We start from the raw sequence: 44,924 nt of genomic DNA, 5'->3' as shown, positions 1-44,924 counted from the left end.
GTTCCAGCGTCGGCTCTGGAACCGGAATCTCTGCTGGTAAAGGGGCGTTATCTTCTAACTGCCGACCTTGGGCCAGATACCAGTCTTCCTGCTGTGCGATCGCATTCTTGTCCTCTTTTCTCTGCTCCCCTGCGGTTTTTTGGCTATTACGAACCTTAACAGCATTTTCTACAGAACCCAACTGGTAAGCAGTAAACGAGGAATCTTGCTGACCTTCGGCAGTTTCGGGTTTTCCCGCAGGAACCGGACGCTGAAATCCGACTGATGCATCGCCACTTTCCACTGCGGTTAGGGGGTCTGCGATTTGTGAAGGCTGCTGGCTGCCGGCCGGCGCGGTACCGAGGAGTGAGACTGAAGGTTCTGCTGCCGATTGCTGCGCTGGCTGGAGGATTTCTGGGCTTGGTTCCGGTATTTCTGCGGAGTTGCTGCGGGTGTCTCCTTCGCTGGCTGCAACAGTCAGGGCTGCTTTTTTTGGTTTGGCGATGTAGATGATGGCAGAGGGTTCAGGTGGCGGTACCGGATAGGGCATAGTTACAACAGGTGAGTCATCCGATTTTAGATTTTAGATTTTAGAGGGTTTTTTATAGCTGACGATCGATCGTCCAAATTTTTGCATTTAACAGCCAGCGTTTCAAGGTTAACCGAAAAGTTTCGGCGGCGCGGAGTTTCTGACTCGCTCATCCTCAGAAACTTGGTTGCTTTCTAGATGTTTCGCGGCCAAAGCGCATATTTCCTAGCCAGGGGGTTTCTTTTGCCACAACATAACCTCGCTAGTGGTGCGAGGTCAGGTTTGGTTTGACTAATTTTTGGGGCTTTGCGGGCTGGTTCGAGGGCGGAGGTGCCGCGCCCCCGAGTTAGCGGTCGAGATATAGCGGTTCTCAAGCTTTGTGAGGTATGCCCGGTTTGGCCGCGAGAGTACCTCATCTTACGATCGAAAGGCTATAGCTGGTTTATTCCATGTCTCTGCGGTTGGGGTTCCGGGCCGGGTCATTGGACAAAAATCCAAATACGAACAGGGAAACAAAACATAGAACAACTACATTAACTACGATTTTGAGGGTTAGCACTGTGGGAATCTCCAAAGATGAAATTATACTGAACTGATTTGCTGCTGGTGCAACTTTTTTATTTTGACACTTCCTAGCTAATCTTAGTCTAGGAATTCTCAATTCATCGACTGACCTTTAAGCGCTATGTCATGAAAGGCAATTTTTAAACTTTTCAACCGTGCGATTACACCAGTTGACGAGCCTAATTCACCGCAACCCCAGAGGGTCTGTCTCTAAAAGCTTAGTAGGATACAAACAAGCGAGTTCGGGTATGCCCTATCCTACTTGACAAATGTACTAAATTTTTGGTTTTTTTTGGAAAAGAGAACGTGTTGCTCTTCTACCTGTATCGCGAGTTTTCGCTGCTCTGGGTCTAACAATTTATACCTCAAAGCGTGTCTTTGTTTCGCTGGGGCAAGGGAGTTTAACCTGGACTTTCATAGCATATCACGGTTGCGAACCTGGCGAGAGTTCTTTGGAAATGGGTTGCGGGGTTGCAAACCGAGTTTGTGCGGAGGCTAAAGATTAATCAATTTTATCTTTGGTTTTGAGGATTGTTGGCAAGTAGATTTTTGCCCAGTTCCAGAGTTGTTCTAGGATGTTTTCTAGGCGCACCATGAGTAGGTCGAGCCATTCGAGCACTTGTTCTAGCGGGTGTTTAATGTAACCCATTGATTCTGCTTTTGTTTCTAAGTATTCGTCTTCTGGACTGACGGTTGCGCTCTGGTTTGGTTGTCCGGCGGTTGCTGCTGGGGTGTATTTGTTGGTTTGTTGGGTGATTGCTGCTGGGGATTGGCTGTTTTGTGCGGTGTTAGGGTTTGTGTATTTTGGCACTTGGGTTCCCTCTGTCCGCCCTGGGGTTGCTGCTGCGGGTGGATAGCTGTTTTCTTGAGTGACTGCTAAATTTGAGGCTTTTTGGGGTTGACTTTTTGGCTGTTTTGTGATCAAGCTTTGTTTGAGCTGGGCGAGCAGGCCGTGAATTGCTTTGGGGTAAGGTGAGATTGAGACGGCGGTCGATCGACCTTCTGCCACTTCTGTTATTTCTTCCTTGAGTTTTGGGCTGTTTTGTGATAATAAGCTTTGATCTGTTGCGTCGGGTTCGGAACTTGCCTCGATCGACTGCTGCGGTGCCGATTCCCCGAATAAGTCTTGCCAATTCAACCACGGTCGATCGACCTCTTGGCTGTTTTCGGCTTTTTCAGACTGTTGTCGCTGTTTCAAATAATACTTAATTGCTACTGATTTTTCCGTGTTGTCGCTGGCTGCCGTTTCTTTACCCAGCAGGTTGTCTACTGACGACCAAATCATCTTTTCGATGTTTTGGGCGTATTTTTCGAGGATTTCGCGGGCGCTAGGGCCTAAATTGGTTACAGGAACAGATGTATCAATTTTTACCTCTGATACCGTAGGCGGTGCGGTGGTGGTTGTGGTGGCTGGGGGTAGGGTAAATTCTTCGAGGTTGAGGGCGGCTCGATCGAGTAATGTTACAAACGAGAGAGGATTGGCGGGTAGATCGAAGTTGCTGTTAAAATTAGTTTCTAATTTTGGGGTATTGCGGTCGATCGAATTTGATGCAGCAATCGACTGCTGTAAGGTTTTTGATTCAAGCTGCGCGCGCGTTGTTTGGACTAAGATAGTATTGCGGTCGATCGCTTTTTTGACTGCGAGGATTGATTCTCCAAACTGATTTCTGTTGACGGCAACCGGACTCGTCTGAAGCCATGCCATCAATTCCCAAAAACGTCGCAGCGGCGCCGACTGGGCTTTTTTTGCAGCCGACTCCAAACCGAGATTAAATTTTAATTCTTTTTGGGTAATTTCCCGCAGTTCGGGCCCTTCGTTGGCGACTTCCCAAGTGATGCGACTTTCGAGAAGTTCCTGTTGTTCGGGTGTCAAAATATCTAATATCCGATTTTCTCTTCCCACCAAAACTAAAGTCCGGGCTGCGATAAAAGTAGCGATTCCGCAAACTTTTGGTTGGCCATCTAATTGAGTTTTGCTAAGCGGATGTTCTAGGACGGAATTTGTTTGATATTTGGCAGTTTGTCCCTGGGAGTTGATTGGCGGATGCAAATCGCTAGTAAGTTGCTCGCTGGCATAATTTTTCTGATTTATTAACAGCGGGAAATCGGTTAAAGTTGCGGTTTGCGACGAGTTTAGCAAATTTTCGGCGAGCTCCAAGATTTGGGCGATCGAACTTGCCTCAGAAACTTCCTCCCGATACCAATTTTGCGACAAACCGGGATTTTCGTCCCCACCAAATTCTGGCAATTCGGGTAAATCTAATTTTTGACTCGATTCCCGCAACTGTCTGCTCAACATTCGGGAACCTTGGACTAACAAGTAAGCTGGATACAGTAGAATTTGGGTAGCGCTGAGGGTTGTTTGTTTAACTTGACGCCAAGTGCGATCGTAATTATCGGCGACCTGGCGAGACTGTTTCGATATAAAATTTAATATTCGGCTTTGGTATGGGCCGTAGTAACCGTTAGACATAAGTTTAGTGATTGAATTGTTGATTTGAGATTCGCGCCGATCTGGCCAAAAATTGCTGTAAAATCAAACCGGGATATTAACCGCAGATTCAAACCCTCTGAAACCCTTATTTCTTCGCGTCCTTTGCACCTTCGCGGTTCGATTCCGATCCTGATTCCTGGGCAACTCCTATTTTAGCCAAAAATGAACCCTTCTGTGTCACCTGCCAGCAATAATATTTCTGAAGTTGTAGAGAAGTTGCGTCGCCTCAGTCAAGTCGAGGTTCAGTCTGGCTGGAGGTACTGCGATGGTGACTTGGCTGCTGCGGGTGCGGTAGGTATTTCTAACAGGCCGATTGCCGAACTTAACGGGAAAGGACATATTGCTTGGCCCTGCAGAAAGCAAGTTGTTTGTTTGGAACAGCGTTTTGTAGTTCCTGACAATTTGTACGGCTATCCTGTGGTTGGTTTACGGTTGCTGCTGGGCTTGACTTGGTGGGCCGAAGATGCTGAGATTTTTGTGGGCGGTGAGTCCGTCGGAAAAGGCGATTTATTTGATTGTGCCGATCGAGTTTTGTTGAGTGCGTCGGCAAATCCGGGAGATGAATTTTTAGTTGTTTTGCGGTTGGTAAGTCCGGCACACGATAGCGGTGCTTTAGTGCGATCGATTTGTTTGTACGAAGCTGCGGACTCTGCTTGTTTCGATCCGGGTTTTGTGGCGGACGAATTAGAGATTTTGCAAAATTCCCTAACTCTAAATTTAGAAAATATAAATTGCCAATACCTCCCCATCCAAAATATAGCAAATCATCCCCGGTTTGTCAAGGGGGAAAAGCTGAAATCTGAGATTGATTTGGCGGTTAATTTGATTGATTGGTCGGCGGTGGGCGATCGCGAAAAGTTCGATCGCTCTCTGTCTGTTTTGCGCCACAATTTACTGGGATATCTGCAAGCTTTTTCTGCGGGTTTAGATGAGGGAACCGCAGAGGACACCCCGGCGGGAGACTCTGAGAAAATTACATCTATATATATAGGAGAAAGCGAGGCTATTACATCTTTTTCTGGAGATTTAGATGAGCGAACCGCAGAGGGCGCAGAGGGCGCAGAGGGAAAAACAAGAAGTCGGCTTTCTCGGGTGGGAGACTCTGACAAAATTACATCTATATATATAGGAGAAAGCGCTGCTATTACATCTATATATACAAGTAAAATCTATTTGGTCGGTCACGCTCATTTAGACTTAGCTTGGCTGTGGCCAGTACCCGAAACTTGGGAAGTGGCAGAGCGAACTTTTGAGTCGGTGTTGAAATTGCAATCGGAATTTCCAGATTTGATTTTCTGTCATTCTACTCCAGCGCTTTATGCTTGGACTCAAGAACATCGCCCGGACTTGTTTGCAGAAATCAAAAAACAGGTGGCTGCTGGTTGTTGGGAAGTTGTCGGCGGGATGTGGGTTGAACCGGATTTAAACTTGATTTCTGCTGAGTCAATGGTGCGACAAGTTTTTTACGGACAGCGCTACGCACTAGAAAATTTTGGGGAGTTGATGCGGGTGGCTTGGCTACCGGATACTTTCGGTTTTGGGTGGCAATTACCTCAGATTTTGCGCGGCGGTGGAGTTGATTATTTTGTGACGCAGAAGTTGCGCTGGAATGATTCTACCCAGTTTCCTTACGGTGTGTTTTGGTGGGAAGGGTTGGACGGTACTAAAATATTTAGCATGATGTCTGCTCCAATTGGTGAAGGCATAGAATCTGTAAAAATGGCAAGTTATGCTTTTGATTGGCAAGTTAAGACTGGTTTGCTAGATGCTCTTTGGTTGCCGGGAGTTGGCGACCACGGCGGTGGCCCGACTCGTGATATGCTAAATGTGGCGAAACGCTGGAAATTGTCGCCTTTTTTCCCAAGTTTGGAGTTGGCGAAGGCGGTTGATTATTTGTCTTTGATTGAGAGTCGGTTTTTGCCGGAAGTTGCGGCAGCTTTCCCCGAAAATGATGTTCCAGAATCGGATAATCAGGAGAATTTGCGGCAGCTAGAATTTGCCAATTTGTCGAGAATTTCGGACGCAAATCCTTCTATCTCACAACTCAAAAATCTCCGCACTCTCCCGATTTGGAAAGATGAACTTTACCTGGAATTTCACCGGGGCTGTTACACGACTCGCGCTGACCAAAAACGCCAAAACCGCCGCTGTGAAGAGTTGCTCTATCAAGCGGAGTTGCTTTCTTCGCTGGCAACGATTTGCACTGGCGCGGTTTATCCGAAATCTGAGTTAGAATCGGCTTGGAAACAAGTGTTGTTTAACCAGTTTCACGATATTTTGCCCGGTTCGGCGATCGCCCAAGTCTACGCGGATGCTAATCTAGCCTTTGCCCAGGCCGATCGCGCTTGTCGCCAAATTCTACTACAATCTCTAGATGCTATCTCCGCTCAAATTTCTCTGCCGAATCCTCCGCAGCCGGACGCTCAACCAATTCTGATTTTCAATACTCTCAATTGGTCGCGCTCTGAGGTTGTCAATCTACCGCTTCCCGATGCTGCTGGTTTAGCTTGGCAAATTTACGACTTGTCTGGACAGAGGCTGGTTTCGCAGATTGTTTGTGGCGATCGACCACCATCGCAATTTACCATGTTATTTTGTGCAGAGGATGTTCCGGCGATCGGCTACCAGGTGTTTTGGCTGTGTCGCGAAGACTCTCCAACTCCGAGTAACGCGGGCGCGAGTCCAGCCACCGCAAACAAGACAGATTTATCAAAACTTACATACGGTATAGCACAAAAAAACGCACTTTGTCAAGAAACGCATTTTCCCGCCCCACAAATCGTCTTAGAAAATGAACTTATTCTGGCAAAAATAGACCAACAAACTGGTAATTTATCCAGCATTTGGGATAAAGTAAATCACAGAGAAGTCTTGAATGCAGCCGGAGGCAATCAACTGCAAGCCTTTCAAGACAGCAGTCAATATTGGGATGCTTGGAACATCGATCCCAATTATCAAAAACATCAATTGCCGGCCCCGACACTCAAACAGATTTATTGGGTAGAGCGGGGAGAAATACGGCAGAGTTTGCGCGTAGTTCTGCAAATTGGTAAATCGGAGTTTTGCCAAGATTACACGCTAGAAAAAGGTTCGGCGCTGCTGAAAATTAAGACGGTTGCAGATTGGCAAGAAACTCACGTTTTGGTCAAAGCAGCTTTTGGGCTAAATGTAGAAGCAGATTTTGTAACTTGCGAAATTCCCGGCGGGGCGATCGATCGCACAACTAAGCCGCAAACAGCCACCGAAAAAGCGAAGTGGGAAGTGCCGATTTTCCGCTGGACTGATATCAGCAATCACGGTTTTGGAGTGAGTTTGCTCAACGATTGTAAATACGGTTGCGACATTCAACAAAATCAAATCCGGCTGACTTTGCTCCGGAGTTCGACTTGGCCGGACGAACAAGCAGATGTAGGAGTTTCGGAATTTACTTGTGCAGTCTATCCCCACGCTGGAAATTGGCAAAATGCCGCCACAGTTCGGCGCGGCTGCGAGTTGAATTTGCCGCTGCTGGTAAAGGTGTTCCCCGAGTTAGATGAAAATTGCCCCCAGACTCTGCCCGCAGTTGGCAAGTTCTTAGATTTGTCTGCCGAAAATTTAGTGTTGATGGCGTTTAAACAGTCGGAAGATGATGCTAATATGTGGATTTTACGGTGTTGCGAATCTCATGGGAAAGAAGCTGTGCTAGAATTTGAGAGCGATTTGGAATTGCAGATTGTAGAGCCAGTTGATTTGCTCGAAAGACCTGTCAATTTGTCGGAAAAGTTGCCCGAAGGGGGAGGTTTTAAGATAGAGTCTTGGAAAATTGCAAGTTTTGTTGTAACGAACCGCGAAGGCGCGAAAAACGCGAAGGAATCAGGGGAAGGGAAGAGTTGACGAAATTGTTGGCTGGTTAAGTGCTAAAACTTAGGGTAGTGCCTCTGTGCGAATTAGATCCAAAGTAAGGAAAGTTAGCGGCAGCCCGAACTGCAAATGTTGTTTAAAAGTCAAAGTATCGCCTGCTTTTCCTGTAACTTCAGTTACCATCAAATTAGCGGCAGAACTCAACAATATTAAATTTTCCGCCAGAGTAGAAACCGCCGTGAAAAATAGCCAAGCTTCTGTATCTGTTTTCGGAATCAGCGATTGGATAAGTAGCACAGCCGGGGCGTTGGAAATTAAGTTAGAAAGTATTACTGTTAGTCCCAACAAATTCAGCGGCTTATCAGTCAAATTAGTTGAAAAGCGAGTTGAAAAAACCCGATGCTCCCAAAGCCGAATTAACGATCGTCATTCCCAGCAAAAAACGATCGTACTTGGGTCGATCGTCTTTCATATCAAATCCGGTAGCATCCCAATTATAAAATCGAGTCAGACCAAATCCGCGCTTCATCGTTGTTATGTATTCATCTCTCTCTTGTCTTTCTCTGTGTTCTCTGCGCCCTAGAAAGGTTAAATCATTGCGATGCAACCGGAAACGATATCAAGCAGTTTTCAGGTCGAGTATCCCAAAGTCGCCGCCAAAGCTGACCCGACAATTGCCACCGCCGCCCGGTTGAACCGCAACCCCCGCAAATATCCCAAACCGCATCCCAAGTAAGTCACCCCCAATATCAGATATTTGAGTGTTATCATATATAACTAAAACCCTTGATTGTCGGTTTTTTCGATTGTCGGATGCTACAACTACAGAGGCGGCAATTGCAGCTTAACCTGCTAGTACCGCCGCTAACGCCAAATATCGCCGACAGGCAATCTACCCACAACAAACAAACAAACAGAGGATTTTGATTGGGAAGCGACAACCAGCGCGCTGGACAAGTTGTAATATTGTTACAATTTGTAACTTTTTTCAAACAACAGGTTTAATTTAGTTTCACAAGAAAGTTAAATTCCAGAAAGTAAAATTAATTACAGTCGAGTTAAGCTAAAAAGTGTTTGCTAAAAAAAGTCATTCAAGCAACCCAGAAACCAACAATTCTCACTTGATAGGCACCTGTGGCGAACTCGCGACAGTAAAAGTTTCGTCCGGCCAACAAGTCGAACAGGATTGGTATCGTACTCTCTACGACAATTTTCCGGGTATTTACTTTGTTCTAGACGCTTTGGGAAGAGTTTTTTCGATCAATCAATTCGGTGAGTCTCGCCTCGCCTACAGGTCGCAGGAATTAATCTATCATTCAATTTTTAACATATTTTGCTGTCAAGATCAAGGGAAAATGCAGGCTGAATTTGCTTGCTTGACACAGGCAAAAAATGGCAAGCTGGCTGCACAAATTGCCTGTTGGGAAGGTCGCTTGACTTGCAAAGATGGCAGGACGATCTGGGTAAAAGCAACCGCGCGCGCCATGCCGGGGTTAGACTGGAAAATAGAGGAAAGTAATGGCGATGGCTCAATTTCCAATTTCCAGCGGCCGACTGTACTTTTAGTTTGCGAAGAAGTTAAGACAGCTTCGCCCGCACCAGCACCCCCAAACCCGATCAGAAATTGGCGCCATCCAACTTTGGCGATCGCAAAATTAGCCAAAAGTCAACTTAAACAACGCAACAATATAGAACAATTCATCCGCGAAGTAACAGAAACCGCTGTCAGTATTGTTAACTGCGATCGAGCCAGTATTTGGCTGTACGGCGAAGACAAAACGCAGCTTCACTGTATCGATTTCTACGAAGACAATACTAAACTCCATTCGGTACAAATAATCGTCACAGCAGCCGACTGTCCGGCATATTTTCAAGCGTTAAAATCCGCAATTCCCATCGCAACGGTGGCAGCAGAAAATGACCCGAGAACGCAAGAACTTGCCAGTCTTTATTTTGCAGATCGGGGCAAGACTTCTTTGTTAAACGTACCGATTTTGCTAGCGGGTCAAATGGCCGGAATAGTCAGCACCGAACGTGCAAGTTCCGGCGGTGAGTGGACAGAAGAAGAACAGGAATTCATCAAAATATTAGCAGATTTTGTATCTTCAAGTTTGTCAGCTAGCGAAAACTCTAAATTAGAAGCAATGCGGCGCGAACAGCAGCAAAACTTGCTGAGCAAATACTACGATCAACTAGAAAAAAGAGTAGAGATACGCACTGCCGAACTCAAAAAAGCTAATACAAAACTACAACAAGAAATAATTAAAAGAAAACAAGCAGAAGCAGAAATGCGCCGACAGCACCAAGAACAGCAAATTATTTTTGATTCCGTGCCGGCGATGATTTGGTACAAAGATAGGGAAAGTCGCCTGCTGCGACTTAACAAAGCTGCGGCTGCATCGAGAGGTTTGCCTGCAAATCAATTGGAAGGAAAATCTTTTTATGAAATTTATCCAGACGAAGCAGAACAATATTATTTAGAAGATTTGGAAGTAATCAATTCCGGTGTTCCCAAATTGGGAAAAGTCGAACTTCTGCCCACTGTATCCGGTAAAAAATGCTGGGTGCGAATAGATAGAATACCTTACCGCGATGAAACAGGTCAAGTCGGTGGCACGATCGTGTTTGCAGTAGATATTACAGATTTAATTAAAGTAGAAAAAAAATTGCGAATTTATCGCGATCGCCTCACAGAAAAAGTCGAAAAACGCACTGCTATGTATCGGCAAGCAATGGCAGCTTTGTACTCGGCAAATATGCAACTGCAACAGCTAATTGATAACAGCTATGCTGCTAAAAATGGCAACAATGCAGCAGCGGAATTGCTCGAATGCGAAGATTATTTTGAAGCAGTTGCTATTGCTGACCGCGACACAATTTTGAGCGTCAGCAGCGATTTTGCCGAAATGTTCGGTTACAAACCTGCGGAAATGGCGGGAATGAGCTTGCTGGAACTGCTGTCGCCCAACTCTTATAAAGTAGCGCCACAAATGATTTCTGCCAGCAGCAATACAGTCTGCGAAACGATTTTTCTCAGGCGGGACGGAACGGCTTTTCCTGCTGACGTTCGCAGTAAATTCGTAATGTGCGATGGTCGTTTAGTGCAGGTGAAAGCAGTGCGAAACCTCACTGAACGCACATTAATAGCAGCAGAATTAGAGCGGTCTCGCTCTTTGCTGCACGCTACTCTGGAAGCCACGGCAGATGGCATTCTCGCTGTTACTACATCTGGAGAACTGATTAGTTTTAATGAAAAGTTAGTTCAAATGTGGGGAATTCATGAAGAAGTAAGAAACTCGATGGATAGAACGCTGCGGCTGACATTTCTCACCAAGCAAGTTAAAGACCCGAGGGCTTTTTTGCAGAGAATTCAAGAAATTTATAGCAATGCGGAGTCCGAAGGCTGCGATATTCTCGATTTTAAAGACGGTCGGACTTTTGAACGCTACACGCAGCCGATTCGAGTCGGACAAAATATTATTGGCAGGGTGTGGCGTTTCCGCGATATTACTTCTCGCGAAAAGGTGACGGCAATGTTGGGAGATTCTCAACGGCGCTTTCGGGCAATTTTTGATTCTTCGTTCCAATTTGTGAGTTTGTTGAAGCCGGACGGCACTCTGCTGGAAGCTAACCAAACTTCTTTAGATTTTGCGGGACTTAAGCTGCGGGATGTGGCAAACCGCCCGTTTTGGCTTTTGCCTTGGTGGGGAGATTCTCGGGAAGTTCGGGAACAGTTGCAGGAGGCGATTTCTCGATCGGCAAAAGGTGAATTTGTTCGCTATGAAGTGGAAGTTCAAGGTGCAAATCGAACGGCAACTGTTGATTTTTCTCTCAAACCCGTCGCGGATGAAACTGGCAAAATAGTATTGCTGCTGCCCGAAGGTAGGGACATTACTCAAAGCAAGCAAGCTCAAGTCGCACTGCGGCAGCAGGTAGAACGGGAACGCCTGATCGCGCAGATTCAATCGCGCATCCGTTCTTCTCTGGATATCGAAGATATTCTCAATACTACAGTAGCGGAAGTGCGGGAATTTTTGGCAACCGATCGCGTGATTATTTTCCGCTTCCGACCTGATTGGAACGGAGATGTGGTGGTGGAGTCGGTAGGGGAAGGATGGATGCCACTGATGGGTATGGCTGTAGAGGACTGCTGTTTTGCTAATACTTATGTCGGACAGTATTTGAAGGGCAGAATTCGATCGGTCGAGGACATTCACGCTTCTAATTTTGCTGAGTGTCATGTCAATTTTTTGGCCGAGTGTCAGGTGAAAGCGAATTTAGTCGTACCCATCGTCCAGCAGGGAATCGAACACCGCGATGGCAATCCTTCTTGTCAAGTAGCGCAGTTGTGGGGTTTGCTGATTGCCCACCACTGTTCGGCACCCCGCGAGTGGCAGCAGTTTGACATGGATTTGCTGAGTCAGTTGGCTACTCAAGTGGCGATCGGGATCGAACAATCTTTACTTTACCAGCAGCTAGCTGCTGCTAACCAGCGGTTGGACGGGTTGGCGAATTTGGACAGTCTGACTCAGTTAGCTAACCGCCGCCGATTTGACGAGGTGATCAACCGGGAATGGGAAGTCTCTAGCATTTCTGAACCGCTGTCTTTGATTATGTGCGACATTGACTGCTTTAAACTTTACAACGACAATTACGGCCACCAGGCTGGGGATGCTTGTTTGCAACAAGTGGCGCGGGCGATCGGGGATGCTTGCAAGAATGTACCCGCAGAACACGTTTATTTAGCTGCTAGGTACGGTGGCGAGGAATTTGGGGTGATTTTGCCAAATACCGACATCAAGGCTGCACAAGCTATTGCTGAGGGAATCCGCCAGCGCGTCAAAACTTTGGCAATTCCCCACCTCAAGTCTGTTGTCACCGATTGCGTCACTCTCAGCATGGGGGTGGCGACGATTTCTGAAAATCAAAATTCGCCGAAGATGTTGATTGAAGCTGCTGATAAGGCGCTTTATCAGGCTAAGTCTGGCGGGCGCGATCGAGTCCACGTGAGTCAGTAGTCATTCGTCAGTAGTCCAACGTCAGTAGGGGCGGTCCTTGTGAGTGCCCGCCCTCAAGCGTCATTAGTCCAACGTCAGTAGTCCAACGTCAGTAGTCATTCGTCATACCAAATTCGGGTTTGGGAGCCCCTTTATGAACCAGTGGGCCTCCGGCGGACATCGTTTGTGCAAACCTGGTTTCAACCGCCCGATCGTAAAGGGGCTATGTTATATCCTTTAGAAAAAAGGTTGCTGCCATAGAATTTTTGAGTTTGTTTCGTCTACCCAATGTGTAAGGTGCGTCGCACCAGATATCTGGCGTGAAATGCTCTGATATCATTTCCGGTTACACCGTCAGGTGATGTTGACTGTTGACTGTTGACTGTTGACTGTTGACTGTTGACTGTTGACGGTGCAACCGGAATTGATATTACTAAAGTAAAGTGATATCGCTAAGTGCGATCGTACTAGCTGGCACCCCTACCAACAACACCAAACCTTCCCCGCTTATTTTACTAATTAAAGCACCTTCAGTAATTTGACTTATTGCCAATCCCCCAATACTTGCGCCTTTATATTGCAGCACATCCAACCCTTTAGTAAAATCATAAATCGCATCAAATCCGCCGTTACCTTCTAACACAAACGTATCATTTCCTAGACCTCCAATTAGAATATCATTTTCCACACCTCCAATTAAAATGTCATCGCCAAAACCGCCAGTGAGAGTGTCACTACCAGCCCCCCCAAAGATAGAATCATTTCCCTCGCAGCCATCCAGCAAATCGCTACCTTGATTCCCGCTTAAAAAATCATTTCCCGCCCCTCCGCAGAGAGTATCGCTGCCAGAATTGCCGTAGAGAATATCATCACCTTTGTTACCCAACACAATATCGTTACCTTTGCCGCCAAATGCAGAATCATTACCTTTACCGCCACCGATAAAATCAGCACCTTCATTGCCAAAAATCAAGTCGTTATCTTCCTTGCTATTTATCGAATCGTTGCCACGATCGCCAAAAATGACATCTTCACCTTCACCACCCACAATTATGTCATTATTCTTACCTCCAAAAAGGATATCATCTCCTTTATTACCATCAATAAAATCATTACCTCTGTTGCCGTAAAGGATGTCATTTTCCTCGCCGCCGTAAAGGTTATCATCGCCTAATTCTCCATCAAAAATGTTCGGATTTGGACTGCCGTAAAAACCATCATTTTCCGCAGTCCCAAACATAATTTCACTGCTATCATTGCCGTTGATACTATTGTCAACTTGATTTGGTTTGTTGAAATTTGGCTGCGGAATAGTATCGCAAATGCAACCGCTTTCAGTTGGCGTGGGAGTAGCCGTTACCGATGGAGTCGGAGTTGGTGTTTCCGTTGGAGTCGGAGTTGGTGTTTGAGTGGGAGTCGGTGTTGATGTTTGAGTTGGAGTTGGAGTCGGCGTCGGTGTTTCGGTTGGAGTCGGAGTCGGTGTTGGAATCGGAGTCGGAGTCGGTGTTTCGGTTGGAATCGGAGTCGGAGTCGGAGTTTCGGTTGGAATCGGAGTCGGTGTTGGAATCGGAGTCGGAGTCGGAGTTTCGGTTGGAATCGGAGTCGGTGTTGGAATCGGAGTCGGTGTTGGAATCGGATTTGGAGTTGGAGTTGGAGTTGGAATCGGAGTCGGTGTTGGAATCGGATTTGGAGTCGGAGTTGGAGTTGGAGTTGGAGTTGGAGTCTGATTTGGAGTCGGCGTTGGAATCGGAGTCGGCGTCGGCGTTTCGGTTGGAGTCGGAGTTGGAGTTGGAGTTTCCGTTGGAGTTGGCGTCGGCGTTTCGGTTGGAGTTGGAGTTTCGGTTGGAGTTGGAGTTTCCGTTGGCGTCGGCGTTTCGGTTGGAGTTGGAGTTTCCGTTGGAGTTGGAGTTGGAGTTTCGGTTGGAGTTGGAGTTGGGGTTGGAGTTTCCGTTGGAGTTGGTGTTGGCGTTGGCGCGGTAATATTAACGCTGAAACTTCCTAAACTCTTAGCATCAACAGGATTCCCAGCAGTATCTTTAACTTGATTTCCTTGCAGATTAATATTGTAAGTTCGATTATTATCTGCAATATCCCAACTTCCCCCAGGCGGAGTAAAGGAATAAGTCGCTGTCCGCGTCAAGCCATTAGTATTAGTATCAACACTGACAAAGTTAACAGCAATACCACCGCCAGACCAATTAATCAAAAAGTCAGAACTGTCGAGAGTTGTAACATCGATCGCGCTATCATCGTTAAAACTAACAGTAAAACCTTGGCTGATTCCCCCCGCCGCCGTAATATCCGTAATAGTAGTCGGATTTACAGTGGGCGCAATGCCATCAATTATTATTGCCTTATTTTGACCCAAGGAATTAGCAACACCCGGACTCGGCAAAGTCAAGACAGCATCAGCATTAGCCGCATTCTTAATCGTACCGCCGTTGAGAGATAAGGCAGTTGCGGAGGTATAGTCTAAGTCTGGACTGAGATTGCCTGCTGTGACTGTGTAATTAAATGTCAGAGTATTGCTGCCGCTGCCGCTAGTATAATTAATCGCAGTACCCACACCGCCAGTGGCTAAGGTAAGCTGCGGCGTACCTGTAACAGTAACGGGTTGATTGAATGTGAGGGTAATCGGAATTGCTGCACCGATGCCGTAGGTGCCATTTGTCTGGGCTGAGGTGATATTGGTAATAGCTGGTAGTGAACTAACTGTAATGCTGGCAGTTTCGCTGGCTGTACTAAAAGGACTAGAAACGCCGTTAGTTGTTAAATCTGTTGTGACATTTGCTGCGCCACCGTTAGTGCCAGTAATTTTATCCCAAGCATTGAAAGTAATGCCGTTAGTAACAGTTCCGGTGTAGTTGGTAGCGGGAACAAAGCGGAGGCGAGTTGTGGCGTCTGCTGCTAATAATAGTGCAGTTTCAGGAGTAGGAACGGTAGTAATATTGTTCCAGTTTGTACCGTCTGTAGTGTATTGCCAACTGCCGTTTGTGGTATCTAAATTGGTGAGGGCGATGCCTCTCGGACGCAGGGAAATGGCATCGTTGGGGTCGGTAATTTGAGTGCCAATAATCGCTGATATTAATGTGCCGCTGTTGTTGGTTTCGTTGACATTAATGGCGGTTAAATTAGGCGTGCCGGAATTGTCTAAGACTGGGGAATTGTTGACGAGGACGCTGACAGTTGATGTGCTGGTACTGTAACCGTCGCTTGCTGTGTAAGTAAAGGTATCGAGGCCGTTGAAGGTGGGGTTGGGGGTGTAGACAATGCTGCGTTTGGGGTCGATCGCGATCGCCCAGACAGTATTATCCGCATTGGGGTTAAAAGTAGGATCTGCCGTGCCGTTGCTGCTATTCAACCGACCAATATAATTACGCGACTGCCCGTCAATATTGGTAAAGTCGCCACCTACTACTGGGTTGTTGTTAGCATCGATCGCGATCGCCCTGACTTGACCGCCCACATTTGGATTAAAAGTAGGATCTGCCAACCCCGTGCTGCTGTTGAACCGAGCAGTTCTATTGCGTGACTGACCGCCGATAGAGGTGAACCAGCCACCTACTACTGGGTTGCCGTTGGCATCAAGCGCGATCGCACCGACTCCACCATCTGCATAGGAGTTGAAAGTATTATCTACCGTGCCATCGCTGCTATTCAACCGGGCAATATAATTGCCCGGTTGTCCGCCGATATTGTTGAAAACGCCACCTATTACTGGCTTGCCATTAGCATCGATCGCGATCGCAATGACTTGATTGCTAGCATTTGGGTTAAAAGTAGGATCTGCCAATCCAGTGCTGCTGCTCAACCGGGCAATATAGTTGCGTGGCTGACCGCCGATACTGGTGAAAAACCCACCTACTACTGGGTTATTGTTAGTATCAATTGCGATCGTCCAGACTGAATTACTCGCATTTGGGTTGAAAGTAGTATCTGCCAATCCAGTGCTGCTGTTCAACCGAGCAATATAGTTCCGCGGCTGCCCGCCGATATTGGTGAAAGTACCCCCTACTACTGGATTGTTGTTAGCATCGATCGCGATCGCAAAGACAGCACCATCCGCATTAGGATTAAAAGTAGGATCTGCCGTGCCATTGGTACTATTCAACCGAGCAATATAATTACGCGATTGCCCACCAATATTGGTGAACCCGCCACCTACTACTGGGTTGCCATTAGCATCGATCGCGATCGTCCTAATTTGATTACCCGCATTAGCATTAAAACTAGGATCTGCCGTGCCGTCGCTGCCATACAACCGGGCAATATAATTACGTGACTGCCCCCCAATACTCGTGAAATCTCCTCCTACATAAATCCAGTCATCAACAGTAACAGTACCGCCTGTTGGTTGAGTAAAACTATGCACTTTCAGTGCCTTCGTGCCGCCCGTATCATTTCCCAGGACTTTAATTTTAATATTAGGAGTGCCGACAGTTGTTATCGCACTATCAGCACTAGCAACAGGCAAATCATTAACAGCTATTTTCCCCAAACGAAAAGTAGCACTTCCCTGGTCAGTATTATCTCCAAAAAATAGGAAACTTGGCAATCTATAAGGATTGAAACTTAAAGTAGGAGAACTTGCAGCCGGGTTAAACTGGATTTGACGCAGCGGCCCAGTCAGGATTGCAGTTGGGGAATTATTCGCAAAAAGTTCGTAAGTGAGTCCTTGTACTTTCAGAACATAATTGTTATTTGCAGCAGTATTAAAATTAACAGTTTCCGACTCAATGAAATTTGCTGATTGACCGAATATTCTACCATTTTTAAAACCCAATTCTAAACCGTTCAAGCCGTCGCTGCTAATAGCTGTGACGCTAAAACCAGCGCGGTTGGGATTGCTAGTTTCTGCCGGAATTGCTGCATTAAAAGATATTGTATAACCAGCCGTGCGGTCTAATGTGTTGCTGGTGAAAGGCGGCAGTATCGCCGGCGTAGGAGTAGTCAGCGATGCTGGATCGTAGTTATTGTAACCCGCATAGCCAGCATTGCTATTGGGAGTATAGATGGTACGAGTATTGATGCCCGTCGTGTTTGGCGTAAACGCACCCGCAGCCAGAGAAGCAGGGGGGAAAGGGGCGGGGAGTGGTGTACCGGCCGGGGCTATTTGCCCGTAAGCAAGGGCGGTACCCCCCGGCGTGCCTATGCCGGGGGGCGTTCCGGCTGGCAGGTTGGTAATGCCGTCGTAGAGGGTAATGTTGGGCATGATATATCTAAAGGTAGATGACTTTTTTGATTTCACTATGTGTAGAAATTAGCAATTTCAGCGATCGATGTCAGTGTTTTTGTACCTGCTGTCAAAAAATTTACCCAATCTTTAACTTTTGCGTAATTCTCGTAGCATAAAAAGCGATCGCCCTAACTGGCATAAAGTTGGGGCGATCGCGGTACTATGAATCAGCTATTTATATATCAGGATTGGCGCGGGATTTTTACGCATTTTCACGGATATTGTTACAAAACTTTACTCGGCGTTGCGTAAAAATATCCAGAAACCGCTTTTCTCTACCTGATATCTCTGTTTTTTCTTGAACCGCAGAGGGCGCAGAGGGCACAGAGAAAGAGTAAAAGTAGGGTGCGTCGCCATCGTCGAAAATTCTGGCTATTTGCAACGATGCGGTAGCGATCGCACCCTGAAAACACAGAGAAAGTTGACGGTTGACGGTTGACGGTGCAGACTAATGTTATTGGTTATTGGTTATTGGTTATTAGCAGCCCCAAACGAGTAACAAATAACAAATAACTTATAACAGTCAACAGTCAACAGTCAACTGACAAAAGTTTCTGAAACACTTCATACATCTCCTCAGCTAATTTTTTAGGATTCCACAAAGGTGCGAGATGTTCGGGCTGTTTGGATTTTATCAAATGTTCTTTCACCGCATTTCTTAAACCAGCATCCCGCCCAAACTTAACTCCCCACTGCGTGTATTCTTCCCAACTCCAAGCCGCACCGACATCGAGATTTGCACTTTTGAGAAAAGCATAACCCATCCGCGAAAGATATTGGTCGCCGGATCGAGTTACTACTGGCAAATTAGCCCACAAAGCCTCTAAATTGTGCGTTCCGCCGTTGTAAGGATAGGAATCTAACAGCACGTCGGCTACATAATAAATAGCGCGGTGTTCTTCCTCGGTTCGGGTTTGTCCGATAAACTTAACTCGAGCAAAATCTACTCCCTGAATATCGCATTCTTCGCGGTAAGTGCTGTGAATAATATCCGGGTCTCCTTGACCTTTGCGAATCAACAAACTATCTGGTACTTCTTTGAGTATTCTAACTTGAGCTTGCACCATTTCGGGATTGGTTTTTCTCCCCGGCGCAACGCACAGATAAGCCATTTGATTCAAGTCAATTCCGAGGGCATTTCTAATCGCCTCTCTATTTGTAGGAATGCTTTGCAGTGCGCCAATTGCTACCGAACAACTAGGTAATCTAACTAACTGTTCTAAGTAATGTTCTTCAACGCCTGGGGGATGAGTGTGTTCGTCGCAGAGAAAGTAGTGATTTTCCGAAATGTAGGGCGCATCGAATCCCAGCCAAGAAACGCAAATCCCGGCTGGATATTGATACAGCACTTCGACATTTGTCGGCACTGTCATCGAGTCTAAATCTATTAAAACATCTAAATCGTCTTGTACTACTTCGGCGAGGATTTCGCCGCCGTCAGCAAAGCCGTTTGGATATTTTTTCGGCCAGTAAAACTTGCCGGCTATTTCTTCAAATCGCTGCGTAACTTCATCTCGGTTGAGTTTACCGGTGACGTAAAGATGAACGTGGGGAGTGATGCGGCTTAATTCGCGGATTAAAGCTTCGCTGCACCAGCCTACTGAGTGGCGGCGGAAGTGTTTGGAAAGGAAGCCGATTTTTAAGGGATGTTGTTTTGTGAGGAAATTGGCCGATTTGATTCGGTTGACTTGCTGCCGCTGCGGAACTGCTTTTTTGTAGTATTCTTTGGCAATTAGTCGGTAGAAACTGGCATTTTTTTCCCGGTTGTCTCGCAGGTGGGAAACTGCAAATAGGAAGATTTCGTAAAGCAGTTTGAGTTCGATCACGCTAAAGGTTTCGACTTTTTGGTAGCAGAGTTTTTCGATTTCTTCTAGTTTCTGAATTGCCTGTTTGCTGACACCTGATTGCAGGTAGGAAAAGACGTAGGCTGTGGCTGACATGACTGGGGCATTTTCGCCGCAGAATTCACAGTATTTGTCGGCGACGCTGCGGGCTCCGGCGAGGTTGGTGGAGTGGCTTAGCAAGTCGCAGAGTTGTTGGTGGGCTTCGCTGTATTTGGGGTTGCATTCGATCGCCTTTTCAAAATGTGTGATCGCCTCTAAGGGTTTGTCTTGTTTTTGAATGTGTCCCATCCGGCAGTAAACCTCTGCCCAATCCGGTTTTAGTGCCAAAGCTTGCTGATAGCTGGCTAAAGCTTCTTCCAGCCGTCCCAGCATGGAAAAACAACTGCCTAGGTTAGCGTGAACTTCCGGCCAATCTGGCTTGATTTTTAGAGTGTTTTGGTAATTAGTAATTGCTTCTTCGTACCTGCATAGCTGTAAAAATGAGTTGCCTAAGTTGAAGTGCAGAACTTCTAATTCCGGCTTGAAACTTGCAGCTTTCTGATAGTAAGCGATGGCAGCATCGAGATTGCCTTGTTGCGATCGCGCGCTGCCGATGTTAGCATAAGCTTCGGCCCAATCCGGTTTAATGGCGATCGCTTTTTCGTAGCTTTCAACGGCTTCGTCGCGCTTTCCTTGACTGAAAAGTCGATTTCCTAGGTTAAAGTGGAAGTCGGCACCGACAAGCTGCGGGTTGAGTTCGGATGTTCTCTGAAAACAGGCGATCGCTGCTTCGACGTTGCCGTGTTTGTGATATACTTTTCCTAAATTCCAGTGAGCGCCCGCTAAATCGGGACTCAAGGCAATGGCTTGTTCGTAATGTGCGATCGCCTCTGACAAACGTCCCATTTTAAAGTGCATACTGCCGATATTTGCCCGCACTTCCGCAAAATTTGGCTGCAATTCTAAGGCTTGAGAGTACGATCGAATAGCAGCTTCAATTTTGCCACCCGCTTGCAAAGCATTGCCTAAAGTGACGTAAGCGTGGATGTAATCAGGGCGAATTTTTAGGGCTTGGTGGCACGCTGCGATCGCCTCTTTAATTTTACCTTGAACTAAAAAGTTTTCTGCCAGTTTTTTGTAAGGTTCTACTTCTTGAAAATTGGCAACTTGTTTGTGATCTGGAACATTCAGCGAGGTAACTTGTTCGGAAACTTCGGCAGGGCTGGTAAACGGAGTATTTAAATTTTCTGAGGTAGGCGCAGGCGGCAAATTGATGCTAGAAGGCTGCAAGCCGTAGCCTTCATCTCTGTTGACAGATACTGGTTGCTGTGCGCCGGATTCTGTTTCTAATTCGATAAATTTGCTGCCAGTTTCTTGCTGTTTTTCTTGAGTCAAACTCGATATTTTTTCCACAGCGCTAGCATTTCCCGGTTGCAGTTGCAGCACATTTTGACAGCAAGCAATTGCTGCATCTAACTTTCCTTGTTGCTGCAAAACACCCGCCAGCATCAAATTTACAGAACACAATTCAGGATTAATAGCAAGAGCTTTTTGGTAAAAGTTTGTCGCCCGTTCCAATTGCCCTAACTTGTAATACATACTGCCGAGATTCGCGCTAGCTTCGGCAAATTGCGGCTGAATTTCTAAAGCTTGCAAGTAAGCTTGAACAGCCATTTCCAGCTTGTCTTCAGCGTGCAGGGCATTTCCCAGCGTCAAGTAAGCTTCAGCAAAATTCGGTTGGAATTTGATAGCGAGATTGCATTGGGCGATCGCCCGAGCAAATTCTCCTTGCAAAACATAAACTTCCGCCAATTTTTTATGAACTTCCGCATCCGATGGATTCAACTCTAAAGCTTGCTGATAATTCTCAATTGCGCCATCGAAATTGCCTGCATTTTTCAGCCGACTTCCCTTTTGGAAATAAGTTCTAAATGCCTTAAAATCTACCAAAGAATCCGCGCTCATTTGCTCTGCCACTCTTACAAATTTTACACTAATACTATTCAACAATTCTACCCACTCTCCGGCACGCACAGACCAAGTACACCCTCGATTGATATATTCTACCTGCTGTCTCAGACGATTTTCAGCAGTTGCGCCGCCCGCACCAGTGCACTCATTTAAAACTGAGACAGCCGCCTCTAAAAACCGCCTTGTATATCCCTCCCAGTCAGGTTTGCCGGCACAGTTCCAATTAGTTACCGATGCCAAATTTTTCACCCCCGACATGGAAACTAGACGGGCAAATCCAGCAGTTGTTTCCGGCAAAGCTGCCAACTCACTCGTCACAATCCGGCAACCGCTAGCCATCGCCTCCATCACCGCAATAGACGAAGTTTCCAAATAGGTATTCGGGTAAGCTAAAACCGCGACGGAACGCAGTTGTCGGACGAGTTCGGGTTGCGCTATCGAACCGATGTACTCAACGCCTTCTGTTTCCTGACACTGGCGGTAAAGTTGACCGAAAAAAAGATTGTTATCATTGTCGTCTATTTGGTGCACTTTCATGCTAGAAAATACTTTTAATCTGGTGCCGGGGACAGCTTGACGAATTTTGGGAAAAACATTTAATAAAATATCCAGTCCGCGAAATGGAGTGCTAGTGTAAGCTAGAATGGGCGGTCGATATTTTTTAGATAGGATAGAACTATTATCTGAAAAGATGTTAGCAAAACAAGGTGCGATCGCATTTCTTAAAACATAACTGCGATTGAAGTCAATCCCAAAACGAGTGTGAAATTGCTGGCGCTGCCACTCGCTGACAAAAACCAAAGCATCACAAGCATTAATTTCTAGCTCATCCTTGAAATCTTCGAGAAAAACAAAGCCAGGTTCGTTATGAATCCACAAAATTAATTTAGTGTGCGCCCCCAAAAGAGGCTTAATTTCAAGTGCCTTACCGACTATATTGACTATAACTAAAAAATCGAGCGATCGCAGTAATTCCAGATTAGCGCTGTCCCCCACCCGCAGCCTGCAATCAACACCGCGCGACATCCCCGGTTCCGAAGTATTGTTGAGTAGAAATACCTCATTTTCCAGGGCTGCCAACGCCTCAGCTAAATAACAAATGGCCGACTGAGTACCGCCCAAAGGTTCGCGGTAAGGAGTTTCAACTTTATAATCCCAAGTATAGGTATCGAGAAATCCGATTTTCATTATGGCAATTATCCGCCGATTTGTGAACTAGATTTTTTTAACCACAGAGGGCGCAGAGGACGCAGAGAAGAAAGAGAGAATTTCCCACTTGAAACAATTTGCGAGTGCCGTCTCTTCTGCTTCTTCGTCTCTGCGTTCTCTGCGCTCTCTGCGGTTAAAAAAATCCATAATAAATGGTATAATCTTAAAGCTATTGAGGAGTAACGAACATGACCACAGAACAAGACCCCGTAAACTTGATGAAACAGCAAGTTGGCTTTGCTGCTGCCGATCGCGTAAAATCTGGTATGATTGTCGGACTCGGCACGGGGTCAACTACAGCTTATACTATTCAAGCATTGGGCGATCGCATCAAATCAGGTGAACTCAAAGATATCAAAGGAGTTCCCACATCCTTTCAATCAGAAGTGTTAGCCAAACAATACGGAGTACCGCTGACAACCCTCGACGAAATTGACAGAATTGACGTAGCCATTGACGGCGCTGACGAAGTAGATCCGCACCTCAACTTAATTAAAGGTGGCGGCGCCGCCCACACCCGCGAAAAAGTAGTCGATTGTCTCGCTACTCAGTTTATTGTAGTAGTTGACAGTTCCAAAATGGTAGATAAATTGGGTTCGACTTTTCGCGTCCCCATCGAAGTAATACCGATGGCAATTACCCCCGTTACTCGCGCCATCGAAAAATTGGGAGGTAAACCAGAACTCCGCATGGGAATCAGAAAAGCAGGCCCGGTAATTACCGACCAAGGTAATATGGTAATCGACGTTCAATTTGATAACCTTGACAATCCTGCGGAATTAGAAAAAACTTTGAATAACATTCCAGGCGTGTTAGAAAATGGCTTGTTTGTCAATTGTACAGATTTGGTTTTGGTTGGCGAAATTAAGGACGGCAAACCTGTAGTCCGCGAGATTTCTAAATAGTTATTGTAGTTATTGCATGGTGCGTCGGGACAGAATATTTTAGCAGCATACTCAAGAAGATTCAGCCTGACGCACCCTACGGTTAATTAGCTACTCAAGCTTTTTATATCATGTCCGATCGATTAACCGCACTAATCTTTGTTCGTAGTGCGGACTTAAGTCCGCAGCATTTTACGGACTTAAGTCCGCACTACGAACCGTTTTTGTGATGGTAATCAAGTTACCAATAACCAATAACCAATAACCAATAACCAATAACCAATTCCCACCTCACTCACTTCAAAATTGCTATAATAGTATAAATTCGTATCTCTATTTTGATCGTGCAATATCGCAGATTCGGCCGCACAGAATTATCCATGCCAGTCTTTTCCTGCGGCGGCATGAGATATCAACACAAATGGCAAGATGTACCAGCAAATGAAATTCCACCAGACAATCAACAAAATCTAGAATCGACAATTCGTTACTCTATCGAATGCGGCATCAATCACATAGAAACTGCTCGCGGTTACGGCACTTCTGAGATGCAGTTGGGGTGGATTTTGCCGCAGTTCCCCCGCGAAAAGTTGATAATTCAAACGAAAGTTTGTCCTCAACCAGACTCCCAGAAATTTCGCGAGGAGTTTGATAAATCCTTAGCTTATTTGCAACTAGAATACGTCGATTTGCTGTCAATACATGGCATTAATACTTGGGAATTGCTAGAGGATTGTATGCGTCCTGGCGGCTGCATGGATGTTGCTAGAAAATTGCAAGCAGAGGGCAAAGTTCGGTTTATCGGTTTTTCAACTCACGGGCCAACGGATGTGATTGTCAAAACAATTGAAACCAATCAATTTGATTATCTTAACTTGCACTGGTACTACATCAATCAAAATAATTGCCCAGCAATTGAAGCTGCTAAACGTCACGACATGGGCGTTTTTATTATCAGTCCTTCTGACAAAGGTGGTCAACTTTACAGCCCGCCCCAAAAATTGGTAGATTTGTGCTATCCCCTGAGTCCGATGGTGTTTAACGATTTGTTTTGTTTGTCGCATCCGCAAATACATACTTTGAGTTTGGGTGCAGCCAAACCTGAAGATTTTAACGAGCATCTCAAAGCTGTAGAATTGTTGGATAAAGCGGATGAATTGTTGCCGCCGATATTAGCCAAGTTGGAAAAAGCAGCGATTGATAAATTAGGAGAAGATTGGTTTAAGACTTGGGATGTGGGTTTGCCAACTATCGAAAATACTCCTGGAGGTGTTAACATTCGAGTGATTTTGTGGCTGTGGAATTTGGCGAATGCTTACGATATGATCGACTATTGCAAGATGCGCTACAACCTCTTAGGTAACGCCAGCCACTGGTTTCCTGGCCAAAAAGCCGTGAAGCGCAGCTATCCCGTAGGGAATCGCCTCGACGAATTAGACTTGCGTCGCTGTCTCGCCCACAGCCCCCACGCTGCCACAATTCCTAGTATATTGCAAAAAGCCGATCGGCTTTTTGGAGGCGAATCGGTGCAGCGTCTTTCCCAAGAATAATCTAAAAAAAAACCCGGTTTCGACAGAGAAACCGAGTGAGTTAACCGGAACACATGAGTAAAACTCAAGCGCACACAATTAGCCTATACTCAAAAAACTCTCACAACCATCACCCATCCGTCTCATCCATTCGGGCGATATAACTTTTTTTTCCAAACTCGCTCCCATTTTGCTTTGATCTGAGATAAAACAGTTAATAATCCACTGAGGTATCTTTTATGACTCTCAAACGCCGAGACTTCTTGTATTTGCTAACAGCTAGCGTCGGAGCTATTACCGCAGGTGCTTGTCAAGCGTCAGGAAATAGTGTAGTTCAAGCAACTGCCATTGCAGAAAGCCCAAAAATAGCTCAAACTCCCGGGCCTTTTACACTGCCGCCTCTGCCTTACGAATACAATGCTTTAGAACCGCACATCGATGCGCGGACAATGCAATTTCACCACGACAAACATCACGCTGCTTACGTTAAAAACCTCAACGAAGCTGTCAGCAAACACCCGCAACTCAAAAATATTAGTGCGGAAAATATGCTCAAAGATTTGAGCAAAGTGCCGGAAGATATTCGCACAACCGTGCGTAATAACGGTGGCGGACATCTAAATCACAGTATGTTTTGGGAAATCATGAGTCCCAAAGGTGGCGGCGAACCAACAGGGGCAATTGCCGCAGCAATCAAGCAAAGTTTCGGCAGTGTAGAGGATTTTAAAGCCAAATTTAACGAAGCTGGTACTAAGCGTTTTGGCAGCGGTTGGGTTTGGCTGGTTCGTAACAAAGCAGGCAAACTTGAGATTGCAACTACTGCTAATCAAGACACTCCTTTTATGGAAGGAAATTATCCAATCATGGGCAACGATGTTTGGGAACACGCTTATTATCTCAAGTACCAAAACCTCCGCGCCGACTATCTAAAAGCTTGGTGGAATGTGGTTAATTGGACGGAAATTAACAAGCGTTACGAAAAGGCGATCGGCTAATATTGTTTGTAGTAAGGACTTTAGTCCTGCTTCAAAGTGGCTTGTAGTAAGGACTTTAGTCCTGCTTCAAAGTGGTTTGTAGTAAGGACTTTAGTCCTGCTTCACTTAAAAAACGGCTGTGGCTAGCGAATCGGGCGATCGACTTGCCGTACAACTTTCCGCAAGTAAACGCAGTGGCGCGCGCCCTGACTCGTCGGCGTAGTGAATGCTTCAACTGACTCAACAGTGCCTCCCAAATGCTCGATCGCACTTTGCAACTGAGTCTCTTCCTCCAGCGTCCAATTTCCCCGGTAAAGTACCGCCAAACCGCCATCTTTCAGCAGCGGTAGCGCGCATTTAGCGCACAGAGAAGCAGCTCCAACCGCTCGCAGAAATGCTATATCGTAAGCTTGTTTGTGCTGCGGTTGTCGCGCAATTTCATCGGATCTGCCCAGCAAAGTCGCAGCATTTTCTATCGCTAAAGACGGCAAAACTGTATCCAAAAAAGTGATTTTCTTGCGAGTAGAATCGAGCAAAGTAACCGATAAATGCGGTAGGGCGATCGCGATCGGCAACCCCGGAAAACCCCCACCAGTCCCAATGTCGATCGCTTTGAACGGCGACTCAACGGGAAAATCGTTATTTTCCGCCAAATTTTGATTGGCTGGCAACAGTCTGGCAATTCCCCGCAGAGAATCCCACAAATGTTTTTCCCAAAACTCGACTGGCTCAGTAATTCGAGTTAAATTCAAGGAACGATTTCCCTCAACAATTAACTCGTAAAGCCGCTGAAATTGTTGCTGCTGCGACTGATCCGGCTGCCAATTCAGCGTTTGTTGCCACAACTCATTCATTTCGGGCAACATCATAATTTCCGTTTGGTTCATTTTCTAATAAATATCAAAACAACTAATGACTAATGACTACTGACTACTGACTGAGAGGGCAGGTTTTGCCTCTTTTTAGTCACTTGTATCTCGTGCTTCTTAGCTAAACCAGCCCCTGCAAAATGCTAATGACTACTGACTACTGACTAACAAAACTCGTTTCCTTAGCCTCTAATTTCGCGCGATCGACCTCCTGCAAATTCCCACTATCTAAAGTCCAAAACTTATCAGCAACACTCAACAAATCGCTCGCATCGTGAGTAACAATCAACAAAGTCCAGTGACTTTTCAACTTACCCAACAAGCTTACCAACTGTCGGCGCATCGACCAATCCAAACCCGCCGTCGGTTCATCCAAAAGCAGCAAATGCGGCTGCCGAATTAGCTGCACCGCCAGGGCTACCCGGCGCTGTTGTCCACCACTCAAAGCGTGGGGAGAAGCCCGCAGCGGCAAATGTCCGAGTCCCACCTCTGTCATTGCTGAGTTAATTTGTTCTTGTCCCAACTCAGGATGTCCCAACCGCAATTCTTCTAAAATTGTGCCGCCGCAAAAATGCCTTTCGGGAAACTGAAACACTAAACCTCCTAACTGTTGCAAGTGTTCCGGTGTTAATTCTTGTTCGCGCCAGCGGATGTCGCCGCTAGTTTTTTCCGCTAAACCTGCTAATATTTCTAAGAGCGTACTTTTGCCGGAACCGCTGCGGCCCACAATCAGCCCCATTTGCTGCGACGGCAGTTCTAAGTTGATATTTTTCAGAATAGCATTCGGACAGGCTGTAGGATGATAGACTAAGTTTTTCAGATAAAGCATTAACGTAATTGGGAATTGGGAATTGGGAATTGGGAATTGGGAATTGGGAATTGGGAATTGGTAATCGTGTATCCCTCAGCTTCTGGTTGTGCTATTAATAGTTAAGGTTGTTTTTAGCGGGTGCCGATCGCCTACAATTATTTTACATAAATCTTTACAAAAATCCGCCTTTTTTTTTAAGCTTTCCCTTTTGACTTTTCACTTTTTTTATGGTATATTTTAATAATGGAAATCTGTGCTTCCTTATATTACAAGTCACACTACCATTATTAAAATATACCGCAAGCAGCCGAAAAAATCAAGCAAATTTAACTGTTTTTTTGGTCGCGGCTTGAGCAGTGTGAGAATTCAACTCTCTTGTTTCCAGTTTACAACATATTTCACTCAGAGAATTGACGATGACGAAAACCTCTTTAGCATCGGTTGGCAAGCAAATGTTAAGTTATAAACAGACAGTACGGGCGATCGCCTGTGGAAGTGCGATCGCCCTGAGCATCTGCATTAACTCCGCAGTAGCGGGCGATCCCTTTCGCAGCAGCAACCCCCAGGCGATCGGGCCCAACACCGAAACCGCCTTCAAAACAATGTTTCAGCAAGGAAACTACAAAAAAGCAAAAGCCCAAATTCAACAAGCACTATCAGCCGAACCAAACGAACCGCTAGCCTATGCAATAGCAGCCTCCCTATCCTACATCGAGCAAGACTTCAACTCCATGAATTCCTACGCGCAAAAAACCCGCGAAGTTGGCGAAAAATTGACCAAAACCAACCCCTTGCGCGGCAACCTATACACAGCAGTCGGTCACTTTCTAGAAGGAGCAAATGCCGTAGCCAAAGAAGGAACAGCCAAAGGCGCGCCCCAAGCACTCAACAAACTGCGAGTAGTATTTCAATACCTAGATGCAGCCGAAAAAATAGATCCCAACGACCCAGAACTCAACCTGCTCAAAGGCTACATGGACTTAATGTTAGCCAAAAACCTGCCCTTTTCCAACCCCAGCGAAGCCATTCAAAGACTCGAACAAAAAGCCTCACCCCGCTACTTAGCTTATCGCGGCATCGCAGTAGGCTATCGAGACTTAAAAAAGTACGATCGCGCCCTAGAATTTGCCAACAAATCCCTAGCAGAAACACCCAACAATCCAGAAATCCTTTATCTCAAAGCACAAATTTTATTTGCTCAAGCCAAGACTCAATCCAACAACAAAACCATACTTGAAGAAGCCAGAAAAAACTTCGACGCAGCCTTAGCAAAACCCGACCAACTACCGCGCAGTTTAGTAGCCGAAATCTTCTTTCAGCAGTGCAAAACCCGCAGCAGCCTCGACAGCAAATCGCGCAACTGTGACCCGATGCGCGATAAAATTAGAGATGCAGATGGCATCTGGGGGCCGACGGCTTTACCACCACTATAAAAACCCCAAAAAACAACGATGAAAGTACAGTTTCGCGAATTTAACCCCTTCGACCTCTGGATTTGGCTGAAGTTTAGCAACGTGCCTTCAAACGGTGAAAAACAGTATGTTGAAGAAGTATTTGACTCTTGGTTTTTCTTGGGAAAACTAGGGGGATTTAATGCCGAAAATTTGCAAGTTCAAGATGAAGGCTTAGATATTAGTGACATGGATTATGATACTAATCGAGCCGACCAAAGTATGATGGCTTTGATGCACAATATGGGAGAAATGGAGTATCAAGGTTCTTGGGCTCGCTGTTGGTTTGATTTAGGGACTAGCGACGCTATCGGTATCGATGTTTTAATTAATGTTTTCCAGCAACTAAGCAAAGAATTCGTGACGGTTGAAGAATTGATTATCGGTGGAGAACATCCAGACTGGCCTGTGGAAAATAGTCGCAGTCGAGAGGCTTTTGTCCCTGACAATTACTCATCATAGGTCATTAGTCATTAGTCATATCGTTTCCGGTTGCATCGGAATGATTTAACCTTACTAGAACACAGAGGACACAGAGAGAGAGAATAGAGATATGAATACAGGACGATGCTACCGGATTTGATATCATTGGTTATTAGGGGCGGGTTTGACCGGGGATATTTGCTATAGCTAACAACACAGATCAACCCGCCCCTTCCGCGTTACTTTTCTCTACCGAATATTAGTAGGCAAAATGCTGTAGAGCAAAGAGTTGATAAAACCCAGTGCTACAGCGCCCAACAAAGCACTCCAAATTCCCCACCGCAAGCGAAATCCTTCGACTAGCCAAGCCGCCAAGCCAAAGATAGCAGCGTTGATAACAATCATAAACAAACCAAAAGTTACCAACACCAATGGAAAACCCAAAATGACAAAAAGCGGCCGCACCAAAGCATTCAGCAATCCAAAAACCGCTGCCGAAATCATTGCTTTTCCAAAAGTGTCAATATCTACCCCGATGGGCAACTTGGAAAGAATAAAAAAGCTCACCGAAGTTACCAGCCAAGCAATTGCCAACGAAACGATATCCATTTGCTTATCTCCTTGAAAAAAACCTAAACATTAAATCGGAACAACAACACATCCCCCTCTTGTACAATATAATCTTTTCCTTCACTGCGAACTAAGCCTTTTTCCTTAGCTGCATTCATCGCGCCCGTAGCCACCAAATCTTCGTAAGCTACAGTTTCGGCCCGGATGAAACCCCGCTCAAAGTCCGAGTGAATCACCCCCGCAGCTTGCGGTGCTAACATTCCCGCGATAATCGTCCAAGCGCGAGTTTCCTTTGGCCCGCTAGTGAAATAAGTCCGCAAACCCAATAATTCGTAAGTAGCTCGAATCAGGGATTTTAAGCCACCTTCTTTCACCCCCAGAGATTCTAGGAAATCCGTGCGTTCTTCCTCGGATAACTCCACCAATTCTGACTCAACTTGCGCCGAAACTGTGACAACTTTAGCATTTTCTGCTTCTGCTACTTCCCGCACTTGTTCGACATAGCTATTTCCCGTAGATAAATCGTCCTCAGACACGTTAGCAGCGTAGATAATTGGTTTGTTTGTCAGTAATTCCAAACCTTTAACTAATTCAGTTTCTTCGTCCGTGAAACTGTACTGTCGCGCAGGTTTGCCCGCATTTAAAAGCTCGACCAACTTTTCGAGCAAGTCCACTTCTGCCTGAGCTTCTTTATTGTTGCGGGCTAGCTTGCGAGTGCGATCGAGCCTGCGTTCAATTTGAGCTAAATCTGCTAAAATTAATTCGAGATTGATAATGTCAATATCTCGCTGGGGATCGACAGAACCCGCAACGTGAATGATATCATCGTTGTCAAAACAGCGGACAACGTGGACGATCGCATCTACAGCCCGAATGTGAGACAAAAACTGATTTCCTAGTCCTTCCCCCTGACTCGCCCCCTTCACCAAACCCGCAATATCCACAAACTCCATCCGCGTCGGCACAGTTTGCGCAGAATTGCCAATATTGCTCAGCACCTTCAGCCGTTCGTCGGGTACTGCCACGATACCCGTATTTGGCTCGATCGTACAAAAAGGAAAATTAGCAGCAGTCGCCTTGGCATTAGCCACCAAAGCATTAAACAGAGTTGATTTGCCAACATTAGGCAGTCCGACAATTCCGGCAGTAAGCATAGCTATTTAGAAACATATCACTGTATCAAAATATCATAAGCAATAGCAATATATCTGACTTGTCCCTTCTAACTTTTACAGCTAAGCTTGAATAAATATACAACTTGAGGTAGATGGCTCAATGGTTAACCAGTGGTTAAGCAAAGTAACGATAGCTGTGGGGCTGTCGCTGCCTCTGTTAGGGCTTACAGCAGCTACCGTTTTCGCTGAGATGGTCAAAATTTCGGTGATTAACAACAGTGGGAAGACGATGACAGTCCTCCAGTCGGGTAGTTCCGACGATGATTGGGGAGAAAACCTGTTAGACGGTCCGCTTGCCGATCGGGGCACTGTCCCTTTTGAATTTGATTCAGCTGAGTACGAGGGTGATATCTCGGGGGGCTGTGTTTTTGATGTCAGGGCCCAATACTCTGACGGCACATACACTGATTTGCGTGGTATTAACTTTTGTAAAGAGAGTTCGATCAACTTCAATTAATCGATAATCTACGCAAAAACCGAGTTTTTTCAAGTCTGATATTCCACAAAAAGATTGGGGACTTTGGAAAAATTCGGTTTTTGCGATCGACCTCACAAACAATCTTAAATTTCGCGATCGACTAAAACATCATTTAGATTGGTTCAGGGATTGTCTGAGGAATAGGCCCCGGAACCGTTTGAGGAATCGGAGAAGGTACAGGTTCCGGCACCGGCGCAGGAATCGGTTCCGGTACCGGGCCAGGAATCGGTTCGGGTACAGGGCCAGGCACCGGTGGCGATGCGGGTATAGTCGGCAGCCCCGGTTCGGTACTCGGAATTTGCGGGCCTGGAAACGGAGTAGGATTGGGAGAAATCATGTTATTGTTTTGCTCGCTAATAGAGATGTCTCAAAAACATTTTGTTGCCACTCATAGCTATACTTTCAAACAAAAACAACTGAGTGGTCAGATTGTTGAATCTCATTATATTAAATTTAAACTTGTGGCTAAAACATCTATCTAAATAGCTATAATTTAATGTTACGTTGCATAAAAATATGCCTTCGGTATTAAACTAAATATCAAATACAGCAATCAAGATTAAGCGTGTCACCAGCAAACTCTCAACAACAAACACCCCTATTAGATGCTTTGCGCGATCGCACAAATCACCATCACTCGCCATTCTACGCCCCCGGACACAAACGCGGACAAGGCATCTCTCAGCAGCTAGTTGACTTATTCGGTGCGACAGTATTTCGATCGGACTTGCCAGAATTACCAGAATTAGATAATCTATTTAACCCAGAGGGCGTAATTGCCGAAGCTCAAAATCTAGCAGCCGAAGCATTTGGAGCCCAACATACTCGGTTTTTAGCAAACGGTTCAACTTGCGGAATCATCGCGGCAATTGTAGCGACTTGTGGCCCTGGCGATAAAATTATCTTACCTCGAAATATCCACTCCTCGGCAATATCCGGCTTAATTTTATCCGGCGCAATACCAATTTTTGTCAATCCAGAATACAACCCGGATTGGGATATTGCCAACAGCATCACCCCAGAAGCCGCAGCAGCAGCCCTTGAGCAACATTCCGACGCGAAAGCAGTAATGGTCGTCTACCCAACCTATCACGGCGTTTGTGGGGATTTGCGGGCGATCGCCCAAATTACCCATCAATACAACATACCATTATTAGTAGACGAAGCCCACGGCGCGCACTTTAACTTTCATCCAAACTTGCCAGAGCCGGCCCTATCAGCCGGTGCCGATTTAACAGTACAATCAATTCACAAAACTCTCGGTGCAATGACACAAGCATCGATGCTGCACGTCAAGGGCGATCGTATAAATATCCAAAAATTAAATAGAGCATTGCAGTTAGTACAATCCACCAGTCCGAGTTACATACTGTTAGCATCCTTAGATGCAGCCCGCCAACAAATCGCACTCCGCGGCAAAGAGTTAATGGCGCAAACTTTAGTATTAGCAGAAAAAGCGCGATCGCGCATCAGTCAAATTCCCGGCTTATCAGTTTTAGAACTGTTAAATACACCTGGTTTTGCCACATTAGACAGAACCAGGCTAACAGTAAAAGTATCAGACTTAGGAATCACAGGATTTGCAGCTGATGAAATTCTGCACTCGGAACTCGCAGTCACCGCAGAATTGCCAATGCCGCAACATCTAACATTTATTATCAGCTTGGGAAATACAGAATCAGATATTGACAATTTAGTTAAAGCTTTTACGATTTTAGAAGGGAGGAAGAAGCAAGAAGGAAGAAGGAAGAAGAAAGAAGGAAGAGGAAAGAGGTAAGATTTTTCCGATACCCCACTCTCCCACTCTCCCACTCTCCCACTCCCCCACTCTCCCCCACTCTCGCCGCGCGAGGCTTTCTTTTTTCCAGCCGAAACAGTACCCGCAGACAAAGCAGTCGATCGCCTGTGCGCCGAACTCATCTGTCCCTATCCCCCAGGAATACCAGTCCTGATGCCAGGTGAAATCATTACCCCAGCAGCCGTTGACTACCTGCAACAAATCCTGGCCGCCGGCGGCAAAATCACAGGTTGCAGCGATCCCGACCTCCAAACTCTCAAGGTTGTGCGACAGTAAATATGAAGGAGATCGGAAATTAGGAAATGACGAAAGTGGGAAAATCTTCCTTCTTCCTTCTTCCTTCTTCCTTCTTCCTTCTTCCTTCTATTTAAAATCAAACTATGCTTTGGCCCTACGTCACTCCTGGTATCCCAGACGATTTATTTGAACGTTTACCGGGAATTCCCATGAGTAAGCGGGAAGTCCGGCTGCTGTTAATCTCCCACCTGCGGCTGCAAGCAGATTCAGTGGTGTGGGACATCGGTGCAGGTACTGGTACGATCGCCGTAGAAACAGGTTTGCTGTGCCCCAAAGGTCGGATTATCGCCGTCGAAAGAGACGAAGAAGTAGCAAGCTTGATTCGCCGAAATTGCGATCGATTCGAGCTCAAAAACGTAGAAGTCATCGAAGGTAGCGCCCCTGAATGCCTCGAAAACCTCCCGGAACACCCCCACCGAGTCTGTATCGAAGGAGGGCGCCCCATTAAAATGATTCTCAAGGAAGTCTGGCGGTACTTGCAGCCCCGCGGTCGAGTTGTCGCCACAGCATCGAATTTAGAAAATCTTTACGCCCTTTCCGAAAGCTTCGCCGAGTTGCAAGTCCGCAACATCGAGGTAGTCCAGTCCGCCGTCAACCGTTTAGAAACTCGGGGCTTGAGTCAAACCTTTGCCGCCGTCAATCCCATTTTTATTCTCAGCGGCGAAAAGCTGGATTAGTCATCAGTCCTCAGTCCTCAGTCATTGGTCATTAAACTTAGATACTCCCACACCCCATCACAGACGATCGTCTGGGCTTGAAGTATCGATATGACTCTGAACTCATTCCTAAATGCAATTCTTAACCTTTTTTACGCTCGCTTAACGTTCATACTTATAATAAGGCAGACCTTAGCTCGAGCGATCGCCTGAGTTGAAATTTTGGATCGCCGGTTGAGGATGGGGGACGAACCTGTCACCTTAACCATCCTTGCATCCTTGCATCCCAAATCGACCGAGCCCGCCCAAAAAACAAAATTTTAGACCCTAGTTCCAACCCCCAGATTCATCTGTGGACTAAATCTAAAATCTAAAATCGACCGCTCTGCCGTCTGCTGTGAGAAATTTATTTTATGCCTTGGTCCCGTATTTTAAGTGGAATAGTTGCGATCGCCCTTGCTTTGGGAATGATTATTATGGGCGGATGGTACTTCACCGTCGGCTTTGGCGTTATCGTCTACCTCGGTCAATTGGAATATTTTCAATTAGCCAGGGCTAAAGGCATTGCACCGGCTGCCAAAACTACCTTAGCTGTCAGTCAAGGCCTGCTAATTACTGCCGCCCTCGCACCGCAATTCGTAGACGCGATGTTCCCCCTAGCCGGAACCTTAATCTGTTTCTACCTGTTATTCCGACCTAAATTATCGATGATCGCCGATATTGCCGCTTCTATTTTAGGATTGTTCTACGGTGGCTATTTGCCCAGCTACTGGGTGCGGCTGCGAGTCGGCCTCGATCCGGCAAATCTTGCTACAACCCAATTTTCGCAAACAGTAGCCAGCAGTTTACCCGTTAACATTTATCCGTCACAGTCTTGGACAAATTCCAGCAGCATATCTTTAGGATTGACTTCGCTGCTGCTGGCTTTCCTCTGCATCTGGGCCGCTGACATTGGCGCTTATTTTGTCGGCAAATTCTTCGGCCGCACTAGCCTCTCCCACATCAGCCCCAAAAAAACCGTTGAAGGTGCTGTATTTGGTGTTTGCGGCAGCATCGCCGTCGCCGTCGCCGGGTCTTGGTATTTGCAATGGCCGGGGTGGCCCTATACAGGAGCTGTTTTTGGTTTGTTGATTGGCGTTGCTAGCTTGTTGGGAGATTTAACTGAGTCGATGATGAAGCGAGACGCCGGCGTTAAGGATTCGGGACAGTTGATCCCCGGTCACGGCGGCATTCTCGATCGCACTGACAGTTATGTTTTTACCGCACCCTTAGTCTACTATTTTGTAACTTTGCTGTTGCCCGCGATCGACTCTTTTTTAATTAATCGGTAATTGGTTATTTGTTATGGGTTATTTGTGATTGGTTATTTGCTCTGGGATTGGGCATTGGAGGCTCTGACTATGGGTATCTCTTCCCAGGCAGAGCTTGGAAGGTTACAAGGTTACAAGCTTACAAATAACTAATAACAAATAACTAATAACAAATAGCTAAGGCAAAACTCTAATTCCACCCCGACAAACAATCTCCCCCGGAGTCAAAATCAACTCATCAATTGCAACTTCCTGTCCGAAATCAATTTTAAAATCATTGAAATCACTAATCTTTAATTCTCCATCGACTTCGATTTCTGGTGCTTCAAACATCAACTCGTGACCGCTAGCAATCCGCAAACCAGTCCGTAATACAACAGGAATTTGCGTACCCCCAGCGCGCAAAATAGTCGCCGAAAGCGTCAACTTCCCCGCCTCAATTTTTATCTGAGAATCTTGCAATTTCAGAGATTTTTCTCTATCTGTCAGCGGCAGCAGCGGCAGCAAAAATTCGCTCAAAGCATCAGCCAGCAAAGGCGCTTTCAGCGACGCATTCAAATCCGCTTGGTCGAGCCTCAAAACGCCTGTGACCGGAACGGATTCGAGGAGGCGCAGCGGTTTGCCTTTGAGAGCTTGACCGAGGTTGATGCGAATGCCGCTGCCCTCTAAGGCAACTTCTGTTAGGTGTAATCCTTTATACACAGCACCGAGGGCGGCAGCAGTTACTTTGGGGATCGCACCGCTGAAGATTTGTCGATCGCTCCCCTCAATTTTCACTTTCAACTCGTCAACCTGCTGAACTTGCGATCGCAGCCACAACTGCACCGCCGGAGACAGCACCGAACTCGCGATCCGGCTGCCTTGACTCCGCGGCGGTGCCCCTGACCCATCGCCGAGATTAGCAGTCTCACCAGAACTAGCAGCGCCAGCTTTATTGTCAAATTGAAGAGAGTTGCGATCGACAGTCATAAACAATTTCAAAATATAAACCTTAAATATTCAAGCACAGAAATTTAACAGGAACTCGCATCGGGGCTCACAAACCCAGTTTGTGCGATCCCGAGGCGAATTTCGCGATCGAGCGTATAAATTTAACTGGGTGTACGGGATTTATGGTAGTGTTGGTCTATGGTCGGGTCAGACCAACAAATCTCAAATTAACAACAAACTAACGGCGCAAGATAGTCTGCCACGACTCTTTTCCTCCCAGTTGTTGCACAACACATTCACGGTTACGCCATAAGGACAATCTACACCGGGCGCAACGCCCTGTAAGGATTGCTCATCATTAGAATTTATTTCCCGCTAGGAATTCAACATTGGTAGTAAGGTTAAGTTCATCTAAACCTGTCGTATTTCCTCCCCCAACGCAGCAGCGTTGGCGGTTTCCAAAATCCCGTCATGTCTGATGAAAGGCTGCAAAAAATTCTTGCCCAGTGGGGCATTGCCTCTCGCCGTCTGGCAGAACAGATGATTGTCGCTGGACGAGTCCGAGTTAATGGCAATATTGCTCGCTTAGGACAAAAAGCAAATCCCGATCGCGATTTCATCGAAGTCGATGGAGTCCCAGTAAAACCAACGGATCGACCCGCTTGTGTCTATCTGTTGCTCAACAAACCCGCAGGTGTAGTTTCTACTTGCAGCGATCCCAGAGCCCGATCGAAAGTTCTCGACTTACTACCGCCAAAACTGCGCTATGGTCAAGGCATTCACCCCGTAGGACGGTTAGATGCAGATTCCACCGGCGCTCTCTTGCTCACCAATAATGGTAAGCTGACATTTTGTTTGACCCATCCGCGTCACTCGATCGCCAAAACTTATCAAGTTTGGGTGCGAGGCGATCCCCCGGAACCCATACTGCAAGCGTGGCGTCAGGGCATCATCCTGTCCGGTAGAAAGACTTTGCCGGCAAAAGTGAAAATTCTCGATCGCGCGCATGACCAAACTCTGTTAGAAGTAATTCTATCAGAAGGAAGAAACCGACAGATTCGGCGCACCGCCGAGCAGTTGGGACATCCCGTGGTACGCCTGCACCGCACAGCCATTGGCCCGATTCAATTGCAGCCACCAGGCTCGCCAATATTGCCACCGGGCTGCTACCGACCCTTAGAAGATGCAGAAATTATTTTTTTATGGAATCTAGTCAACCTAACATCAATAAGCGTGCCAGTAAATCTCGAGGAGCACAGCATATGACAAAGAATTTATTGTTTTTATTCTTCAAAACAACTAAGCAGAAACTGCACTCCCAAGAGCCCGAAACTCCTCAGAAGAAGCTAGCGGAAATAGGGACTCAACTCCGCGAGTACCGCGAACAGCAGTCGATTTCTTTGGACAAAGTAGCCGTGGTAACAATGATTCGGCGGAATCTGCTGCAAGCCATTGAGGACGGTCAACTAGACCAACTCCCCGAACCGATCTACACTCAAGGTTTGATCAAGCGCTACGCCGAAGCAATGGGTTTGGACGCAACTAAGTTTGCTGACTTTTTCCCGCCGATCGAACCGCCGGCGCGATCGAGAACCAAAATATCCTGGCAACATCTGCCTCAGTTGCGCCCGATGCACCTCTACCTCTTTTACACATTTCTAATTATCTGTTCGGTGAACGGCTTATCTCAATTGATGGGCAGTTCTGTGACAGCAAAAAATGGTGCGGGAACCCAAGAACTTGCCCTCGATCGGCAAAAACAAGATAGTTTAACTGCCTCAGCATCCAGCACCTCAAAAAATCAGAAACCTGATGGTCACGTGGCTGTCAAAGCAGCAATAAACGGTCAAAAATCAGATAAATCTAGCAATAAACCAGTGATGGTCAGCCTCACTTTTAAGGCAGAATCTTGGATGCAGATTGAAGTCGATGGCAAAACAGAATTTGAGGGAATTTTGCCGATCGGGACTGTACGCACCTGGGAGGCCGATCGCAAATTGGTAGTTGTAGCGGGTAACGCCGGGGGAGTAATGATTGCCGTTAATAACGGACAACCAGAACTAATCGGAGCCCCTGGAGTTCCCAAAGAACTTGTTTTTAAAGCAGACGAACTCAAGCCTGCAGCCGAGGTCAAAAATCAAGGTTAATCGGTCACGAGGCATGAGGCATCGGGCATGGTTAATCGGTAATAATTAGTAGTTTTTCTAATCACAAATAACAATGCCCGATGCCCAATTACCCATTCCCCACTATCAATTTTTCTCCGGAGTGCGCCTGCTGATATAAGTCATAGTTTTGAGCCGATCGCGCACCTCCCAATTCAAAGCTTCGCGCCGATACCGCCAGCCCCAATTTCCCTCAGCTTTCCCCGGAAAATTCATCCGCGCGTCGGTATCCAAACCCAACAAATCTTGAAACGGCACAACTGCCAAATTAGCCACAGAAGTCCAGCCCATCCGGATTAAAGACCAGTGAATTCCTTGAGGTTCGATGCAGCCCAAATAACGCAAAACCTCATCTCTTTCGTGGTTTTGCAGTTGATTGAACCAGCCGACAGTCGTGTCGTTGTCGTGAGTGCCGGTATAAACTACGCAGTTTGGAGTGAAATTGAAAGGCCAAAAAGGATCCTCCGGGCCCGCGCCGAAAGCAAACTGCAAAATCTTCATTCCCGGAAACTCGAACCGATCGCGCAAAGCTTCCACTTCCGGAGTAATTAGCCCCAAATCCTCAGCAATAATCGGCAAGTTCTCAAACTTTTGATGAATTACCTCAAACAAAGCCGTTCCCGGGGCTTTAATCCACTCTCCCTCCATCGCAGTTTCCTGCCCGCGCTTCACCGCCCAGTAAGCGTCAAATCCTCTAAAATGGTCGATCCGGCTCACATCTACATAATCGAAAAGCGCCTCAAAACGCTGCACCCACCACTCAAAATTATTTGCTTCCAGCGCCTCCCAATTGTATACCGGGTTGCCCCACAATTGACCTGTTGCGCTGAAGTAATCCGGGGGAACTCCCGCCATTAAAGCTGGTTCTCCGCTTGCTTCATGCAAACAGAATAATTCCGGATGTGACCAAACATCCGCGCTGTCGTGAGCTACATAAATCGGAATGTCGCCAATAATTTTAATTTCGCGCAGGTTCGCATAGCGCTTCAACTCTGTCCACTGGCGGAAAAACTCGAACTGGACGTATTTGTAGTAATAAATCTCAGTATTTAGATCCTGCCGCCACTTGTCTAGCGCTTCCGGTTTGCGCTGGGCAATTTCAGGTTCCCAAGTGTGCCAGCTACCACCGTTGAATCTGTCTTTTAGTGCCATAAACAAGGCATAATCATCCAGCCAAAGCGCTTTGCTCTCACAAAAAGCCGAGAATTCTCTTTGCTGTACCTGCGATGCTTTCGCTTTGAAATTGTCGCAGGCTTTTTTGAGCAGAGGTATCTTGTGCGCGATCGCCCGATCGAATTCTACTGTATCCAGCGCAAATTCCGGCGAAGAATCTAAATCTTCATCGCACAGCAATTGCTCGTCCCGCAGAATCTCCGGGCTCAACAGCATTGGATTTCCTGCCATTGCTGAATAGCACGAATAAGGAGAATTGCCGTATCCAGTCGGGCCCAGCGGCAATATCTGCCAGTATTGCTGGTCGCTCTCTACTAAAAAGTCAATAAACTTATATGCTTCTATGCCCATGTCCCCAACGCCGAATCGGCTGGGAAAGGATGTTGGGTGGAGTAAAATGCCGCTCGATCGGGGAAAAAGCATAATCTATGTAAAGATATAGGAGTTCAACATTGACAATTTGACCGATAGTCCCTATTGGTAAAACTTCGCAGTTTTGAGGGCGATTTTCAGGGCAAATACTTTTGCGATTGTCTCATATTTTATGGCGGAACGTGCTTGCTAAATATTTGTATCGCCATCTCATCACAATTGCTGACCTGAGCCAAAAACATCAAGCTCTTCACTTGCGCCCTTGCTTCCAATACACGAATCCTAAAAAGCCGGCAAACAGCAAGCGAGCCTGCGAAGCGAGAATTATTGAATTCGTCTATTGCAGGCAATTGGGTTCTATTACCCAGGAGCGCTTGCTACTAAATATTTTGGTCGATCGTACCCGGTTTCTGCACAAGTGTTGAATATAAATTTTCTCTGACTTGCACCGAATCTCTCTGGAGTCGTAAATTGCCCTCAAAGCCAAAAATCGTCATAAAGTTGAGTATAAACCTCGTCTTTCTCAGACGGCTTGACATTGTTTGGGAATTGCTTGGAAAATCGATCGACTAGCAGCATGAAGATATCCACATTCACCTTAAAGGTGAGCGAGACAACCCATAGTGGGACTTGCAAGTTAAATAACAACTGCTCGAAACCACCCGTTTGGTGCATTGCACTCTCAAAATAACAGCTACAAGCAATCACTTTAAGTCAGGGCAGGGTCGGTTTCAGCAGAAAACTAGACTCAATCCTAGAAATAGCCCAGAGAGCAGGCGCAATTCTCACTGCGTACCGCACAACGGGATTTGAGTTGCGGTCTGGGAGGTTGTGGTTCGAGCCATGTTCAACAGTGGATACCTTCTTTTCCACAATCTTCTGGCCTGTGTCAAACCAGTTCCCGCCACAAGATGCGACTGCTTTGCCCCAACTCCCAAACACTATGCAGTAAGTCATTCGCCAATCGCATCAGCCATCGTTCTTCTTGAGCCAACGCACAAAGAGACCGACTGTTTTTGTATCTCAAGAAACAGTCGGCTGCGAAATTACCAGTGAAGATGCTGAGTTTAAGTTTGCTTGTTGAACAATTTCTGCGCTTGTCTGAGAGCTATAGCGCCGACGTTGTAAGCAGCCCAGCCTCCCGCCAACAAGACGGGCATCAATACTATTAGTATGCGCCAGTCAAAATCCATGAGTGCTCCTCCTAAAGTTTTTTAACAAATTCTCATAATCTATTTGTATCTCATTTTGTCGCGATTCTTCTTACTCTTTAAGCAAATATTGTCGCGCGTGAAAGTTTCTCCCCGGCACTCGCCGGCGCCATCGGGGACATCGTTTCGCAGGGATTGAGATCGAAACTATTGCACCCGGGCCGATCGACCCTCGCCACACCCATTATCCTACAATCTGTTTGGCAATCCCTTCCACCACCTTAGTTAGAGGGTCATTAGGGAATTGGAGCGCAAACACCCCCTTACTCGCTAGCAGCATCATCTGGTCGCTGTGGGGCAGCACCCCTGCAACTGGGATCTTATAAATACTCTCTACTTGCTGCTTCAAATCCTCAAAATCCAGAGATTCTGGAGCTTTGTTGATCGTCATCAAAATCTTGGGTACTTCTAATTTCCGGGCCACATCTACCGTAACAGCCGTTCCCTGAAAATCTTGCTGATCCGGACGCAGAATCAGCAGCAAAATGTCGGAAATGGTAATGCTGAGCAGGGTTTCTTCGTTGAGCCCGGGGTGCGTGTCGATAAATAGGTAGTCTAAATTCAGAACGTCTATCAGTTCTTGAAAGCCATCGGTAAGCAGTCCCACATCGTAACCTTCGCGCAAAACTCGCGCTATTTCCCCTGCTTTAATGCTCGAAGGAATCAGGAAGAGGTTGCCGTTCTTGGCTAAATTTGGTATCAACTCACTCACATTGTAGGCCGTTTCGGCGATCGGACATCGGCCCCACAGGTAATCGTTCAGGGAGCGCTCCATGTTGCTCTCGCTGAAACCAAACAGCACGTGAATCCCCGGCGATTGAATGTCTGTGTCTACAATGGCGACCCGATTTCCGCCGCGAGCGATAATAGATGCCAGGTTGGCAGTCGTGTTCGATTTGCCAGTGCCGCCCCGGTAAGAGTGAACAGAGATGATTTTGGACATGATATGCGTATTGCCAAGATTGAACAATTATCTATTTAAGTCTAGTCATTTATTGACTTTGAAACTCTTTATTATCCTATATTTTTATACAGACAGGTTGATGATTTATGTCCTGTATAGAACCCATTTGACTTCTAACAAGAGGGTGCAAGCCTTTTAAGCATCAGTCGAATCAAACAAAGCTTGGGCTGGGCAGTCGCATTATCCCAAGTTTTCTCAAAGTTCTTGACTCAAATTTTACATCTTTCCACCCAAGCATTTGACCGTTCTCTTCCCCCACCTTGCTCTCACCGGTACAAAGCCGGATTTTACCTGTACTTCTTTGTCTTATTTAGATGGTTTTTTCGAGAGTTAAAACTGGATTTTCGTCAGAATTTGTGGAGAAATCTTTTTTAACTCTTCTGTGAGATGTTCGGGCTGATAGCCACGATGGGCGCAGTATCGTAATCTGAGGAATGTTCACAGGTTTAGACTTGAAATAATCGATAATTATGATCGTGTCGATCGCACTTTCACAAAACTGCTTATCGATCGCCCCTCAGAGCAGATTACACAAAAATCAGAGCATAAGAGCGATCGTCCGTAAAGTCGAGATCCCGCAGAGTTGTTCCCATAATAATTATCGTGTCGATCGCACTTTCACAAAACGGACGATCGCCCCTCAGAGCAGATTACACAAAAATTAGAGCGCAAAGAGCGATCGTCCGAGCTAAGCTGTGTATGAAAGGGCGATCGCTCGAAAAGTCGATCGCTCTGACAAGTAAAACTATCGACAATAATTAGATCAAAAATCAGAGAAAGGTCAAATATTGTCCAATATTGATGGTAACCTTGGGCGGGGCTGTTCAACTTGCAAATATTTATCTCCACAAAGCTTTTCTATTTTGATCAAATATTTGCGATTTTGGGCATACATCTCTACCCATGCCATCACTTCTTTTCTTTCGGCCTCATTGATTGCTTTAGCAATTTTTTGTAAAGCTTTCAGTGTTAAGGTTTGCTCAATTGCCTCATATATGAGCAATACCTCAAAACACTCGTCACTCCTTTCATCGGAATTAAGACATTCTGGTGGTGGCGGTGCAACATTCCTCAAATTATTTCGGATTTCAGTCCTTAGCTCATAACTCACTAAATTCTTGATTTCTGGGATAACTGAAGCTAATACTACAGGAAGTATAATTGGTTTACGCCCCGGTCTTGGCTGCCTATAAGTACCTGTCAGAACTGGCTGCCATGAAAACATTGCCGCTCTGAATTCTCGACAAAAAAAGTGCAGCAAAACCCATTGTTCTAACTCCACAGCTACTTTTATTCCTGACTGAGCTGCCAGTTCTAACAGTGCCTTTTTAACAATTTGTTGTTCAAGTTTTGCGCGTCCACCAGGTGTTCCTATCTCCCAATCTCTGGTTTCCAGGCTCGTTTCATAGTCCATCATAGCCCGAGCATATATCGACTGCCAGACTTGCGGTTGCTCCGCTACAGGTTTTGGCAACCCCATGAGAAATAGAAACTGGTTTACCCACGGCAGGGTGGGTAGAGATAATGTTCTCAGCCATTCGAGACAATCAGAGTCTCTCCAAGGATATGCAAGTTCCATACAGTTTTTTGTGTGAGTTCAGATGGGCAATTTTCGTAGTTAGTGATTGGGAAAACAGGCAGGTCAAGACCTAGGCACAATCCGAAAAGGTAGTGACAAAATCGCTGCAATCCCTACCAAGATGGCAATCACAAAGTTTGATGTTCCTTCAACTACTACTAAAATACCATCTTTGAGCTTTGCACCAAGTGCAAAAGCCTGTTGTAGCAACCTATTTGGCTGACTGGGAGGAAGTGGTTGTTCAGGAGGTTCTTTATCAGCATATTCCCTAGCTGTATTCACTAAATCTTCAGCTCCTAGTGCTTCTAGGTCGAAATCGTCACAATCAGAATCATCCAATTCTTTCAGTAATCTACGTAACTTTTCTTGCACTTTTCTGTATCTGTCCTGATGTCCTGTCCATGACCCTTTACCGTCAGCCATGTTGCGATTTTCAGCTTCAGGATATCCTGCTCTAGCAGCAACGTGAGCTTGGTAAAGACGATTAGTATTATTATCGTTCAGCAAATCTTGTTCGCGTTTTCTCAGTGATTTTTCAAAGTTTCCTTGTTCATTAATGAAACCTTGATATAGCACCTCCTCGATTTTTTTTAGGAGGTCGTAGCACTTTTGCAGACCTTCGTCCTCAAAATTGGGAGGGGACAGCCGAGGAGAGTTAGAACC

At 46.2% G+C, this 44,924-nt stretch carries 33 protein-coding genes and 2 pseudogenes; 14 read left to right on the top strand and 21 right to left on the bottom strand.

The features are described 5' to 3' along the window. The 3 genes and pseudogenes from IQ270_RS07975 to IQ270_RS07965 all read right to left on the bottom strand — a co-directional run. Positions 1-529, bottom strand: a pseudogene (locus IQ270_RS07975) (DUF3769 domain-containing protein); the annotation flags it as partial. A gap of 421 nt (positions 530-950) precedes the next feature. Next, complete coding sequence (locus IQ270_RS07970) at positions 951-1,067, bottom strand: photosystem II reaction center protein I (RefSeq protein ID WP_193972697.1); 117 nt, start codon at positions 1,065-1,067, stop codon at positions 951-953. 507 nt (positions 1,068-1,574) lie between these two features. Further along, positions 1,575-3,545 carry a hypothetical protein gene (locus IQ270_RS07965; protein ID WP_193972696.1) on the bottom strand — a complete coding sequence of 657 codons (1,971 nt, stop codon included), beginning with the start codon at positions 3,543-3,545 and terminating at the stop codon, positions 1,575-1,577. 183 nt (positions 3,546-3,728) lie between these two features. Between IQ270_RS07965 and IQ270_RS07960 the strand changes: the two genes are divergently transcribed. After that, positions 3,729-7,439: an alpha-mannosidase gene (locus IQ270_RS07960; RefSeq protein ID WP_193972695.1), complete on the top strand. Its 3,711-nt coding sequence runs from the start codon at positions 3,729-3,731 to the stop codon at positions 7,437-7,439. A gap of 30 nt (positions 7,440-7,469) precedes the next feature. On the opposite strand, the gene IQ270_RS07955 is transcribed toward IQ270_RS07960, so the two are convergent. From IQ270_RS07955 to IQ270_RS07945, 3 genes are all read right to left on the bottom strand, one after another. Beyond that, positions 7,470-7,775 carry a hypothetical protein gene (locus tag IQ270_RS07955; protein ID WP_193972694.1) on the bottom strand — a complete coding sequence of 102 codons (306 nt, stop codon included), beginning with the start codon at positions 7,773-7,775 and terminating at the stop codon, positions 7,470-7,472. Between the two features lies 1 nt (position 7,776). Next, entirely contained in the window at positions 7,777-7,935 is a 159-nt protein-coding gene (locus IQ270_RS07950) for a hypothetical protein (RefSeq protein WP_193972693.1), read from the bottom strand. A 101-nt stretch (positions 7,936-8,036) separates the two neighbouring features. Beyond that, positions 8,037-8,177, bottom strand: coding sequence for a hypothetical protein (locus IQ270_RS07945; RefSeq protein WP_193972700.1), 141 nt, complete (start codon positions 8,175-8,177; stop codon positions 8,037-8,039). Positions 8,178-8,476: 299 nt separating this feature from the next. Here IQ270_RS07945 and IQ270_RS07940 point away from each other — a divergent pair, with 299 nt between their 5' ends. Further along, complete coding sequence (locus IQ270_RS07940) at positions 8,477-12,424, top strand: PAS domain S-box protein (RefSeq protein ID WP_193972692.1); 3,948 nt, start codon at positions 8,477-8,479, stop codon at positions 12,422-12,424. Between the two features lie 412 nt (positions 12,425-12,836). Here IQ270_RS07940 and IQ270_RS07935 read toward each other — a convergent pair whose 3' ends face one another. Together IQ270_RS07935 and IQ270_RS07930 are read right to left on the bottom strand one after the other, a co-directional pair. Beyond that, positions 12,837-17,615 carry an Ig-like domain-containing protein gene (locus IQ270_RS07935; protein WP_193972691.1) on the bottom strand — a complete coding sequence of 1,593 codons (4,779 nt, stop codon included), beginning with the start codon at positions 17,613-17,615 and terminating at the stop codon, positions 12,837-12,839. Between the two features lie 554 nt (positions 17,616-18,169). Beyond that, positions 18,170-22,621 (bottom strand): tetratricopeptide repeat protein, encoded by a 4,452-nt coding sequence (locus tag IQ270_RS07930; protein WP_193972690.1) that lies wholly within the window; start codon positions 22,619-22,621, stop codon positions 18,170-18,172. A 209-nt stretch (positions 22,622-22,830) separates the two neighbouring features. On the opposite strand from IQ270_RS07930, the gene rpiA reads away from it, so the two are divergent. From rpiA to IQ270_RS07915, 3 genes are all read left to right on the top strand, one after another. Then, positions 22,831-23,547, top strand: coding sequence for a ribose-5-phosphate isomerase RpiA (gene rpiA, locus IQ270_RS07925; protein WP_193972689.1), 717 nt, complete (start codon positions 22,831-22,833; stop codon positions 23,545-23,547). 359 nt (positions 23,548-23,906) lie between these two features. Continuing rightward, positions 23,907-25,076 carry an aldo/keto reductase gene (locus tag IQ270_RS07920; protein ID WP_228056158.1) on the top strand — a complete coding sequence of 390 codons (1,170 nt, stop codon included), beginning with the start codon at positions 23,907-23,909 and terminating at the stop codon, positions 25,074-25,076. Between the two features lie 218 nt (positions 25,077-25,294). Further along, positions 25,295-26,050, top strand: coding sequence for a Fe-Mn family superoxide dismutase (locus tag IQ270_RS07915; RefSeq protein ID WP_228056157.1), 756 nt, complete (start codon positions 25,295-25,297; stop codon positions 26,048-26,050). 122 nt (positions 26,051-26,172) lie between these two features. Here IQ270_RS07915 and rsmG read toward each other — a convergent pair whose 3' ends face one another. Next, complete coding sequence (gene rsmG / locus IQ270_RS07910) at positions 26,173-26,916, bottom strand: 16S rRNA (guanine(527)-N(7))-methyltransferase RsmG (RefSeq protein WP_193972687.1); 744 nt, start codon at positions 26,914-26,916, stop codon at positions 26,173-26,175. Between the two features lie 139 nt (positions 26,917-27,055). Then, positions 27,056-27,727, bottom strand: coding sequence for an ABC transporter ATP-binding protein (locus tag IQ270_RS07905; RefSeq protein WP_193972686.1), 672 nt, complete (start codon positions 27,725-27,727; stop codon positions 27,056-27,058). A 398-nt stretch (positions 27,728-28,125) separates the two neighbouring features. On the opposite strand from IQ270_RS07905, the gene IQ270_RS07900 reads away from it, so the two are divergent. Beyond that, the gene (locus IQ270_RS07900) at positions 28,126-29,142 is read left to right on the top strand and encodes a Sll0314/Alr1548 family TPR repeat-containing protein (protein WP_193972685.1); all 1,017 of its coding nucleotides are present in this window, start codon (positions 28,126-28,128) and stop codon (positions 29,140-29,142) included. An 18-nt stretch (positions 29,143-29,160) separates the two neighbouring features. Continuing rightward, entirely contained in the window at positions 29,161-29,622 is a 462-nt protein-coding gene (locus IQ270_RS07895) for a DUF3531 family protein (RefSeq protein ID WP_193972684.1), read from the top strand. A 210-nt stretch (positions 29,623-29,832) separates the two neighbouring features. Here IQ270_RS07895 and IQ270_RS07890 read toward each other — a convergent pair whose 3' ends face one another. Together IQ270_RS07890 and ychF are read right to left on the bottom strand one after the other, a co-directional pair. Next, positions 29,833-30,192 (bottom strand): phage holin family protein, encoded by a 360-nt coding sequence (locus tag IQ270_RS07890; RefSeq protein WP_193972683.1) that lies wholly within the window; start codon positions 30,190-30,192, stop codon positions 29,833-29,835. A 23-nt stretch (positions 30,193-30,215) separates the two neighbouring features. Beyond that, positions 30,216-31,307 carry a redox-regulated ATPase YchF gene (gene ychF, locus IQ270_RS07885; RefSeq protein ID WP_193972682.1) on the bottom strand — a complete coding sequence of 364 codons (1,092 nt, stop codon included), beginning with the start codon at positions 31,305-31,307 and terminating at the stop codon, positions 30,216-30,218. Between the two features lie 121 nt (positions 31,308-31,428). Between ychF and IQ270_RS07880 the strand changes: the two genes are divergently transcribed. Further along, positions 31,429-31,785, top strand: a complete 357-nt coding sequence (locus IQ270_RS07880; protein ID WP_193972681.1) for a hypothetical protein — start codon at positions 31,429-31,431, stop codon at positions 31,783-31,785. Positions 31,786-31,918: 133 nt separating this feature from the next. Here the strand turns inward: IQ270_RS07880 and IQ270_RS07875 are convergent, their stop codons facing one another. Continuing rightward, complete coding sequence (locus IQ270_RS07875; protein WP_193972680.1) at positions 31,919-32,143, bottom strand: gamma-aminobutyric acid A receptor, epsilon-like protein; 225 nt, start codon at positions 32,141-32,143, stop codon at positions 31,919-31,921. Positions 32,144-32,371: 228 nt separating this feature from the next. Between IQ270_RS07875 and IQ270_RS07870 the strand changes: the two are divergent. The 3 genes and pseudogenes from IQ270_RS07870 (at position 32,372) to IQ270_RS07860 (ending at position 35,888) form a co-directional block, all read left to right on the top strand. Next, positions 32,372-33,880 (top strand): annotated as a pseudogene (locus IQ270_RS07870) (aminotransferase class I/II-fold pyridoxal phosphate-dependent enzyme). 104 nt (positions 33,881-33,984) lie between these two features. Beyond that, positions 33,985-34,578, top strand: coding sequence for a precorrin-6Y C5,15-methyltransferase subunit CbiT (gene cbiT / locus IQ270_RS07865; protein WP_193972679.1), 594 nt, complete (start codon positions 33,985-33,987; stop codon positions 34,576-34,578). A 392-nt stretch (positions 34,579-34,970) separates the two neighbouring features. Next, positions 34,971-35,888: a phosphatidate cytidylyltransferase gene (locus IQ270_RS07860; RefSeq protein WP_193972678.1), complete on the top strand. Its 918-nt coding sequence runs from the start codon at positions 34,971-34,973 to the stop codon at positions 35,886-35,888. Between the two features lie 156 nt (positions 35,889-36,044). On the opposite strand, the gene IQ270_RS07855 is transcribed toward IQ270_RS07860, so the two are convergent. After that, positions 36,045-36,848 carry a DUF2993 domain-containing protein gene (locus IQ270_RS07855; protein WP_228056156.1) on the bottom strand — a complete coding sequence of 268 codons (804 nt, stop codon included), beginning with the start codon at positions 36,846-36,848 and terminating at the stop codon, positions 36,045-36,047. 420 nt (positions 36,849-37,268) lie between these two features. Between IQ270_RS07855 and IQ270_RS07850 the strand changes: the two genes are divergently transcribed. Together IQ270_RS07850 and IQ270_RS07845 are read left to right on the top strand one after the other, a co-directional pair. Next, positions 37,269-38,063, top strand: a complete 795-nt coding sequence (locus tag IQ270_RS07850) for a pseudouridine synthase (RefSeq protein WP_193972677.1) — start codon at positions 37,269-37,271, stop codon at positions 38,061-38,063. After that, the gene (locus IQ270_RS07845; protein WP_193972676.1) at positions 38,060-38,944 is read left to right on the top strand and encodes a RodZ domain-containing protein; all 885 of its coding nucleotides are present in this window, start codon (positions 38,060-38,062) and stop codon (positions 38,942-38,944) included. The genes IQ270_RS07850 and IQ270_RS07845 overlap by 4 nt, the downstream gene beginning before the upstream one ends. 105 nt (positions 38,945-39,049) lie before the next feature. Here IQ270_RS07845 and malQ read toward each other — a convergent pair whose 3' ends face one another. The 5 genes from malQ to IQ270_RS07825 all read right to left on the bottom strand — a co-directional run bounded on the left by malQ (position 39,050) and on the right by IQ270_RS07825 (position 42,661). After that, a complete protein-coding gene (gene malQ / locus IQ270_RS07840) occupies positions 39,050-40,558 on the bottom strand; it encodes a 4-alpha-glucanotransferase (RefSeq protein WP_193972675.1) in 1,509 nt (502 codons plus the stop codon). 426 nt (positions 40,559-40,984) lie between these two features. Then, complete coding sequence (locus IQ270_RS07835) at positions 40,985-41,182, bottom strand: hypothetical protein (protein ID WP_193972674.1); 198 nt, start codon at positions 41,180-41,182, stop codon at positions 40,985-40,987. Between the two features lie 39 nt (positions 41,183-41,221). Continuing rightward, positions 41,222-41,464, bottom strand: coding sequence for a hypothetical protein (locus IQ270_RS30795; protein WP_228056155.1), 243 nt, complete (start codon positions 41,462-41,464; stop codon positions 41,222-41,224). Positions 41,465-41,574: 110 nt separating this feature from the next. Continuing rightward, positions 41,575-41,700: a photosystem II protein Y gene (locus IQ270_RS07830; protein ID WP_193972673.1), complete on the bottom strand. Its 126-nt coding sequence runs from the start codon at positions 41,698-41,700 to the stop codon at positions 41,575-41,577. A 202-nt stretch (positions 41,701-41,902) separates the two neighbouring features. Continuing rightward, on the bottom strand, positions 41,903-42,661 hold the full coding sequence (locus IQ270_RS07825; RefSeq protein WP_193972672.1) for a MinD/ParA family protein: 759 nt from the start codon (positions 42,659-42,661) through the stop codon (positions 41,903-41,905). Between the two features lie 624 nt (positions 42,662-43,285). On the opposite strand from IQ270_RS07825, the gene IQ270_RS07820 reads away from it, so the two are divergent. Then, positions 43,286-43,444, top strand: a complete 159-nt coding sequence (locus tag IQ270_RS07820) for a hypothetical protein (protein WP_193972671.1) — start codon at positions 43,286-43,288, stop codon at positions 43,442-43,444. Between the two features lie 19 nt (positions 43,445-43,463). Here IQ270_RS07820 and IQ270_RS07815 read toward each other — a convergent pair whose 3' ends face one another. After that, positions 43,464-44,261, bottom strand: coding sequence for a hypothetical protein (locus tag IQ270_RS07815; RefSeq protein ID WP_193972670.1), 798 nt, complete (start codon positions 44,259-44,261; stop codon positions 43,464-43,466). 63 nt (positions 44,262-44,324) lie between these two features. Continuing rightward, the coding region (locus tag IQ270_RS07810; RefSeq protein WP_228056154.1) for a hypothetical protein at positions 44,325-44,924 on the bottom strand (600 nt) is incomplete at its 5' end.

This window comes from Microcoleus sp. LEGE 07076 (genome assembly GCF_015207455.1).
Taxonomy (GTDB): domain Bacteria; phylum Cyanobacteriota; class Cyanobacteriia; order Cyanobacteriales; family Microcoleaceae; genus Microcoleus.
This window is presented reverse-complemented; position numbering and strand designations above follow the sequence as displayed.

Bases quoted from the DNA above. Each gene is read 5' to 3' on its own strand.
- IQ270_RS07965 (WP_193972696.1), bottom strand. From the start codon at position 3,545: ATGTCTAACGGTTACTACGGCCCATACCAAAGCCGAATATTAAATTTT.
- IQ270_RS07960 (WP_193972695.1), top strand. From the start codon at position 3,729: ATGAACCCTTCTGTGTCACCTGCCAGCAATAATATTTCTGAAGTTGTA.
- IQ270_RS07950 (WP_193972693.1), bottom strand. From the start codon at position 7,935: ATGAAGCGCGGATTTGGTCTGACTCGATTTTATAATTGGGATGCTACC.
- IQ270_RS07945 (WP_193972700.1), bottom strand. From the start codon at position 8,177: ATGATAACACTCAAATATCTGATATTGGGGGTGACTTACTTGGGATGC.
- IQ270_RS07935 (WP_193972691.1), bottom strand. From the start codon at position 17,615: ATGCCCAACATTACCCTCTACGACGGCATTACCAACCTGCCAGCCGGA.
- IQ270_RS07930 (WP_193972690.1), bottom strand. From the start codon at position 22,621: ATGAAAATCGGATTTCTCGATACCTATACTTGGGATTATAAAGTTGAA.
- rpiA (WP_193972689.1), top strand. From the start codon at position 22,831: ATGACCACAGAACAAGACCCCGTAAACTTGATGAAACAGCAAGTTGGC.
- IQ270_RS07920 (WP_228056158.1), top strand. From the start codon at position 23,907: ATGCCAGTCTTTTCCTGCGGCGGCATGAGATATCAACACAAATGGCAA.
- IQ270_RS07915 (WP_228056157.1), top strand. From the start codon at position 25,295: ATGACTCTCAAACGCCGAGACTTCTTGTATTTGCTAACAGCTAGCGTC.
- rsmG (WP_193972687.1), bottom strand. From the start codon at position 26,916: ATGAACCAAACGGAAATTATGATGTTGCCCGAAATGAATGAGTTGTGG.
- IQ270_RS07905 (WP_193972686.1), bottom strand. From the start codon at position 27,727: ATGCTTTATCTGAAAAACTTAGTCTATCATCCTACAGCCTGTCCGAAT.
- IQ270_RS07900 (WP_193972685.1), top strand. From the start codon at position 28,126: ATGACGAAAACCTCTTTAGCATCGGTTGGCAAGCAAATGTTAAGTTAT.
- IQ270_RS07895 (WP_193972684.1), top strand. From the start codon at position 29,161: ATGAAAGTACAGTTTCGCGAATTTAACCCCTTCGACCTCTGGATTTGG.
- IQ270_RS07890 (WP_193972683.1), bottom strand. From the start codon at position 30,192: ATGGATATCGTTTCGTTGGCAATTGCTTGGCTGGTAACTTCGGTGAGC.
- ychF (WP_193972682.1), bottom strand. From the start codon at position 31,307: ATGCTTACTGCCGGAATTGTCGGACTGCCTAATGTTGGCAAATCAACT.
- IQ270_RS07880 (WP_193972681.1), top strand. From the start codon at position 31,429: ATGGTTAACCAGTGGTTAAGCAAAGTAACGATAGCTGTGGGGCTGTCG.
- IQ270_RS07875 (WP_193972680.1), bottom strand. From the start codon at position 32,143: ATGATTTCTCCCAATCCTACTCCGTTTCCAGGCCCGCAAATTCCGAGT.
- cbiT (WP_193972679.1), top strand. From the start codon at position 33,985: ATGCTTTGGCCCTACGTCACTCCTGGTATCCCAGACGATTTATTTGAA.
- IQ270_RS07860 (WP_193972678.1), top strand. From the start codon at position 34,971: ATGCCTTGGTCCCGTATTTTAAGTGGAATAGTTGCGATCGCCCTTGCT.
- IQ270_RS07850 (WP_193972677.1), top strand. From the start codon at position 37,269: ATGTCTGATGAAAGGCTGCAAAAAATTCTTGCCCAGTGGGGCATTGCC.
- IQ270_RS07845 (WP_193972676.1), top strand. From the start codon at position 38,060: ATGACAAAGAATTTATTGTTTTTATTCTTCAAAACAACTAAGCAGAAA.
- malQ (WP_193972675.1), bottom strand. From the start codon at position 40,558: ATGCTTTTTCCCCGATCGAGCGGCATTTTACTCCACCCAACATCCTTT.
- IQ270_RS07835 (WP_193972674.1), bottom strand. From the start codon at position 41,182: ATGCACCAAACGGGTGGTTTCGAGCAGTTGTTATTTAACTTGCAAGTC.
- IQ270_RS30795 (WP_228056155.1), bottom strand. From the start codon at position 41,464: ATGACTTACTGCATAGTGTTTGGGAGTTGGGGCAAAGCAGTCGCATCT.
- IQ270_RS07830 (WP_193972673.1), bottom strand. From the start codon at position 41,700: ATGGATTTTGACTGGCGCATACTAATAGTATTGATGCCCGTCTTGTTG.
- IQ270_RS07825 (WP_193972672.1), bottom strand. From the start codon at position 42,661: ATGTCCAAAATCATCTCTGTTCACTCTTACCGGGGCGGCACTGGCAAA.
- IQ270_RS07815 (WP_193972670.1), bottom strand. From the start codon at position 44,261: ATGGAACTTGCATATCCTTGGAGAGACTCTGATTGTCTCGAATGGCTG.